A 57,671-nucleotide genomic window follows, 5' to 3' on the forward strand; every position below is an offset into this window, starting at 1 on the left:
CAAACTGGGCAATGTTGACGCCATCACGTTACTCGGTGATCTCTACTACAAAGGCTTTGCACATATTCCAGCGAATTTGACTGAGTCGCTTAGCTGGTTCGAACAAGGTGCCAAACTCAATGATGCCTACAGCCTCTATAGCGCAGCCTTTATGTATGAGCGCGGCCAAGGCACTGAAGTTAACATTGATAAAGCCATTAACCAGTATAAAAAAGCTGCCGAGCTTGGCAGTGGTGAAGCGGCGCTGCAATTGGCCTATCTCTATGATCAAGGTAAATATGTCACGCAGGATCAAAGCCTTGCCGTAACATGGTATGAAAAAGCGGCAGCACTTGATAACGCCACCGCACGCTACAACCTTGCGGTCGCCTATCAAAATGGTGAAGGTGTCACGCAGGACTCGAAAAAGGCACTGGAGCTGTTCAAGCAAGGTGAAGAAAATGGTCACGCGATGTCCATTTACAGCATCGGTAACTTCTATTTTGATGGTATTGTCGTCAAAAAAGACTACAAACAAGCCCTTGATTACTATTTCCAAGCCGCGCTACTCGGTTCACCGCAAGCACAAGCGGATATTGGCTATATGTATTACAAAGGCTTTGGTATCGAGCAGGACCCAATTATGGCCATGGCTTGGTTTATGGTCAGCGCCGAAAATGGCAATGAGGTTGCACAGGACAATATGCAAAAGTTGGCGCGCGATCTCTCAGAGCAAGACTTACAAAAAGCGCATCGTATTCAATCGCTCATCAATCAAGAATTAGAAACCAACTAAGTTCAATTCATCTTTCAATAGCACTCCTCGGAGTGCTATTTTTTTAGTCTACGCTTTGCGCAAAATCAAACGATGGGCGTCATGTAAAACACACCACCATAAAAGCAAATCATCACGCCAACCACACGATTTACTCTCAGGGAGCTGAGTATGAAACTAACGCTTATTTTACTTATTTTTGCTGTCTCAACCTTAAGCGGCTGCGCTTACTGGAAAAATCAAACACCGCCAAAACGCTTAGGGCTCAATGAAGACAATCAATTTGCGCCCATGCCTGAATCACCCAATGCCGTCTCTAGCCAAACTAGCATAGAGAGCCATTATGTTGCGCCCATTGCTTTTAGTAGTTCAGCGCAAACGGTACAAAAACAGATCGTGGCAGCCTTACGAAAGATGCCAAACAGTCAGCTAGTCACCGTTTTACCGCACTATATACATGTGACTTTTACCAGCACACTCTGGCGTTTTATCGATGATGTTGAGATCTATATCGATACGCAGCACCATCTGATTCACTATCGCTCTCAATCGCGTTTGGGCTACTCTGATTTTGGCGTGAACCGTGCGCGTTACCAATTATTTGTCGAACAATTGGCACAGCAACAATAGCGAACACGCAAATTGCAGACATAAAAAAAGTATGTGCAAGCACATACTTTTTAACTGCGGAACGTTTGTCTGATCTTTGGCTATTGCTACAAATTAGACTGTAAATCCGTTACAGAAAGATGATTTACAACAACCAGTCAGTCCACAAACAACGTCCCTTCAGCTGCAATCAGTCTCGTGGCTCTTCTTTCTTTTCTTTGCGAACCATAATCACAGCGGCGATCACGAACAAAAGCACTAGTAATGTTTCAAACATGCTATCCCCACTTATTTCGCACCTGAATAAATCTTGTCTCAGTTAAGTATGACGAAAATGTGGAAAAGCTGCCACGTCAATTCAAGAATCCAGCTCACAGTGATACAAATTGATACACAAATTACTGGAAAAACATGCTACTGCGGCTCATAACCCATCGGGTTATTTTCCTGCCAAGTCCATGTGTCACGCGCCATTTCATCTAAAGTGCGCGTCGCTTGCCAATGTAGCTCACGCTTAGCTTTTTCAGGTGTTGCCCAGCACTCAGCAATATCACCAGGACGGCGCGGCGCAAGTACGTATGGCACTGCGCGACCACTCGCTTTTTCAAATGCTTGAATCATCTCTAGCACGCTATAACCTTGCCCCGTGCCCAGATTATAAATATGACAGCCAGCCTTTGGACTGGCATAGGTTAGCGCTGCAAGGTGACCTTGCGCCAAATCAACCACATGAATATAGTCACGCACACCTGTACCATCTGGCGTGTTGTAATCACTACCAAAAACAGACAATTGCTCGCGACGCCCAATGGCGACCTGGGCAATGTATGGAACTAAGTTATTGGGGATCCCTTGCGGGTCTTCGCCAAGACGGCCTGAGGGGTGATTACCCACTGGATTAAAGTAACGAAGCAATGTGATACTCCAATCCGGTTGCGCTGCTTGAAAATCCATTAAGCAGCGTTCAACCATCCATTTGCTCCAACCATAAGGGTTGGTCGCTGAGGTTGGAAAACTCTCTTCAATGGGCACCGATGCCGGGTCGCCATAGACTGTCGCAGAGGAGCTGAAAATCAACTGTTTGACGCCCGCCGCTTGCATCGCTTCCACTAAATTTAAGGTACCAGCGACGTTACACTGATAGTAAGCCAAAGGTTTTTCCACTGACTCACCGACAGCTTTCAAACCCGCAAAATGCATCACAGCTTCAATTTCGGGATGCTCAGCGAAAATTTTCGCAAGCAGCACCTTATCGAGAATGGAGCCTTGGTAAAAGACAGGAAGTACACCCGTCAGTTCTTGAATACGTGACAGCACCAGCTTTGAACTATTGCTTAAATCATCCACCAAAATTGGCGTCACACCCTGCTCAATCAGCGCAACACATGTGTGACTTGCGATATACCCAGTACCGCCCGTAATGAGAACTTTTTTGCTCATTTAATATCCTTAACGATGAAACTATGGCGCTGCCATCAACGATGCAAACTGTTGTTTTAGGTATTGTATACACCAACTCTTTGCTTTGCCCATCCGATCGCGCTGCCAGCCAACAATGACATCAAGTTGACCCACAATGTCATCACTGATGGGCTGTAATAATTCGCGTTCTACCCAAGGCTGCGCCAAATGAACGGGCAAGGTGCCAATCCCCAACCCTGCGGTGATTGCCAATAATTTATCATTCATGGTGCTCACCGTCATACACTCTTGGTTATCTAAAATATTTCGTGTCATTTTCGGTGCTTTTAGTGCGCTATCTGCTACCGCAATCGCGCGAAATTTTTGCCGTATCGCATCATCTAGGGGGGTATCCATTTGATGTATGGCGTGTTCTGGGTGGGCATACCACTGCACAGCTACCTGACCAATCACCACATGATTTATTTGAGGGGGTAGCTGTGAAGGCATAATCGGCTTCACGACTAAATCGGCACGACCTTCACTTAATGCTTCCCAACTGCCAGCTAAAATCTCTTCTCGAAAACGAAGCTGTGTCTGCGTTTTGGCACTAAGCGCATTGACCATGGGATAGAGTAAAGCGCAGCCTAGTAAACCATCGACCGCAACCGTCAGTTCTAACTCCCAGCCGTGTGCGAGGGCATTAGCATCAGCCACCAGCTCATCCGCGGCTTGTAACAGTTGACGACCGCGTGATAACAACAGGGCGCCAGCTTGCGTGAATACCGCGCGATGACCTGAGCGATCAAACAAAATCAGCCCTAAATCCTGCTCTAGCTTTTGTACCTGATAGCTCAAAGAGGAGGTTGCGCGATTAAGCTCTTCAGCCGCAGCAGCAAAACTACCGCGCCTGTCGATCGCATCAAGCACCATCAGCGCTTCAAAGGAGAGTGGTGGCGTATTCATAGCAAACCCATTGCGTATTTTTCCAATAAATTACCATGCGCAGATAAAAGAATCGAACCACGAATTTCACCGCAAGTGATTCACTGCCTGCTTCTCATCAATGCCGCGATCCACATAGCACAATAGGTGAGCAATTCTTGGCCAGCCATCAAGGCATGCTAATCTAGCCCGCATCAGTAAAGGATGACCAAGGATTTGACAGCAATGCTCAAGGATATTGACCTCAACTTACTACGCAGTCTTGCGGCATTACTCGATGAAGCCCATGTTTCGCGCGCAGCGGAACGTTTAGGCGTCACCCAATCGGCGGTGAGTCATACCCTTGCGAAGCTGCGCCAACATTTTGATGACCCATTGCTTTATCGCGATAAACAGGAGCTACGTTTAACGCCCTTTGGTCAGTCACTTCAAGCGCAGCTCACTCCCTTATTGCCGCAAATTGAAGCGCTGTTTAATGCACAGCAATTTAACCCCAATCAAGACTCGCACCATTTCTGCGTACTGGTTTGTGAGCGATTGCTCTACAAGTCATTATGCCAGTGGGCAATTCAGTTGATGCAATCTCATCCGCAAATCACCGTAGATGTCGCGCAATGTTCGCACCATCCACGAGCTTGGCCAAAAGAGGCGCACCTTTTTGTGGGCGCACAAGCCATTGATAACTCAGACGCGGCAATGATGCTTCAAAGTGATCTACTACTGATTTGCAAGCACTTAAGTTTTCATACGCAAGCGCAGGATCGCTTTTATCTATGCGCAGCAGCAGGCTCAGTCAGCCCGTCACTAATTGAACTCAGCGATTCGCAATTTTTCCACAGCGAGTCACTGTGGCTCTATGCGTTGCAACAAGGCCATGGTCAAGCGTTCTGTAGCCAACACTACTATCAGCAATGCATTGAGCGCCATCCTCAACTTGCCGGCCAATTTATTGCTCAAGCAAGTGAGCATGTGCTTCAGCAGCAAGCTTTTTGGCCGATGACGCTTGAATTTAACCAAGCTAATCAATGGCTACGAGGACATTTAGAACAGTGGTGGCAAGTACAAATTCAGCAATCGCTCCAGCACCCTCAACAGGCAGATATGCCAGCGCAGCCCTATCCTGAACGTGTATAACGCCTCAGTGGCTCTCATTCGTTTTGATGTATTTAAAATTCAATCAATTCTTCTCTTTTGATTGATTGATGGCAGGTATGAGATAGCTGTAAATTAAGAGCAATCGACGTATATTTATCCAACTGTAAAGAAAGCAGTGCATCCATTGCCTGGCTTTTATTAAAACAAATGCGTTTTCAAACAATAAAACCCAGACTAGCGCTCAGTATTTTCCAGTAACTGCCGATATACTTGGCGAACGTACGTGTATTGAGGTGGAGCGATGAAAACCAAAGCGAACCAATCCCAAGGGATGCTGTTATTTCGATTATCAGCCAATCAAACTTTTGCGATTGGTACCTTAAAAGTTCGCGAAATTGTCCCCAGCCAGCCATTAACTGAAATCCCTTTTTCGCATCCGACGATTTTAGGTGCGGCCTCAATTCGAGGAACCACCATTTCGGTGATCGATATGGCAGCAGCTATTGGCTATCGTCCGATTACGCCTGAAGAATTCAAAGATTGTTATATCATCATCACCGATTGCCGACGCAAGGTGATTGGCTTTATGGTCAGAGGCATTGAGCGCATCTGCGAATGCAGTTGGCGCGACATTGTACCGCCACCCAATAATTTAGGTCGTAATGCCTTTTTAACGGGCGTTACCCGAATAGATGAGCAACTAGTTCAGTTTTTGGATGTTGAGCTGATTATGTCCGCCGTTGAACCCGATGCAAAAGTTCAGTATCCCGTTTTAACTGATATTCAACGTGAGATTCTCAAACCCCTTAAAATTTTGTTGGTGGATGATTCTGGTGTGGCGCGTCGTCAGCTCAGTGATGCGCTCGATTACATCAATATTCCCTACTTTATTGCCACCAACGGCAATGATGCCTTGCAGATGATGCGCAATGCTGCCAATGCAGGCAGTCCCATTGATATTCTAGTTAGCGATATCGAGATGCCGGGATTGGATGGTTATGAGCTCGCTTTTGAAGTGCATGATGATGTAAAACTCTCTGGCGCTTACATTATTTTGCATACATCACTTTCTAGCGATATTTGCCTTGAACGCGCCAAACAAGTGGGCGCCCATCAGGCGCTCACCAAGTTTGAAGCCAATGAATTGATTCAAGCCATGCTTAAGGGTGCAGAACATCACTCGGCAATCATGCAGCCCGCTTAATGTAAGGGATTCGTACAACCCTTGCGCCAATGACCTGTTGCAAATAAAAATGGGATCTGACAAGTTCAGATCCCACGATCCATACCTCTTCGCCTGAAGTTGTGCGATCAACCCATGGCGTTTTTAGAAATCAAAACGCAAGCCGGCTTGCAACTGATCATCTTTGCCATCGCGCTGATCAAACAGATAACCCGCATAGCCGCGTAAATGACCATTCAACTTGTACACACCTTCAAGTGCAAAAGCATTGGCTTGCTCTGTAGTGATCCCTGCGTTCTCACTCTCTTGGTAGTTATAGGTTCCTTGAATCGCGAATGAGCCTACCTGATAGGCAGCAGCAACTTCATAACCAATTAAATCAACCTCACCCAAGGCACCCATCACATAAAGACCAGCTAAATAGAGATCGCCCAGACTATAACTGATGGCGACATTGGCCTGATCCGCACTAACGTTCGCCTCTTTGCCGTCCACATAGCCCAGACCAAGATTTAGACCCATTTCTGTTGCGTATTGCACCGCCAAGCCGTAGTTATCACTGTCTTTTTGATCCTTAGCCGTATAGTTAGCAGCCAATGTGATCGCCCCCATATCCTGTTGATACAAAAAGACGTTATCAAGCTTATCTTTGTTGCCTTGAATCAGGTCACCACCTTCACCACCGAAGGTCGCCATGATGTCGGTATAATCAGTCAACATCACCTGTGCGCTGTCTTGCTTACCATAGGAAAAAGCGCCGATGCTCGTGTCTAAACCTGCGTAAATATATCGTGTTTTATGTTCACCATCGGTATTGATCTCTTCTTCATATTTACCGAATGCGATTAAATCTGACGATAGTTTAGATTTGCCTTGAATACTCAATCGCGCGCGTGTTTTATCTTCAAAGGCGCTCTGTGTTGTCGTCTCATTTTCATCTGAAATATTGAATCGAGCCTCTGCTCGTCCCCCCACTTTTAATTCATAGGTGTCGTCTTGATATACAGTGGCTGCTGTGGCGTTCCCTGCCATAAACGCCGCCATCATGCTGGCGGTCAAAACTGCTTTATTCATTTTACTCTCCTAAATCAATATCCATCATGATTGCGCATCATGTGGAAGGCAGAGTAACGAGATAAAATGACAGTTAAATGGATGATTTAAGTCGGTTTTCTAACAGGTCAATTGCACTTTAATGACAAGGTGAGTGCGCAGATAAGAAAAAGCCCAGCACAGAGTGCTGGGCGAAGGAGTTTACCAATATTAAGATTTACACCATTCATTAATTCGGCGGCCAAACCAATCATAATGAACTGATATGTGTAAGGGGGAATGCCAGCTATGCTGTCAATTTATTGTTTTCACTCTAGTTAAGAGTGTTGGTGTGAAAAAAAGTTCACAATAATAATGATAGTCGTAAAAAATCAGAGCGACTTAACATTTGCAGCAATTCTAACCATTTTTTTTGTGACATGGAATATGTTTTTTGTGCGATTTTTATGATGCGCATATGTAATCCATTTCAGATATATTCCGATAACCTAAAAACAACAAAGGAGCGCCTTGCGCTCCTTTTAGTTAACATTGCAGCCACAACTATGTCGCCAATGGCTCTATTTGATAATACAGAACCGACATAGGCGGTAATTGCAATGATACGGATTGCTCACAGCCGTGCCACGGGTAATCTTCTGTTTTGGCTTGCTGCTTCACAGGCGCATCACTGCCCCAATAACACCCCGCATCACTATTCAATTTCAAGTCATAACGCGTCGGTCCGTCGGCACCCAATCGATAATCATGAATAGGCTGCGCGGTCAGATTAATCACGATTAGCTGAGTCGGCAGATTAGGTGCTCGGCGCTCAAAAGCAATCACACTATTTTCATAGTCATCCACTTGGCGCCAATTAAAGCAATGGGGATCGCTATCAGCACAATACAATACAGGTGATTGACTATAGTGATGGTTTAAATCTTTCACCCAACGCTGAATCCCTTGATGACGACCATAAGCAAGTAAGTGCCATTGCAATTCTTGGCCATGATCCCATTCATCATTTTGACCAAACTCACTTCCCATAAACATCAACTTTTTACCGGGCTGTGCAAACATTAAGCCAAATAGGTTGCGTAAATTTGCCGTTTGCTGCCACTCATCACCCGGCATTTTATTCATCAAAGAGCCTTTGCCATGCACCACTTCATCATGCGATAGCGATAGCACATAGTTTTCACTAAACGCATACAAAAGTGGCAAGGTCAGGGTATGGTGATGCCAGCGTCGATACAGCGGATCCTCTTCAAAGTAGGTGAGCGTGTCATGCATCCATCCCATATTCCACTTAAAGCCAAAGCCTAGACCACCAAGATTGGTTGGTGCAGACACGCCGCGAAAACTAGTCGACTCCTCGGCAATCATCATGGCATGAGGGAAATGGTGATAAACCGCTTCATTGATCCATTTCAGCAGACTAATCGCTTCAAGGTTTTCATTGCCGCCATGTTCATTGGCAAGCCACTCCTCCCCTTTGCGTGAGTAGTCGCGATAGAGCATCGATGCCACCGCATCAACGCGCAATCCATCAATATGAAAATGCTCAAACCAATAAAGTGCGTTAGCCACTAAGAACTGGCGAACATGATCGCGACCATAGTCATAGATATAGCTATGCCAATCTGGATGCCAGCCCATGCGCGGATCGGCATAGTGATACAAAGGCGTGCCATCAAAATGTGCTAAACCGTGACCATCTTCAGGGAAGTGCGCTGGTACCCAATCCATGATGACGCCAATACCCGCAAGATGGCATTGATCAACAAAATATTTAAAATCATCAGCGCTGCCATAACGGCTGGTGGGGGCAAATAATCCCACCGGCTGATAGCCCCAGGATCCATCAAATGGATGCTCCGCCACTGGCATTAATTCGATATGGGTAAATCCCATATCTTTCACATAAGGGATCAGCGTGCTGGCAAGCTCACGATAGGTATAAAGCCGCCCATCAAAATGACGCTTCCATGATCCCAAATGCACTTCATAACAGCTCATCGCCGATTGATGCGCTGGCGTTGTTGCTCGCTGAGACCATGCTTGGTCGTGCCACTGATAGGCATATTGGTCATACACCACAGAGGCCAGTGAAGGGAAAGGCTGCGCCTGCGCGCCCCATGGATCAGCTTTATGCGGTAAGCAGCGTCCCTGACTATCTTTAATCTCAAATTTATAGCACTCACCAGCGCTAATGTTTGGAATAAAAATCCCCCATAGGCCTCGTTCTAAACGCTGCATGGGATGTCGCTGGCCATTCCAATGGTTGAAATCACCCACCACGCTCATGCTATTGGCATTGGGCGCATAAACCAAAAAACGTACCCCTTGAACTGGCTGACCAGCAAGAACCATGGTGATGCACTGCGCGCCCATCTCTCGGTAAATTAACTTTGGATCTTGCAGCGCAAGCTCATCAATCAACAAAGATTGAAACTGATAGGGATCCAGTACAAATTGATTGGCTTGTGGCCATATCACCTGCAGCTCGTAGCCCGCACTAATCAGATGTGGATCGCCCTGATGATAAAATCCGCCATCCCCGACCGCTTCCATCTCATAGGATTTACCATTTGCTAAGTGAATCCAAACAGCTTTCGCGCCTGGCTGCCAAGTCAGCACAGAGTGATAACTGTCATCGGGACCAAGACATTCAAATGGATGATCGCAGGAAGTTTGCGCCAATCGCGCTAATCCGTGCTGCTGGCAAGGGGTTAACGGCGCCAATGTTGACGCCGTAGTTGCTGTGATCATTAAGCAGCCCCCTTCAAGCGCTTAGCGCGATGGCTTTGGCGCTTTTTCGCAGCAAAATAGAGCTGAACATAGGTTGCTGCAGCTTGCTCCCAACGATGATCTTGCTGCATACCACGCAGCTGCATCTCTTTAAATCCAGTTTGATCTTGGCAATACACCAATAAGCTGCGCTGTAGCGTAATCAAAAGCGCAACTGGTGTTGGGTCTGCAAAGGTAAAACCTGTCGCCGCAAGTGGCTCAGCATGAAAATCGGTGACGGTATCAGCCAGTCCCCCGACTTGGCGCACAATGGGCACCGTGCCATAGGCCATGCTATAAATTTGATTTAAACCACAAGGCTCATAAATAGAAGGCATCACAAAGAAGTCAGACGCCGCCTCCACAAGATGCGCCAAAGCATTGTCATAGGCATCGATAAATACCAACTTTTCTGGATGCGCCGCGGCAAGCTCTGCAAGTGCTGATGACAACAGCGGATCACCTGTCCCCACGATCACCATTTGTACTTGATGGGTTAAAAATGTCGACAAAATCGGCAGCAGTAGCTGAATCCCTTTTTGCTCCGTTAATCGACATACCATGCCATAGAGAGGCGCATTATTCTCAGCCAAGCCCAATTGCTGCTGTAAGGCTTTTTTCGCCGCTTTTTTACCGCGCGCCAAACTGGTTTTGTTGGCTCGGTAACTTTGCGGTAAATGAGGGTCAATTTCAGGATTCCAGCTGCTGGTATCACAGCCATTGAGAATCCCTTGGAAATCATGTCGGCGCGCATAAAAAGTTTGCGCCATACCATGCGAACCTAATTCGGTCAGCAGCTCATTAGCATAATTGGGGCTTACCGCGTTGATCTTATCTGCAAAGCTAACCCCAACTTTCAAAAAGTTAATCCGTCCAAAGCCGCTTTCCAAACCCACATGGCGGGTTTGCTGAAGCTCAGGCAGTAAAGCGAGCTGCTCACAACCATACACACCTTGGTAAACCGCGTTATGAATGGTCAATACAGAGATCGCTTTACTCAACATAGGATCTTGAGCGTAACGTGTTTTGAGTAAAAATGGAATCAGGCCTGTATGCCAATCATTACAGTGCACTACATCAGCTTGGAAGTTGAGTTTTTTCGCACAATCTAAGGCTGCAGCGCAAAAGAAAGCAAAACGTTCACCATTATCCTGATAGCCTTGATGCTGCTCGCCATAATAGCCTTGGCGATCAAAGTAACGGCCGCACTCAATCGCATGCACCGCAAACTCGCCATCACGCAGACATGCCACTTGATAGTCCACATCCATGGCACCAGGTGCCGTCAGCTTTTCATTGGCAAGAACCATTTCACGTTCACCGCGATCACGCATTTGTGGATAATCTGGCATCACCACCATCACGTCGTGACCAAGCGCCTGCAGAGCTTCTGGCAATGCTCTTGCGACATCCGCAAGACCACCTGTTTTTGCAAATCCCTCAACTTCCGACGCAACGAAGAGAATCTTCAATCCTTTCATAACCTACCTTGGCTCCTTTCTCAATCACGACAATGCCACTCTCAGTGACATGGTATAGTTCCCTGTCTTTTTCTAGATCTTGACCAATCATGGTTCCTGGGGCGATCTCAACCCCTTTATCAATAATGGCGCGTCGAATCAGACATCCGGCGCCCACTTTGACATCACCAAGCAATATCGACTCGCTGATCAATGAACAAGCGCCCACATTGGTTCGAAAACCGAGTACAGAACGTTCAATATGCGAGCCTTGCACATAACTACCTGCAGATACCAAGCTGTTGATTACACGAACTTTACACTCATCAGTATCGATAAAAGTTGCAGGTGGCAATGGTGGATAATAGGTATGTAGCGGCCACTGGCGGTTATAAAGTGAGAACGGCGGATTATCAGAAATCAAATCCATATGCGCTTGCCAATAAGCATCAATGGTACCGACATCACGCCAATAGCCATTGCTATGTTCACCAGCAATTTGATTTTGTGAAAAGTCGTAAACAAAGACGGGCACTTTTTTATACAGCGCTGGGATCACATCTTTGCCGAAATCATGGCTCGAACTGGCATCGTGCGCATCTCGAATTAAAGCCTGTGTTAACGTATTGGTTTCAAAAATATAATTACCCATGGAAACCAGTGCATGCGCTGGATCATTCGGCAGAGATTTCGGATTTACCGGTTTTTCAGCAAAGCCGACCATGCGACCACGCAAATCCACTTCAATGACCCCAAATGCACTGGCTTCTTCAATCGGCACTTTAATCGCAGCAACGGTCAGTGCCGCTTGTTTACTCTTGTGAAAAGCCACCATTTGGCCCACGTCCATTTTGTAAATATGATCGCTGCCAAAAATGCAAACATGGTCAGGCTCTTCGAGCTCGATGAATTTTAGATTTTGATAAATCGCATCAGCAGTTCCATCATACCAACGCTTACCCGTACGCATTTGCGCAGGCACAGGGTCAATAAATCGATTGGTGATCCCAGATAGGGTCCATCCCTTTTTCATATGCTGATACAGGGATTGCGACTTAAATTGAGTGAGTACATAGATGCGCAGCAGATCTGCATTCACAAAATTATTCAATGCAAAATCGATCAAGCGATAGCTGCCACCAAAAGGCACAGCAGGCTTACTGCGATTTTCCGTCAACGGACGCAATCGCGAGCCTTCCCCACCCGCAAGTATCATGCCTAATACTCCGGCCATTCTAATTCTCCATTCGCAAGCAAAAATAAACAGAGCAAACATGCTCTTACGTCACGACAGAGACTCTTGCATGCAAGAGCACGACATCTTGTTGTGTCTATGGGTTCTCTGTCGCCCTTATAGAGCGTAGATTGGAGAAATTTAGGACTGACAATTTTGTATGAAAAATGAGACAGCTCCCAAAAAAATGAGAGCCATCCATTTTCATTTTGCAGTCAGGGTGACAGTTCGATATTTTGCTGCCTCAATTGGGTTAATTTTGCCAATAGCTGATTCACTTGTGATTTATCAAACAAGCTGGTTAAGCTTTGATTGAGCTTTCGCTGCCAGTTTGGATATTCATCAAAGGTGCCGGGGACGTTGACGGGCGTATCCATCATCAACAAATCTTCAAGCTGAATGCTCATCATCTGACTACGCCCACAAGCAAGGTGGTAGTGAATAGCGGCCATCAATGACCAAGTCATGGCCTGTTGATTGGCATCACGGTTAATGTCATCACTCAGATGTCCATGCCAGTTCAGACTTTCAAGCAAGCGCTGTTTGTTATGCGCGCGCCCATCAAACTGTTCGGCCATATCAGATTGCGGAAAAATACCTAAGGACTCAGCCAGGCGCAAATCATCACAATGCCAATACCCTTTAAGCGTTGGCATATCATGTGTGCATACGGCAGCAATGGCATCCGATTGATAATGACTCGGCGAGTAGTAGCCGCCATCTGGCGCAATTTCAAACAACAACACCTTATAGGAAAAAATGGCCATTTCTGAGAGTCGTTGACGCAGCGTTTGTGGCACCGTACCTAGATCTTCACCAATCACCATACATTGCTGTTGATGACTTTCAATGGCAATAATCGCCATCAGCTGCTCAAAGGGCATATCCACATATGCACCTTGGCTGGCTGCCTCGTTTTGTGGCACCAGCCAAAGTCGCATCAGGCCCAAAATATGATCGATACGCAGCGCGCCACATGCCTGCATATTTCGACGAATCAGCTTAATAAAAGGTTCATATTGCTGAGTTTGCAACGCATCAATTGAAAATGGTGGTAGCCCCCAATTCTGCCCTTGCGGTGCTAAGGCATCAGGCGGTGCGCCTACACTCACCTGCGACCAAAATAATTCAGGCTCAGACCAGCATTCCACACCATCACTGCTCGTTCCCACTGCCAAATCTCGATACAAGCCTATGGCCATACCCATCTGTTGGCTGTAACGTTGCAAAGACTGTAGCTGCTCATCAGCCAGCCACTGTAAATAGCAATAAAAGTTGATCCGCTCTTGATGGGTGATGCGAAATTGTTCGCAGGCCTGACTCTGTGGCTGTTGTAGCGTCTCGGGGAAATGGTGCCAACTGGGGCCATGGTGCTGCGCGCCATATTGCTCTTGTAACACCTGATAGCAAGCAAAGTCTAAAAGCGACGAACCACCTTGCGCCACAAAACGATGAAATGCTGATGCTCTTCGGCTATTGAGGGCTAAGTGAAGTGTTTGAAAGCTCTGAAAAAGCAGTTCAAAAACACGCATTTTAAGTGCCGTTACCGCAGGATAATCAACATAATCTAAGCCTCTAAGCGTCGATAACTGTTTTTGCACCTCATGACTGCCCACAAAATCTTGCGCATCGCTGCTGCTGCTAAAATCTTCAATGGTTGCAACATCAATGTACAAAGGGTTAAGCCAATACCGACTTGAAGGGCTGTATGGACTATTCATATTCGGATGAGTCAGAAACAGCGCATGCAGCGGATTCAACCCAACAAAGTCCCCACCTCGTTCGGCAATTTCGCCTAATAGCTGACGTACATCACCAAAATCACCAATGCCCCAATTTTGCTCGGTCCGCAAGCTGTAAAGTTGAATATTGACGCCCCATATACGCCGCCCTTCAGCCACCAGCGGTGGTAAATAGCAACGATTAGGCGCGACGAGCAATAACAGGCAAAGCGACTTTACGCTTGACTGTGCTGCCACAGTCAAGCTTTGTGATAAGGAGAGCTGGTAGTACCCCGCTTGTATGGGGGCATCAAATTCAAAATACAAACCGGTTTGATCATCGCACAATACAGATTCACCCTGTATTTCTGCATTCATTCCATGGATTTGCCATCGGATTTTTTCACCGGCCTGCCAAGGTAAATACTCACAATTCACCCGCCTGCTCTCGGTTTTAGCCATAGCGCAGGGCTGCGAGCTCACCTCGCCAATAGCACTGAGCACAGAACTCAGCGCGCGCTCATCAATATGCTGCGTCTTTCCTTGCGCATCCACATATTGGGTCGAAATACCGCAGCGACGCGCTTGGTCCATGATCTTGGCATCATCTACCGCGACTTGCTGTGTCATCGGCTTCTCCTTAGCCTTGCGCGGCTTGCTGCGTATGCACGGACTCTATGGACTGCAACCGCCAAATCTGATTCACATAGTCTTGAATGCTGCGATCAGAGCTAAATTTACCCATTCGCGCCGTATTCAGCATCGCCATTTCAGCCCATTTCGCAGTGTCCAAATAGCTTTCTTCAAGTGATTTTTGCGCCGCAACATAAGCATCAAAATCGGCCAATACTTTATATGGATCGGCATGCTCAAGGTTATGGCGAATGGCTGCCATATCCGCAATCACCTCATGGCCAAATTGCTCATCCATCATAAAATCAAGGGTCTGAGTCAGCAGTGGTGAGCAATGCACAAAATGCATGGGCTGATACCCTTGTTGATCAAGGCCATCAATCTCTTCCACGGTTAAACCAAAAATAAATAGATTCTCATCACCCACTTCTTCGGCAATTTCAACATTCGCGCCATCTAAGGTTCCCATGGTGATTGCCCCATTCAATGCAAGCTTCATATTACCGGTACCAGAGGCTTCCTTACCGGCCATGGAGATTTGTTCGGAGACATCCGCCGCAGGCACAATCAATTCCGCAACACTCACGCGATAATCTGGAATGAATACAATTTTCAGCTTGTCACCCACGCGTTCATCTTGGTTAATCACCTGCGCCACACAATTGATAGCATGAATAATTTGCTTGGCAAAAACGTAACCTGGCGCGGCTTTTGCTGCAAAAATAAAGACCCGCGGATGCATCTCGAAATCTGGTTCATGCAAAATGCGATAGTACAGCGACAAAATATGCAGCAGATTTAGATGCTGGCGTTTGTATTCATGCAAGCGCTTAATTTGCACATCAAAAATTGCATCCACATTGAGCGCAATACCAAGATTTTTCTCAACCCATGCAGCAAGGCGCTGCTTGTTCTGCCGCTTGATTGCCATGTACTCTTGCTGCGCTTGTGGCTGCGTCGCCAGCGGCTCAATATCGCGTAAATCATCGAGTTGCAAAGGCCATTGCTCACCAACATGTCGGTCTAACCAACTGGCTAAGGCTGGATTACATTGTTTGAGCCAACGACGCGGGGTAATACCATTGGTGACGTTACATAAACGATTGGGATAGAGCGCGTCAAATTCAGGGAATAGATTTTGTTTCACCAGCTCTGAGTGCATGGCTGCAACGCCATTGACTTTGTAGCTACCAGCGACACATAAATTGGCCATGCGCACTTGGCGATAAGGCTGCTCTTGAATGATCGACAGCGTGCTACGTTTTTCAATATCGTCCGGCCAATGCTTATCAACTTCGAGTAACAAGCGATAGTTGATCTCGAAAATAATCTCCATATGGCGAGGCAAAACCTCTTTAATTAAGGCCTCAGACCAACGCTCAAGTGCCTCTGGCAGCAAAGTGTGGTTGGTATACGCAAAGGTCTGCTGGCAAATTTGCCATGCTTGCTTCCACTCATAGTGGTATTCATCAAGCAGCAATCGCATTAACTCCGGAATGGCAATCGCAGGGTGCGTATCATTCAACTGAATGGTTTGTAGCTGGGGTAGCGTCTCAAGGCGATGCCCTGCACCAAGATGGCGACGTAATATATCGCGCAAAGAACATGCACAGTGGAAATATTGCTGCATTAAGCGAAGACGCTTACCTTGCTGGTGATTGTCATTGGGATATAGGAGCTGTGTAATGTTGCTCGCATCAATTTGGCTCTGATGCGCGCCGGTATAATCGCTGGCATCAAAACGCTCAAATTCAAAAGGCTCAATGGCTTGCGCCTCCCACAAGCGAAGTGGCATCACGCATTGGTTACGATAGCCAAGCACGGGAATATCCCATGCCACGCCTTTCACATTCATGCTGGTGTGCCAGCGACGTCGCATCTTACCTTGTTCATCGCGATACACTTCCACATGGCCAAAAAATCCCACCTCTTGGTTCAGCTCAGGTCGCTTCACTTGCCATGGGTAACCACGCTCACCCTGCCAGCAATCGGCGGTTTCTCGCTGCTGATTACTTTCAAAGTATTGTTTAAATAAACCATATTCATAATGCAGGCCATAGCCTACGGCTGGGTATCCTTGCGAGACCAAGCCATCAAGATAACAAGCGGCCAAACGGCCAAGACCACCATTGCCCAGTGCCGGATCTCGTTCTTGCTCCAGTACATCGGCTAATTCAACCTGCCACTGTGCCAATGTTTGCTGCGCCAGTTGATAGAGATCCATATTGATCAAATTGTTAGCCGTGAGCCGACCAATCAAAAACTCCATGGAGAGATAATTGACATGTCGCAGTGCATGTTGCTCACAAAACTGCTCGGTGGAAATGAGGTCATGGTTGGTTTGCTCACTCAGCGCACTCGCCAACGCTTGATACCAAGCTTGGGTGTCTGCACTTTGCTCAGTGTGCGCCATGCGATGCAAGTGATTGAGAATGGATTGGGATAGAGACTCGACAGATAAATCAATCATGATCAGGGCCTTATTTTGTGAACGCTCGATTCAAGCCTATACAAAACAAGGCGCTATCCGCCTCATCCTTTTATTTTTTTTCTAGGGATGAGAGAAAGGCGTAGATTCGCTTTCGTTCATCTCATCAGTCCCAACAAAAAAGAGCAGCCAAGCTGCTCTTTATCGTCGATATAGTTGATGGGATCAAAACAACTATAGGGGCAATTCATCTGCCACGAGCATCGGTGATGCGACAGCTTCACTACAATCGCCACCAACCCAAACCTGCTCAATTTGCTGATCGGTTTGCTCTACCGTCACCTGTAAAATAGACGGCGATTTGAGCTGCCGGCCTTGCTCAAATACAAATCGTCCTCTCAATCCACCATATTGACTAAGATATGCGCCCAATGCGCCGCAAGCGCTTCCAGTGGCGGACTCTTCATCAATCCCCACCGCCGGTGCAAAGTTACGGCACATCGCTGTAATTTGCGACTCATTAGGCGTCAAAGTGAATAGGTGAAATGCGATCATGCCATTGGCTTTGCAAAAAGCTTTAATAGCAGGTAAATCAGGCTGAATTTTTTTCAGTTGTGCCGGGGTGTGAATGGGGACCATAAGATCGGATAGACCCGTTGAAACCACTGCTAGTGGAAGGCCTGTGGCTAAAATTTGCTCCGCTTGTAAACCAAGCAGCGGCGCAATTTCATTAGCATCAAATTGCTGACCAAATTGCGGCGCAGCTTGCGCCATCACCACACCTTGCTCGGTAATTTTCACAGCCAAGTTGCCCGCTTTGGTCTCTTGCGTCCATTGGCCAAGCTCAAGGCGTCCCAATTGGAATAGCAAACTAAACGCAGCAATCGTGGCATGGCCACACAAATCCACTTCATGAGTTGGCGTAAAGAAACGGACTTTGACATCCGCGTGACTAGAACGCATGACAAATGCAGTTTCCGATAAACCTACTTCTGCCGCGATTTGTTGCATCTGTGGCTCAGTTAAACCATCAGCATCTAGTACTACACCGGCAGGATTACCGCCTCGCCCTTCCGCTTGAAAGGCATGCAGGCGATAGACTCGAATCGCTTTCAATCAACACCTCAAAATGTCATTCCTTAGACTGTATTGACAGTGCGGCAAAGCGATGGCTTAGGCAAGAGGTAGGGTGAAAATTGGCTCAATTTTCACGATGAAATCTCATTTCGATAGCAAATACTTAGATTTTGCCTTGGAATCGACGGCGGTATGCCGCTGGGGTATCCCCCACCATTCGGCGAAATGCGTGACTTAAACTGGTTGGCGAGGCAAAGCCAAAAAACGCTGCGATTTGCGCCAATGGCTGGTTGGTCTGACTCAATGCCTGCTTGACCGCCGCAATACGCTTTTGCATTACATACTGCTGCGGCGTCATCCCCATTTGCTGGCGAAAGAGGTGATGAAACTGACTTAAACTAAGCAAGCAGGCGCCGGCAAGTTGCGCGACGGTGATCGGCTGGCCGAGGTGAATCTCAATATATTGATCCAACAACGCCACATTCAATTTCCCCTGATCGGGCGCGTCCACATTGGTATGAAGATGCTGACTCAGTAACCCCACCAAGGCGTACGCGCAACTTTGTTGTAATAATGCATCCTCAGGCACCTGCGCCACTTCAAAGGTCATGGCCTGCACCAGTTGCTGCATATTGTCTGAAAGCTGAAAGTAATCTTGACCATCGAACAACTGATTTAATCGCTGCTGCATGGGGCCGCCCGATGTGACCATGGGATCTAAATTAACCACTAAAATGCGATTATCACCCAAACCACAGAATGCGTGTTCACGCTCCGATGCCAATAACACCCCTTGCCCTGGGCGCATGCAGTCGCCTTTTCCGGACAATTCAAATTCAGTCATGCCATCGAGCGCGACAACAATTTGATGGTGGCGGTGATGATGCACATTACTGGTTTCTGGCAGTGCAATCACCTGGGAGATATCAGTTAGCACAGTGATTTCTTTGGTCTTTAAGGTGCGGCTATCTTAACTCAACAAACCACAAAGGTTCTAGCAAGATTCGCAAGCCACAGATAACGGAAAGATGATCAAGCTCACTTTTTTTACGCCGTTTGTCATTTCAATTTGCCTTGATCGCACTATATTCCCTTAAAAAATAAACCAACCCATCAAGATTTAATTTTATATCATTGATTTGTTTGGTTAATTTTAAACGCCATTTCAGCCAGATTTGGCATCAAGGTGATGATCCCATGATCATGCTTTCGTGATAGTCACCGCTTAGCTTGATCATCGTTCTGTACCCATCAATGGCGAATAGACCGCGTAAAAAAGCCCATAACAGCTCAACACCAAAGCAATAACACCTCTTATTTTTCATTGAGTTATCATACTTGTACAAGATGTGATGCAATTTACCCAACTAGAAAATATGGATATTACTTTATTCTCGCGGTACGCAGCGTTATCTTCTTTGCCAGAAAGTAGGGGCTCACGTTAAAATTTTGGTCTGCTCAATTTTCAGATCATTTTCCCCATTTATGTTGTTCGCCAAAGGTCACAATCGCTGACAGCTTTGCCTCGTCAGATTTGACCTCATTGCGATATGTCACCGTTGCCTAAATCTGTTTTGGGCCAACCAAGGAAAAAAAAATGCAAGGTATTCTGTCGATTCAATCTCATGTGGTTTACGGACATGCAGGAAATAGCTCTGCGGTATTTCCCATGCAACGTATGGGCTTTGAGGTTTGGCCGATTCACACAGTCCAATTTTCAAACCATACCCAATACCCACAGGGATGGACTGGCCATGCATTTTCTGCCGATGACATTGACACCTTAGTGCAAGGCATTGACAACATTGGCCAACTGCAATCGTGCCAAGCACTGGTCACAGGCTATCAGGGTAGCGCTGAGCAATGCCAAGCCATCGAGCGCACCGTACAACGTTTAAAAGCAGCCAACCCCGCGGCGCTTTATGTGTGCGATCCAGTCATGGGCGCACCAGATAAAGGCTGCATTGTTGCACCTGGCATTGCCGAAGCGCTGATCAATACCTTGATGCCGATGGCTGATGTGATTGTGCCGAATCAATTTGAGCTTTCACAATTTGCTGAAATGCCTATTAAAACATTGGAAGATGCTGTCACCGCCTGCCAAAAGGCCATGGCTAAAGGTCCCAAAATGGTTTTGGTGAAACATCTTTACTGTCTTTCAGATAGTGAATTTTCAATGATGCTTGCAACGCCTGAAGGTTGCTACCTTGCGCAGCGACCACAATTTGACTTTGAGCGCCAGCCTGTCGGTGTTGGCGATCTAATTTCTGCACTCTTTACCGCAGGACTTGCCAAAGGGTTCTCAGCTACACAAGCCTTTGCCCACTGCCATAACGCCGTTTATGGCGTGCTAAAAGAAACCCATGACTGCAATGAATGGGAATTGCAAACCATTGCAGCGCAGCAAGAGCTCGTTCATCCAAGTGCGAGTTACGCCGTTGAAAAAATCAGTTAAGCCGCTTTCCCACGCTAAACGGAATTTTCCATATTGTGAGTATGCTTAAGCGAGAACTGTGCCAAGCACTGAGCATGTCGTTCTTACTGAAGCCATCCAAAAGCAAACTAAGCGCTCCAAGGAGCGCTTTTTTATGCACATTTTTTAAACATAAAATCTGCGCTATCTAACATTTTGCCTATGTTCAAACAGCGTAAATTGCAAATGTTGATATTCCTCACATTAGACAAGTGATATGGATATTATTTGTACAATTAATATCCAACTTTATAGCAGTATTGATATTGCACACTGTTGCTTAATTAATATTTCACCTTATAGCTAATTTGTATTTGTTGTTCGCCACGTAAAAACTGATGGTTTATTCAGCAAACACATCTTTTTTTTTGCTGACAATGGTCAAATTATCAAAATCAAATAGGCAATCTCTTTGCCTTACATGATATTCTTTGTAACTTGGTGAAATTAGGTTTCAACCTGTTTTGATTTATAAAAGCAAGGGACATATGACTCGTATAGGACTTCCAGCGCTGCTTTGGGCTGCGCTATCTTGTTTGCTAGTCAGCGGCTATGCCAGTGCAGAAGAGGCTCAAGTAGCATCACCTGCCGTTGCAACCGCGCAAAGTGCCGATCCTGTTGCCGAATTAAGCAACAAGATTGATGCAAAGCAAGAAGAGATCAAACAAGCTAATGCCGAGGATAATTCGGCACGTGAAAAACTTGCGCAATTAATGAGCGAAAAAGATCAAATTTCTGCCACCGCAGTCACCCTTGAAAAAGATCGTGATACAGCGCAGCAGCAATTAGACGCACAATTTCAGCGCATGCTTGAAGACCCAGAAGTGGATTTAAACTCTGCCAAAACTGCCTATCAAAAGGCGTGGGAAGCAGTCAAAAATAACCATATGAAAGGTCTTGAAACACAGCAGTCAATTACTGAACAACAAATGAAAGTTGAGGCATATAACCGCAACAAACAATTGCTCGGTAGTGAACTTGAGAACTTAGAAGAGTCGCTCAAAGCTGCGCGTGTGCTTCGTCTGCAAGACGAATTAAATTACACCAACACCATTGAGGTGATTCATACCATTACTTGTAATGAGAATATGACCTTGGGTGAGTGTAAGAACCAAGGTAAAACGCTCACCATGCAAAAAGCGGTCAACAACTTCCGCGAACAATTGCTCAATAGCGTGACCGAATCTCAAGTTGCTAAAGCCAACGCTGAAAATGTTGCACTGAACATCCATATGCTCAGCAGCGATATCGTTGATAGCCGCTTTAGTGGTGAAAGCCGTTTCAGCACACGTCTGAAAGCGGAAATGAAGAGTCATCCAAATCAAACTGCTGCTTGTCGTTTGCTCAATCTTGCCGACCGTTACTGTATCGACAAAAAAGCAGTACAAACCGTGCATGTTGCACAGCCAAATTCAGAGCGCTGGTTAAGCGTGACCATTCGTTCAAATCGTTTTGACGATAAAGTCACCATCAACGGTTTGAGCTATGGCAGCACCCCAATTGAAGTGATGCTGCCTGCTGGCGAACACCAAATCACCGTTGAAAAACCTGGCTTTAAACCATTTAGCCGCCAAATTGATTTAACCAAGGACACCACCTTCTGGGCTGAACTTCATGAGCAGCGCAATGTGGCAAAACCTGGCAAACAATTTAGCGATGCCCTAAAAGGGAACAGCCGCGGTCCACGCATGGTGGTGATTGGCTCTGGTAACTACAACATTGGTCCAAAAGCGGAACAAAAAGTGAAAGTGCCAGGCAGCTACTCAATCAGCTCAACCCCAGTGACCGTTAACCAGTTCAAACAGTTTGTGGATAATACGGGCTACATTACCCAAGCGGAAAAAGGGCAAGGCTGTAACGCAATCAACAATGGTGAGTCTGTAACACAGAGCAGCCAAAACTGGAAAAATCCTGGCTTTGCAGTGAAAAACAGCATGCCTGTGGTTTGTATTACCCAAAACGATGCGAAAGCTTACGCACAGTGGCTAACCAAACAAAGTGGCTATCAATACCAATTGCCAAGCGATATTCAGTGGGAAGTGGCAGCGCGCGCTGGCACCAGCACAGATTACTGGTGGGGTAATGATATTGGTGTGGGTAAAGCAAACTCAGGTTGGAGTGGTTCTATTTGGTCAAACAAGAGCCCATCGCCTGTAGCAAGCTTCCCAGCGAACCCATTTGGTCTTTATGACACCGTCGGTAACGTTTGGGAATGGACCAAAAACAGCCATCCTGTTGCCCGCGGCGGCGCATGGAGCTTCTCACCAAACCAAGCTCGTGTGGCTGAGAAACTCGAATTGGCACCGAATGAAAGTGCAAACTACGTCGGCTTCCGCGTCGTTCGTAGCATCTAATCGAAACATCCCTTGCCAAAGCGCCGCTCATGCGGCGCTTTTCTTTTATGGCAATTACTCTACACTGTGGTCTTTCTGATTTATCAGACAAAACAAGGACCCGTTCGTGCCGAACTTTTTCTCTCAGCTCAATGAAGCGCTGATCATCACCGGACCAATCTGCATTATGTTGATCGCCGGTATTATTCTCAAAAGACAACGCATTCTCGATGACGCATTCGTTGAAACCGCTTCTCGCCTTTTATTTCAATTCACACTCCCTGTATTACTTGGCCTGAGTATTCTCGGAACCGATCTCCACCAACTGAACAATGGACCACTGCTAGCCTTTGCCATCATCGCCAATACCCTGTTTTTTCTTTTTTGGCATCTGCTCTCCCCTTTATTGATTCAAAATCCCAGTGATCGCGGCGTATTTGTTCAGGGGACCTTTCGCGGTAATACAGGGATTATTGGCCTTGCCTATGTGGCTAATCTTTACGGTCAAACCGGACTCGCGCTTGGCGCACTCTATGTCGCGGTGTGCACCGTACTATTTAATATTTTGGCGACCATCACCCTCAGCCATGGTCAAAATCAGTCCAAGGGCATCTTTGCTTTTATCAAAAATATTGTGAAAAATCCGCTGATCATCGGTATTGGCGTGGGCTTGGTGATCGCATGGTTTGAATGGCAACTGCCAAAAGTACTGATTGATACAGGGGAGTATTTTGCCCGAATGACCCTACCGCTTGCGGTGCTATGTACAGGCGCATCCATTGAATTAAAGACCTTATTTCGCGGTAATTGGCAGGCTTGGGTTTCCGCTATCGTTCGTGTTGGTGTGTGTCCACTGATCTTAACTTTAAGCGCTTACGCCTTTGGCTTTCGAAAAATGGAACTCACGATTGTGTTCTTTATGTCAGGCGCACCTGCCGCAGCTGCAAGCTATGTGATGGCAAGAGCCATGGGCGGCAATGCGAAATTAGCCGCTGAGATTATTGCAATCTCGACCGTGTTGTCAGTGCTCACCACCAGCCTTGGGATGATGCTGCTCGCTATCTATGCTTAAAAACAATAAATATCGCTCGCCCTTTCAGCAGCAACAATCATAGTCACAGCCACTCATTTTCCATAAAAAAGATGACATCAATGTCATCTTTTTCCTTTTCGATTATCGCTTTGCAAATAGGCATCACATCTATCTCGGTCGATAAGCGCCGCGAAAACTACCACTTCGACTCGGAAAAGCACGCCCTTTTGGTGTTGCTGGCGTTGAATTGGGTGAATTTTCCGTTTCACCATTTTGACTATTACAGCATGCAAAATGAATATTCATGTTTTTGCTCCATGTCATATTTAATCTCTGCTTAACAACATAGGTGAAAAAACAACCACCACGCCTGATCGAGATCAAAAAACAGCCATTTGCAAACTATAATTCATCAAGATGACGACGTAATCGTGCATGACCATGCAAAAGTCATTTGCATAATTAGTTGGTTTTACCTATTGAAAGAATTGCCACAAACCTTATTGATAATCATTATCGTTTAGAGTATTTTGATAATCAGAGATTCGAATGAGGCTTTCCTATGCAACAAGCAATCAAACTACTTAAAACGCAGCGCTGGCAGCTCAAAAATAAGCGGCTCATTTTACCTATCACACTTTTTGCACTGCTGCTAACACCGCAAACCTATGCGGTCACCAAAGCCGTGCTGGCTGATGCCTTTTGGCAAGTAGCAGCCTATGTCGCGGCAACGCTGATGGCTTATCACTACATCAGTCAAAAGCTCAGCCAAAAAAGCCGCTTTAGCCAAGCTGTCTATCAAAATCCAACAGCGCAAGTCGTCTTTGCCAGTATCATGGGCGCACTACCGGGCTGTGGCGGCGCCATTATCATCGTCACCCAATTTGTTAGACGCCAAATGGGCTTTGGTTCAGTGGTTGCAGTACTCACGGCAACCATGGGTGATGCTGCATTTTTGCTGCTTGCCGCCAAACCCATGGATGGCCTCTTTATGATCGCTTTAGGTGCGGGCATCGGTATTGCATCAGGGATGATCGTCAATCGTGTTCACAAACCTGAGTTTATGATGCCCGTACAAAAGGCGGACGATCAGTCAGTCACAAGCTGCTGCAGAGGCGAAGAATGCTCTGAGCAAGGAGTACGTGCACAAGGTCAATTTTGGCGCTGGGCGATTCTGCCCGCCATTGTGATTGCGATCATGGGATCTTTCCAAATGGATACCGATGCCTTCTTCCATCTTCCAGCTGGGAGCACCGAAGTATTGGGCATGGCTTTAGCTGTACTTGCCATGGTGCTTTGGGCCGTCAGTCGCGATGTGGTGGATTATCAGTCGGCTGTCTCAGAAGATCCTAAGCAACAAACTGCACGCCTTTTCCAAAAAGTCGCGCAGGACACCAACTTTGTCGCCAGCTGGGTGATTGTAGCCTTCTTGATTTTTGAGTTAACCATCTATTTTACTGGCTGGGATCTCGCAGCGCTTTTCTCAAATTATCTGGTATTGATGCCACTCATGGGCGCTGTAATTGGCCTGCTGCCTGGCTGTGGTCCACAAATCCTTGTCACGGGTCTCTACTTACAAGGCGCAGTCCCATTTTCTGCGCAAATTGCCAATGGTATTAGTAACGACGGCGACGCACTTTTCCCTGCCATTGCACTGGCACCCAAAGCTGCGCTGGTTGCCACAGTTTACTCAATCATTCCCGCACTCATTGCCGGCTATGGTTATTTCTTGCTCTTTGAGTAAGCACGCCGCCTCAAATCAGGATGATTGCTCACAATTTGCTTTGGAATAAGATGTAACCACCGTCTGTTTTCTACGGAAAAATCACAGAAGACAGGCCGGTGGTTTTGCCTTTGATCGCTTTTCGTTAAGATAGTATGCGCTCTTTTTCAGTAGGTTACTTATTTCATCAAAACCACTGAACGGATCCAAATTCGCATGCAATGCTGCGATTGAACGCGTATATTTTGACAGTGATTTGTCACAGCACGGATAGCGTTGACGACAATGAATCAAGGCAATCCAAATCGCCTGATGGCGTCTGTTAAGGAGAAAAAATGAAACATTGGCTTCCGCTGCTTTTTGCAACTTTGGCCTTTCAAGTGCAGGCCTCACCTCAAGAGGAATCATTTGCACAGACAGTGGTCAAGATTAATAACTGCTTTGCAAAAAATAGTGCAGAGGTATGTGTGACAACGGCCATCAGCCCGCAATTCACACCAACAGCGAAAACCACTGCCAACAGTAGCGTGGTTCAACAAGTGATCTCCGACCCAGCCATGCTTGCTGAATTCAAAGCATGCTTTAGCAAAAAAGCACAAACTGTCATGAGTAATGATGAGATGCGTGTTTTGCTAGGTAACCGCTATGCCTGTAAGGTGCAGCGCTTCGATACCGGATGGCAAGTCACTCATTTCTATGATTTTTATGAGCAAAAATAATCGAATCTTTTGCTAAAAAAGCCGCATCCTGCGGCTTTTTTTATAGCCTTTTCTCGGCATTCAATCGCGCGCCGGCGCTTATTCTCGATATTTATTTAAAAAATTCCCGTCTTTTTTTCAGCGCCTGCGTCTTATCAACAAACTGCCAACGTAAATGGTGAGAACAAACCCATGCTCACCGAATTTACCTCAAACATTACGCAATAAGAATGAACACGCCATACCTTCGATTACAGATCATGTTTCACGCTCAGCTTATCTTAGCGACGCCGACTATGGCGCATTTGGGCAATCGGCGGCGCTCGAAACCTTGATTCATATAACCATGATTCATAAAGCCATGTTTATAAGAGCACGACTCATCAAGCCGTGAAGTCAAACTAGCAGCGCCATGCGCAGCCTTTGAGCACATCACAGCCATCGAAACGAGAGCCATTCCCTATGAGATTTATCTTAACAATGCGCGGCTATATGCGATTTTGTATGCACCGCTATGTCATCGCATTTATTGCGCTGCAAGTTGTCGCGCTACTCAATTTGCTACCGCCATGGTTCATTGGTCGCATTATTGATGCCATGACAACACACACGCTCACCGCTCCTTTTCTTACCGTACATCTGCTTGGCATGATTGCTGCAGCTTTGGCGATGTATGGGCTGCGCTACCTATGGAACAGCCAACTTTATGGCGCAGCGATTGAGATCGCCCGGCGAATTCGAAGCGATCTTTTTGCCCATCTCACGCGCCTCTCGCCCAGCTTTTATCAAAAATACAGCACCGGCGATTTAATGGCGCATGCGACCAATGATCTCAACGCTGTCGAACAAGCGGTGGGCAGTGGCATCATGACCCTAGTCGATTCACTAATCGCTGGCTTCACCGTCATTTTCGGGATGATTTTTCTTGTCAGCGGCAAGCTTACTGCCGTTGCTTTATTACCTTTTCCACTCCTAATTTGGGTGACCCGCCGCTATAGCGCAGCAATGCACACAAGATTTAGCCGAGCCCAGCACGCCTTTTCAAACTTAACTGAATCGGTCCGTGAAACGGTTGCTGGCATTCGAGCGGTGCGCGCCCATGGCATTGCTCAACGTCAGCACAATCACTTTCATTCAGAGCTCAACGAAACCCTCGATGCCAATACTGATGTTGCCAAAATCGACGCACTCTTTAGCCCAACCATTCAACTGATTTACGGTGCATCCTTTGTTCTTAGCCTGCTCTATGGCGCGTTCCTTATTGAATCAGGTTCACTCACCGTCGGCTTATTTACTAGCTTTACGCTCTACCTTGCGCAGTTACTCGGCCCCTTCTTGCAATTTGGATGGCAATTCAATGTCTTTCAGCGCGGCAATACCGCTTGGCTGCGGCTTAAGAAAATCTTTGCAACACAACCGGAGGTGCAACCAGGTCATCAGACACTTCGGACCAACGCCAAGTTAAACCTTGAGGTGAAAATTGATGCATTCACCTATCCCAATGCTACGCATCCAGCGCTGCAATCGGTGCAATTTCATCTACCACAAGGTGGTTTTCTTGGCCTCACTGGCCCCACAGGCAGCGGTAAAAGTACGCTTATGGCACTTTTGCTGCGCCAATATCATCTCAGCGAAGGGACATCGGATATCAAACTGGCGGGCCAGTCCATGGCACAACTGACCTTTGAAACATTACACGGAAAAATGGCTTGGGTACCGCAACAACCTCAGCTTTTTTCTGGTTCCATCGCTGACAATATCGCGCTTGGCAAACCCAATGCATCAATTCGCGAGATCACATTTGCCGCTGAGATTGCCGGTATTAAAGATGAGATCTATGCAATGAAAGCAGGTTTTCTCAGTGAAGTGATTGATGACGGCGCCAATTTTTCTGGCGGCCAAAAGCAGCGTATCGCCTTAGCGCGAGCGCTGCTTACCGACGCCGATATTTTGCTGCTCGACGATCCATTGAGTGCGCTTGATATGAAAACTGAAGCATTGGTGCGTCGTAATCTTCGTCAGTATGTTCACCATAAATCCATCATCTTGGTGACCCAACGACTGATGAACCTGCGCGATGCTGATGACATTCTGGTACTCAACCAAGGCCAAGTGATGGAACGCGGAAAACACAGTGAACTGATCGCCATGCAAGGCTGGTATGCCACCGTCTTTCAGAGGCAAACCATGGATATAAAACAACACACTGCGGCGTTGCATGATCACAAGGCAGCGTACACAGCGCCGCTGAGCCAAAAGGCATGATATGACAGATAAAACATCTAACACCGCCAAACAGTCAGCTGCTTTTGTTCGCTTATTGCGCTATACCCGCGCCCATCAAATGCATCTTGCCATGGCATTTGCTTTGTTAGCGATTGCGATCAGCGCTGAAATGGCCATTCCATGGCTTGCAAAAATCATCATCGATGATTTCATTGTGCCGCAGCATTTTGACTGGGTGCATCTGCTGTGGCTTTGCGGCGCCATGTTCGGGCTCTATGTCGTGCAATTTGGCTTCCAGTATCTACAGGGGTTTGCTTTTCGACGCAGTGCACTCTTCGTGGTCAAGGATGTACGTCACGCCCTGTTTGCCCATCTTCTCAAATTACCCATGGCTATGTTTGATCAAAATAGAACCGGCCGGTTGGTTTCTTATGTCACCCATGACACAGAAGCCCTGCGCGATCTTTTTGTGTCCACGCTGCCAACCATGATTCAAGGTAGCTTGCGGATCACGGCTATTTTTATTGCCATCGCCATACTCGACTGGCACTTGATGATGCTTACCTTACTGCTCATCCCTGTGCTGTTACTGGTGATGCAGGGCTATCGCAAACTATCCGCCCCTGTGCTCAATGGCGTGCGCATTCAATTAAGTCATATTCATCATCGCATCAGCGAATCGCTGCAAGGCATGGCATTAATTCAAGCCTTTGGACAAACGCAGCAATTCAACGAGAAATTTCGACAAAATAATGATGCTTGGTTTGCTTTTCGAACGCGCGCCATTGCCATTGATAGCTTGATGCTGTTGCCACTGACACGTTTGATTGGCGCATTGACCACCTTTGCCATCGTCGCCTGGTTTGGCGCAGCCTCGCTCAAAGCCGCGATTGAAATTGGCACGCTGTATGCTTTTTTAAACTATATCGAACGCTTCTTTGACCCCTTTCGCCAGCTCTCCATGGAGCTGCGAAAAATGCAGGTTGCCTTGGTCTCTTCAGCGCAGATTTTTGAGCTGCTCGATACCCCAGCAGAGCCCATCCATGCGCTTGTCCATGCCCAAGAACATGAACCAGAGCAACAACACAAGCAAACACCAGCCAACCATCGATTACATCAGCAAAACCTGCCTGCATTTTCCGATGCGCCTTTCGATACGCCTAAAGCAGCCATTGCGTTTCGCAACGTTCATCTGCGCTATCCAGATGGCACCTTGGCACTTGATGATGTGAGTTTTACGGTAAATCAAGGTGAGTTCACGGCAATTGTCGGTCAAAGTGGCAGCGGGAAAAGCTCAATCATCAATCTCTTGATGCGCTTTTATCCGCACCAGCAAGGCGATGTGTTACTTGAAGGGGAATCCATTGAGACACTTTCAAATAGGCAGCTCAGCCAAATGATGGGGCTTGTCTCGCAGTTGCCGCACCTATTTTCAGGAACGATCCAAGACAATATCGCGCTCTCAGATACCTGCACAGATGAGCGCGCGCAGCGGGCTGCGCAATCTATTGATGCGAGTCGTTTTATTGAGCGCTTATCGCAAGGTTACCAGCATCCGATCCATCATGGGGGCGGCGCACTCTCTATGGGAGAAAAGCAGCTTATTGCACTCGCGCGGGTTCTTGCCCATGATCCAAAGGTATATTTGTTGGATGAAGCAACTGCCCATCTTGACAGTGAAACCGAAGAGGTCGTAAAACGAGCCTTAGCCAGCATTCCACAGGGCCGAACTGTCATTGCGGTGGCTCATCGCCTCTCAACGATTCGCCACGCCCAGCAAATTTTAGTCATGGACAAGGGGAAAATTGTTCAGCGCGGAACCCATAATCAACTGGTCGCTGAGGCCGGCGCGTACCAAACGCTCTACTTAGCACAGCAAGAACAAGCACAACATCAATCTGAAAATGCACATCTGGGTTTGTTAGCCTCATGATGCATCACGATACTTTAGGTAATCCAATGACATATCACAGTTCTCCTTTGATTGATCCGCAAATCACTGATGAAGCGCTAGAGTGGGCAATCATGCATGGCGTGGCCATTAAAAATCCAGATGGCAGCGCGCGCCATTGCCCATTTAGCATTGCGCCCATGTCACTGAAACGCAGTGTCTATCAGCATTTACTCAAGGTCACGCCACTTTTGACCAAATTGATTGATGCCGTCTCTGAAGATCATGCTTTTCTTCGCACGGCATTAGGACAGATGGGACAAGCGGATCCTTTCTTTGGTCGCTTATTGCAGATGCACGCGCGCATTCATCAAGATGAGCAACACATTGCACGACGTCAGCCACTGCTGATCATGCGTACCGACTATATGGATGATCGCCAGCAAGGGGCAAAGGTGATTGAGTTTAATGGCATCGCCGCTGGTATGGGTCCATTTGGCCAGCGCGCCACTGAGCTTCATGCCTTTATGCAGCGCCAGTGGCCAAGCACTTATCAGCAATGGTTAGAATCCTCAAACGCGGCACCCGCAGAAAATCAGGCACTAACTGAATTAGCACAAGCCATCGCAACCACAGCGAAAACAATCCATGATTCCTACCAAGATAAACCTCGCTGCCAGAATCAAAAACACCAGCAAAACCAAAACCAAAACCAAGCAAAACCGACATTTTTGATGGTCGTTCAAAAAAATGAAGATAATGTCTACGATCAACACCTACTGGAAGTCGCTTTGCAAGCACAGGGAATTCGCACCGTTCGCCGCACATTTCAGCAACTTGCAAGCCAGCTTTATACAGGCGATGGGCATCGATTAATGCTTAAAAATGTGGGGCACATTGATGTGGTGTACCTGCGCGCTGGTTATCAGTTTTCCGACTATTGCGCGCCAGAACTGATGGAGCCAGAGTGCTGCGCAACCTTAAGTCAGATTCGCATTTTTATTGAGCAGCACCATGTGGCAGTCAATGCCACCGTCAGCCAACAACTGGCCACCAGCAAAACCATGCAAATGCTACTTAGCCAAATGACGCCAGAAGCGCTCACACACTGGGGATTAACGCTTGAGGAGGCAAGGCTGGTACAAAGCGTCCTTGCGCAAATGCTGCCTATCACAACAGCGCAAATTCACTGGTTTAATAGCCAAGCGAATGCACAGGATTGGGTGCTCAAAAACCAAGGAGAAGGCGGTGGTCATTGCATCTTTGGCGAGCAAATTTCTACCAAACTAGCGGCACTAAAACCGCAAGATTATGATGCATGGGCATTGATGCAGCGTTTATATCCCCATGAGCGAGAGCGTCCGACGATTGCTGTTCGCCAAGGCGAGCAAAGCCTGATTCAGGATTTGGTCAGTGAAATCGGCTTATTCTCTGTGTTTTTCAATGGTCAGCCAATGACGGAGCACAATGGATATGCCGGCTATCTGGTTCGGAGCAAACCTGCCAAAGAAAATGAAGGCGGCATTCATAGTGGCCAAGGGATCTTAGATTCCATCACACTTATTGATGCCTGATCTAAATTATCCATGGGGGCAGCATCAAACACTGACTGCTGCCGCCTTGATCTTTGAGACATCGCGATGACCATTGAAACGATTTGGGCGCAGTATCAGTCCAGTATTCAGGCTTTTTTACACAGCAAAATATCGAACCCTGCGGATGTTGAGGACTTACTACAAGAGATCCTCTTCAAAAGCTACCTTCACCTTGATGAGATTCGTGACAGCACAAAAGTAAAATCCTGGCTATTTCAAATCGCCAATCACGCCATTATTGATTTTTACCGTCGTCAGGCAAAAGGCAAAAATCTCAATACCGAGAGTCTCTGGCCTGAGCAAGAAATCGACCAAACAAGACAAGCACTGACCCGTTGCCTACAACCTTTTATTAAGGGGTTACCTGCAGAGCAAGCAGCGATGCTCACCGCCATTGAGCTTGAGGGCACCTCACAAAAAGCCTACGCCGAACAGCTCAACATCCCCTATTCCACACTGAAAACTCGGCTGCAAAAAGCAAGACAATCACTCAACACGCTCTTTCATCAATGCTGTCAATTTGAGCGCGATCAGCAAGGCACAGTGATGGATTACACGCCGCACCCAAAAGCAAGCTGCCCCGCGCATAAAAAAAGCTCTCAGTGATCTGAGAGCTTTTTCAATCAGCATCATTGCGCTGAAAATACAGGCTTTATGCCATGATTTATGGATCTGTTTTTAAACGGGCTTCGACACGTGCAAATTGCGCACTCATTGCTTCACTTGGTTTTTTATCAAGCAAACTCACACCGACAATGGCCAGCACCGCAAAGATAAATCCAGGAACAATCTCATAGAGATCAAAAATACCGCCGGTCAAAAGCTTCCACACAACCACAGTCACACCACCGACCACAATACCAGCCACTGCGCCGTTACGGGTCATGCGAGACCAGTAGAGGCTAAGCAAAATTGCCGGGCCAAATGCCGCGCCAAAACCTGCCCATGCGTAGGACACAAACTCCATCACAGATTGCTCAAGGCACATTCCCAGAGCCAAGGCGCCCAACGCGATACCGATAACCGATAAACGCCCAACCAACATCAGCTCTTTGTTGCCGGCTTGCTTACGGAACAGTTGTTTGTAGAAATCTTCAGCCAATGCAGATGAAGCCACCAATAATTGCGAATCGGCAGTACTCATTACCGCCGCTAAAATAGCAGCCAGCAAAACACCGGCCATCACAGGGTGGAACAGCGCATTCACCAACACCATAAAAATGGTTTCATGTTTGCCATCGGCAATCGCCAATTCTGCATGGTTACCGATATAAACCAGTCCAACCAAACCCACCAGCATGGCACCACACAGAGAAATACCCGTCCAGCCGACAGCAATGCGGCGCGCCGTTGTTAAGTCTTTATTTGAGCGCGAGGCTTTAAATCGCGCCAAAATATGCGGCTGACCAAAATAACCCAAACCCCAAGCAAGTGACGAGAAGATCGCCATCGCGCCCATCTCTTTGCCATTATCATTGAGGAAATTCGTCAGATCTGGGTTGATCGCATTCAGCTGCTCAGGCAGATGCATCAAATTGCCACCATCTAAGGCCACAACAGGTACGATCAAAAGCGCAGCCGCCATCATGAGACCTTGAACTAAATCGGTCCAAGCCACCGCAAGAAAGCCACCAAACAAAGTATATGAAACCACACAGAGCGCACCGACCACCATGGCGTAGCGGCCATCAATGCCAAACACGGTTTCAAATAACTTACCACCAGCCACTAAGCCACTGGCGGTATAAAATAGGAAGAAAAAGAGGATCACTACAGCCGAAACAACCTGAAGAATGCCAGATTTATCAAAAAAACGGCGAGACAAGTATTCAGGCAAGGTCAGCGCATCATACGCTTCAATACTGTAAGTGCGCAAACGCTTGGCTTGGAGTAACCAGTTGAGCCAAGTCCCGCTCAGCAAACCGAGCGCAATCCAAAAAGCACTGACACCCGAGATATAAGCCGCCCCAGGTAAACCCAGCAAGAGCCAACCACTCATATCCGAAGCACCAGCACTTAAAGCCGCCGGCCAAGGACCGAGCGTACGGCCGCCTAAGAAATAATCATTGGAGTTTTTCGTTCGCGTATATGCATAAATGCCGATGGCAAGCATTGCGAGTAGATAAACAAGGAAGGTGCCCAACGTGGCATAACTTACTTGAACTACTGATTCAGTCATGTCGATTCCTTTTTCCCATCATCCTGATGACTACACTAACCAGTTTTTCCCTGAACCATTCAAGAAAAAGAGCAGTGGATTGGCGCTGGATATTACCTGAATGACATAAGTCAGGCGACAAAAATCAGCAATTTTCTTGCTCGAAACTCTGTTTTTATTGCCTAAAACTCCTTTTGTTTACATTTTTCTAATATTTCCGTCTGTAAAATAGTCGTCGCCGCTTTCTTCAGGCAAAATACCAACATCTGTTACATTGCTTGGCTATGTCTACCGCGCCTTATGTCCTATCTATTTCGCCAACGTTTTTTGATCATGCTCCTTACCGCCATTACGCTTGGGATCCTGTTACCGTCTCTGGGTGAAGATCATGGCTGGCTTCATTTAAACCATTTTGTGCCTTGGGGCATTGCGCTCATTTTCTTTTTGCACGGTTTTCATCTTGCGCCGCAAACACTTTGGCAAGGTTTTCGCTTATGGCGTTATCATCTTTGGATTCAAACCATCACATTTGCACTGTTTCCGATACTTGGCATACTGCTTTCGCTGCTCACCCGCTTCGTCTTCAATGATGCATTACAGCTTGGCTGGCTCTATCTTGCAGTGTTGCCCGGCACCATTTCCTCCGCCGTTGCCATGACCAGCTTAGCCAAGGGCAATGTCAGCCTTGCTATCTTTAATGCATCCTTCTCCAGTCTATTGGGGATTGTGTTCACCCCGCTTTGGATGGCGCTGTTTTTTCAGCAGCAACAGGGCACACTGGATCTCAACGCCACCTTAATCAGTATTGGTCAGCAAGTGGCCTTGCCCATGCTCCTTGGGCAATTGCTGCGCCCCTTGCTACACCGCCAACTGTCACGTTTTTCATCGTGGACCAATGAGGTCGACAAAGTGGTGATTGCTTTTATCGTGCTCAACGCCTTTAGTAACGCTAGCAGTCATCAGTTATGGCAACAGCTCTCATGGCTACAAATGCTGCTCCTTGCTGGCTTTGCAACGCTTCTATTAGGACTGATGTTGGGCTTCATTTGGCAAACAGGTCGATGGTTTGGGATTCCACGTGATAACTTAATTGCGACCCTTTTTTGTGGCTCAAAGAAAAGCCTGGCCGCCGGTATTCCCATGGCCAAAGTGATCTTTGTACATCAACCGCAGCTGGGCTTGATTTTGTTGCCCATCATGCTCTATCACCAAATTCAGCTCTTTTGCTGCGCTTGGTTGGCCCAATATCTCGGCCGTCATACTGACGTCACAGGCACTGACGCCAATATGCCATCTGAGCAAAAATAGGCGGCGCTTAAACAAAGCCCGCAGACAACCGTCATATCATATTTCGTGTCCTATAATGTAGACACTGCCTTGCACTCCAAGGTGGGTGTTTCAAAGGACTCGAAATATGCGATCAACTTTTCTGCGGATCACCTTCATTGTGGTACCACTTCTGGTGATCACAATCTTTGGCTTTACGGCACTCTACTTACAAGATATCAATCAGCTTGAACATAAAATCGCCCAGCGAGAAAAAGGGCTGCATCAATCGGCATTACACATCACCCGTTTAAAGTTCTCGCCGATATTGTGGGATTTAAAATATTTAACCCAACAAATTGGTCATATGGATCTCGGCTCGCTCGATTCGCAAGCCCACGAAGATTTAGAACAAATGCTGATCCGCCTTGGCAATGCAAACCAGCTGTATGACCAAATGCGGTTACTCAATGATCAAGGCCAAGAGATCGTCCGTATCAATTTCGAAGGGCCACAAGCGCACGTGGTGCCCAAACATCTATTGCAAGATAAAGGGGATCGCTATTATGTTCAGCAAGCACTCAGTGCGCCCATTGGCGCCTTTTTTACCTCGCAATTTGATCTCAATATGGAGCAAGGGGCTGTCGAACTACCGCTCAATCCAACCCTTCGATTTGTCTCTCATGTTTTAGATCAAAGCAGCGGTCATAGCTGGCTCATTGTGCTTAATTATCGCGGTGAAGATTATCTGAACGAACTGCGCCAACTGCCGGATTGGGGGCTGAGTGAAACCTGGCTAGTCAACAATGAAGGGCAATGGCTTTTAGGGCCTAGTAGCAATCAGGAGTGGCTATTTAGCCTAGCACCCAAAGAACAAGATTTTCGCGATCACTATGCCAATATTTGGCAACAAATTCAGCAAGGCCATGACGGACAAATCATTCAAGATGGCCACCTCTATACTTTTTCACGCTTTTATTCTGGGCAACATTTCAATCACACCCAACAGATTCGCCTGCCATTCCAAGGGACAGATTTACCTTGGACGGTCATATCTCGGGTTAACTTAGATGCGGCGATTACCCAAACCTATTTTAACGATGGCCGTTTACCTTGGTTAATTGCCGTTGGCTTAGTGATTTTATTGCTGATTGCGGGTTGCGCTATTTTTGCTTGGAATTTTGCACAAAAACTCAATGTTGAGCGCCAGCTGCGCCAACGTATTCATCTCGACGCCAATCGTCTTGAATCTCTGATGATGCATGCCCCTGAAGGGATCATTACCATTGACTTACAAGATCAAATTCAAGCTATGAATGAAGCGGCCGCGACTATTTTTCAGGTACGTAGCGGCCAACTGATTGGTCGCAAACTTAATAATCTCTTTTTTCAAGGTCAAACTTGTCCCGCAATCATTGCTTTAATCGAACGCTGTCGCCAACAAAGCTACCACGTCAACGTAGAGCCAGTGCAATGCCAACTCACACTCCCCAATCAGCAGCAGCTATGGATTGAATTAGTTGCCAGCCTTACCCAAAGCCATAAGCTCAACCAGCAAGAAGTGGTCATTCATCTACGAGATGTCACCGAGAGACATAAGCAAGCGCAACGCATGGACAATCTTGCCCGCGCGCTGGAACAAAGCGCAGATTCAGTCATGATCACCAATCAGCTGGGTTGCATTGAATATGTCAATCAAGCCTTTGAAAAAACCACAGGCTTTTGCGCGCAAGAGGTACTTGGATCGCAATCACTGCTGCTATTTCCAAACGCACTTGAAAATGAAGTTGGGCTTCGACGCATGCAGTCTCAACTGAAAGCGGGTCAGAGCGTACAAAAGGTCTTTTCCAATCGGCATAAAAATGGCAAAGCATATTACGAGGAGCGTACAGTTTCCCCCATTCGAAATACACAAGGTGAAATTACCCACTATATCTCCACCAGCAAAGATATTACCCAGCGCATTCATGATGAGGAAAAACTGCATAAACTGGCCCATTATGACCAGCTCACAGAGCTACCCAACCGCCACCTTTTCCATGAACGGTTAGAGCAAGCATTAAAGCAGGCCAAACGCAGTGACAGTCAAATTGCTATTTTGTTTTTAGACTTGGATCTATTTAAACAAATCAACGACTCTTTAGGACATGAAGTAGGTGATTGCGTACTAAGTGAATTTTCAAAGCGGCTACGTAACACCGCTCGCAATCATGACACTTTAGCGCGCCTTGGCGGCGATGAATTTGCCTTTTTAGTCGCAGAACAAGCCAGCGTGGATACCATGACCAAATTGGCGCACCGTATTTTGAATCAGTTTAATGATCCGATAACCGTACATGAGCATGAACTATTTATCTCCGCTAGCATTGGCATCGCTCTCTACCCCAATGATGGTGAAACCAGTTCCATACTACTAAAGAATGCAGACATCGCCATGTACCGCTCAAAAGAAGCGGGCCGTAAACGTTATGCCTTTTATACCCAAGATATGAATGCGCATAGTGAGTATTTACTGCAGCTAGAGACCAAGCTTCGCCAATCCATTGGTGGGCCACAATTTATGCTCTACTACCAGCCCAAGGTGAATACCTCGGGGGATTTAGTTGGCGCAGAAGCACTGCTTCGCTGGCACGATGAAAGCGGCCAGTTCTATTCCCCCGCCGAGGTGATCCCCTGCATGGAGCAAACCGGATTAATCATTGAGCAAGGCGAAATATTAATTCGCCAAGCCTGTCGCCAACTCGCGCGTTGGCAAAATCAAGGACTCGCCATTCAAATTGCCATAAACATTTCTGCCAAGCAGTTACTGCACTCCAATTTACATGAAACCGTCAGCGCAGCCATTGCAGATACGGGCTGCGACCCGCAGTTGCTAGAGCTTGAAATCACCGAGAGCGTGATCATGTCAGATGTGGAGCTTGCCCTGACTCGCATGAAAAAATTACGCGCCATTGGCGTCCATTTAGCCATTGATGATTTTGGCACAGGCTACTCTTCTCTTGCCTATTTACGTCGCTTCCCTATCAATGTACTGAAAATCGATCAAGAATTCGTCAAAGGCCTGCCCGAGCAAAAAGACAATGTGGTGATCACCCAAGTGATTATTGATTTGGCCCATCATCTCAATCTGGCAGTGGTCGCTGAAGGCGTAGAGACGCAAGCACAAGCAGATTTCTTACAGCAAGCCAATGTTGAGCAGATGCAAGGTTATTTGTTTGGTAAGCCCATGTCTGTGGCGGAGTTTGAACAAACCTATGCTGCTCATGGTCAAAATATATCCATGCCACAAGCGTCGCCTCAATCCTCAACCAGCAAAAAGCAAGGAGATGTGAATTCGCTCAAGACGTTGGCCCCTTAAGTAATTTGATTCAATCATTTTATTTACGCTGTGAAAAAATACACAAATTGCGATTTTGCTGCTGTAAACCCACATCTGCTTGTGGTTTAATCTTAAGAGCAAATCGATATGGAAGGTAATTATGAATACTGTTCTGGAAATTGTTGGTCTTGCTCGTCGCAAGAACAAATTGAAACGTGAATTGCTTGATAACGAAAAGAAAGTACGCGACAACCGTAAACGTTCGGACCTACTTGAGAACCTACTGGACTATATCAAGCCAGAAATGACCCAAGCGGAAATCATGGCTATCATCAAAAACATGAAAGCAGATTACGATGACCGTGTTGATGATCACATCATCATTGGTGCTGAAATCTCTAAACAGCGCCGTGAAATCAGCCGCAAAATTCGCGAGCTGACTGCTGAAGATAAATCAGCAACTCGCAAATAAGCGATTTGGTTCCAATAAAAAAACGCCCAGTAGGGCGTTTTTTTATATCGATAACAACCGCCAATGGCCAACCCACAATGACAAATCGAGCACTATAGAAGGCGAGCATCCTCACCCCATCAGTCGCGCTGCAATTGTCGCTCAAACATCAACACATCATGAAATTGCTCAAACTTGTAGCCGCAACCTGTCAAGCGCCCTACAAAGATAAAATCATGACGCCGATGTAGCTTCTCTGAAGCCTGATTAGGCGCAGTCACCACACTATAAAGCACGCTATAGTGATTTTTTTGGCAATGTTCAATCAGGGTTTGCATCAATGCACTCCCCCACCCACATTGCTGCACATCTGGGGCCAAATAAATTGAAATCTCACTCGCACAATCAAAGGCAGCGCGATCGCGAAATGGGCCGTGATAGGCAAACCCCTGCACCACACCATCTAGCTCAAGAACCCATGTACCCAACCTGGCGTTCGCAAGTCGTCCTTTGAGCCAATCAATACGTTGCGACAAGGACCAAGGTGCGCAGTCAAAGGTGACCGCTGTTTGTTCCACATAATGATTATAAATCTGGTTAAACGCCGCACAATCGGCAAGCGTCATGGGACGAATCATGTTCACACCTAAAACAAAGCGGATGGGCCACTACTATACTCAACAAAGAACTTTTTAACGAACAGAGAACCATGCGTTATTCATTGTTTTTCTTTATCGTTTTGACTTTCGGTTGCAGTTACCAAAGCCCGCAAACACGCGTTCATTGGTTCGCGCAGTCGACGCTACTTTCAGGGGTCAGTCGATGTCAAAGTCCGCAAACTGCGCCGCCAGAAACCACTTTGGACGCGCATGCCCCTTTGGTGCTTCTGGTTCATGGATGTAACGGTTCTGCTGGACGCTTTTCTGCTTTAGCGCAAGTGTTTGAGTTCCACCAGCAACAAACGCTGTGCTTTAGCTATGATGATCGCGATAGTCTCTATGACTCCGCGCAGCAACTGGCACAGGTGATTGAGCAATTAAGCCAACATCATCCCCAAATCACCATTATTGGCCATAGTATGGGTGGGCTTATCAGCCGCCAAGCGCTGACACAAATTGATTCAAGTGATAGCAAAACAGCGCTCACACTGGTCACCATCTCTACGCCCTTTTCTGGCATTCATGCGGCAGCGCACTGCGCCTCCACGCCATTGATGGTTGCATCTCTCGGACTCACCATTCCCATTTGCTATATGGCCAGTGGCGATAAGTGGTACGAGATCACTGCAAAATCTGATTTTATTCTGCAGCCACAACCCCTTTGGCAAGCCATTCGTCATATTCAAATCATCACTGACGAGCGTGACAGCTGCCGTGAATACAGCAGCCAAGGTCAATGCATCACCAGTGATGATATCTTTAGTTTACAAGAGCAATACTTCCCACCCATGCTGTCAGCATTAAATGGCGAGCTGTACCAAATTAAGGCGGGACATGTTGAGATTGTGGGGTATCAAGGACAAACGCCAGATAAATTGATTCATCTCTTTGAGCAAATTGGGCTCATGCCGCCTAATCAAAAAACGCAAAATTATACCCAGCGCCTGGCCATACTCTACGATATTGTAGCCACTGATCAGTAATCTGCATGCCGCAAGCAAGTATGCGAATTTAAAAATGCGTCTTGCAAAAATAAAGCGAGCATTATGCTCGCTTTGTTTTAGAAATACTTTGCCAAATTAAGGCGCTAAACGCTCAATCTGCCAAGCGTTATCACCATCGCGCTGGTACAAGAAACGATCATGCAAGCGATGATCGCCGCCTTGCCAAAATTCGATACTATTTATCTTCACCCGATAACCGCCCCAAAAAGTTGGGATAGGCACTTCACCTTTGGCAAATTTTTGCTTGAGCTCCATAAATTTAGACTCAAGTGCCTGACGCGTAGACAAACGCTGACTTTGCTTACTGGCCCAAGCAGCTATTTGGCTCTCCTTTGGTCGGGAGCTGAAATATTTCATCACTTCCAGCGTCGATAGCTTTTCAACTTGCCCAGTGACATGCACCTGTCGCTCCATCATATGCCATGGGAAATGGAGACTAATTTTCGGATTATGCCCCAATTGTTCAGCTTTACGGCTGCCGAGGTTGGTATAAAAAATCATCCCATCAGCATCAACATGTTTAAGCAAAACAATGCGTTGGAAAGGTTGACCGGAGGCATCAACCGTCGCGATGGTCATCGCAGTGGGGTCTGGCAATTTCGCTTCAATCGCTTGTTTTAGCCAAGTTTCAAATAAATCGAGGGGATCAGAAGGTAAATCAGCACGGCGTAATCCGCCCATACAGTAACGACGGCGAATATCAGAAAGATCCATAAGGCACTCCTTTTCTATTTCCTCGATTCTGCGCTGTTCAAAGAAAAATCACAAGGGAACCCAATAAAATCAAAGCATTCTTGCTACTTTGTTTCCCAGCTCACAGCTTCGCATTGAAATATCAGGACATTCTCCGCTGTTGCTCACTTTCTTGATACCCTAATAGGGCTTATCAAAGGAATAGATTTGTGAATCGTTCAGCTATATTTTCCGCGCTCGCACTGTGGTTTGTGATGTGTTTTTTTGTCTCCGTGGTGACCTTTCAGCAGGGACGGGAGAATATTACGCAAACGCTAGACGAAAATATTGTGGAGCTGGGCGAAAAACTCACCAGTGAGCTCAATCGTTTTCAAAACGTACCAGTACTACTCAGTGATGATCCTCGCGTCATCCATGCCCTCTCGGATCCCGTTCAAGCGAAAGATTTAAACCACCATCTAGAACGCTGGGCAGGCCAATTAGGCGCTGATGCCATTTATTTGCTTGATCGCGACGGCAGTGCCATTGCCAGCAGTAATTGGCAACAACCTGACAGCTTTATTGGACATAATTTTCGCTATCGACCCTACTATCAACTGGCGCTGGGTGGGCAGTTAGGTCGCTATTTTGCCTTGGGTGCCGTGTCGCAAAAACGCGGCTATTACTTTTCCTATGGCGTCGTAAGCCAACGCAAAATTCAAGGCGTGGTGGTGGTCAAAGTTGATTTAGCCAATGCAATAAGCAGCTGGCCACACTTTATCGATAACCATTTTGTGGTCGCAGATGAGATGGGCGTTGCATTTTATAGCTCCTATAGCCATTTCCCCGACTTTGCACTCGCCCCGTTAACGCCTTACCAAATTCAACGATTACAGGATACCAATCGTTACGGCAAACATATCTCGAACACTTTGGTGCAAGATACCTATCGCGGCATTTTCCACCAAGCGTCTGGCAGTTTGGTAAATTTCTCGGAAGATTCCCTCGCCACCGTAATGGTGCGTCATCCCATGACAGATTATGGCTGGCAACTCTATGGCTTTAACTCACTCTATGCAGCCTATGAACGTGTTGGCCAAGCCATTTTGGTTGCCAATGGCGTCTACTTTTTGTTGCTCCTTGCTTTTATGTCTTGGCGACAAACGACAGTGACCAAGCGAAAACTTTCCGATCTCAACGATCAGCTGGAAACCCTGGTAATCTCTCGCACCCATGATTTAGTTGAATCGAATCAGCAACTTCGTGACACCTTAATTCAATATGAACGCTCGCAAGCTGAGCTCAAACAAACGCAAAGTGAGCTAATGCAAGCTGCGAAATTGGCCATGCTAGGTGAGCTCTCGGCCAGTATTAATCATGAAATTAATCAGCCCTTAGCAGCGATGCGCAGCTATGCAGAAAATACTGAAAAACTCATTGCCCGAGAGCGCTACGATTTAGCCCAAAGCAATCTCAGTGAAATCATCAAGCTCAACACCATGGTGGCTGAGATCATTGCACGCTTTAAGGTCTTTGCGAAACGCACTGATATGCCCACAACGGTCACATCGGTATCAGAGGCAATCCGCGCTGCCATTGCGATTATTCGTAATCAGCTAATCAAGCAAGGGGTCACTGTTAAAGTCGCGGATATTGATGAAAGCTGGATGGTAAACGCCGATGCCGTGCAACTTGAGCAAGTACTCATTAACCTGCTGCACAACGCCATTCAAGCGCTGCAGCAGGCCGCAAGTCCAACCATAACGATCACCACAGAGCGAGTTGGGCACACGATTGAAATCTATGTTGCAGACAATGGCTCAGGTCTCAGCAAAGAAGCGCAACAGCGCATTTTTGAGCCCTTTTTTAGCACGAAGAAAACAGGTCTTGGCTTAGGGCTGACCATCTCTCGCCGCATGATTGAGTCATTTCACGGCACTCTTCAATTCCAAGCCGAATATACACAAGGCGCCTGCTTTGTCATTTGTTTGCCTTGTACTAATCAGGAGGATTCTCAGTGAATCGTGTCATTTTTATTGATGATGAACCCAGCATTCGTCATGCATTAAGCCAAACCCTAGAACTGGCTGATTATAACGTGCAATGTTTTGCCAATGCCAGCCTCGCACTTGAGGTGATTGATGAGACCTTTGGTGGCGTGATCATTAGTGATATCAATATGCCCGGCATGGATGGCATTCGCTTTTTAAAAGAAGCCCTCAAACGCGATCAAGAGCTTCAGGTGATATTGCTCACAGGCCATGGTGATATCTCCACTGCGGTCGATGCCATGCGCATTGGTGCCTACGATTTTCTAGAAAAACCATTTTCAACCGAGCATCTACTTGAGGTGGTCAGGCGAGCAGCGGACAAAAGACAACTGCATTTAGAAAACCGCTCGCTTCGCCAAGAGCTTGCAGCGCAAAGTGGCCCGGGGCCTCGCCTGCTAGGCAATACACCGCAAATTATTCAGCTGCGACGGATCCTGACCCATATTAAAGATACCCCTGCCGATGTACTGGTTTACGGCGAAACAGGTAGCGGTAAAGAGCTGGTCGCCCGCTTCTTACATGATCACAGTGTGCGCCATGAAAAACCCTTTGTGGCCATTAACTGCGGCGCCATTCCTGAAAGCATGATGGAAAGTGAACTCTTTGGCCATGAGTCTGGCGCCTTTACTGGTGCCAATAAAAAGCGCATAGGTAAAATTGCCTATGCCAATGGCGGCACACTCTTTCTCGATGAAATTGAGTCCATGCCCATGGCACTGCAAATTAAATTATTGCGCGTATTAGAAGAGCGTAAAGTTGAACCCTTGGGTTCAAATCAGGCCATTGATTTGAATATCCGTATCATTGCTGCGACAAAAACAGATTTAAAAGCACTTGGCGATACCGGTGAATTTCGCCCAGATCTTTACTATCGCCTAAATGTGGTCAAAGTGGATATTCCAGCTCTTCGCGAGCGCAAAGACGATATTTTACTGCTCTTCAAAAGCTTTACACGCGCAGCATCGCTTCGTTATGGATTTGATGTCCCAGAACTTTCCTTATCCCTTCAGCAACAATTACTGGCCCATGATTGGCCGGGTAATGTGCGTGAGCTGCGCAATTTTGCCGAGCGCTACACCTTAATGGGTGAAGAGGCGGCAATTCATGAAATCGAGCCCTTAGCACAACAGGAAATGGGCTTAAGCTTTACCGAACGAGTGGAGCAATTGGAATTTACTTTGTTATGCGACGCGCTCAAGCGTCATCATGGCCGGCTCAAAGAGGTACAGATGGAGCTCGCCCTGCCGCGTAAAAGCCTCTATGACAAAATGAAAAAATATGGTCTGGATAAACAGGATTTTAAACACACACAGGCCATCTTGAGCGAAAATGTTTAGCAATTTATACATTTCAGACTGTTAGCCGCTATTTTTGCAGTCAGTCGCAAAATCCTGTCTATGCTTAGCTTAGGTATTCATTACAGGCGGCGGCATTCATGGGCCAACAGCAAAAGCTGGCAGACCAAGCACAGCTTGATTTTGTCGACGATAAAACAGCAGCACTCCTTCTCAACACGCCCCGTAGCGCGCGCATCATGTTATGGATGGTGGTGCTGTTTTTTATTTGTGCCATCATTTGGGCGGCCTACGCTGAAATAGATAAAGTGACCGTCGGCCAAGGCAAAGTCATTCCCTCCTCCCAACTGCAAATTGTGCAAAACCTTGAAGGCGGAATCGTCAAATCTGTCTTAATCAAAGAAGGCGATTTTGTCGAAAAAGATCAGCAATTACTGTTGATTGATGACACCCGTTTCCAATCAGATTTTCGTGAGCGCAAACAACAGCTAGTCAGTTTGCAAGGCGACATTATTCGACTGCAAGCGGAACTGAACGCGGTTCATATCGATCAGAAAAAAGCCAAAAGTAATTGGCGAAAAACAGTGCTCATTAAAGAAATCCCTCTTGAATTTAGTGCTGAGTTTGGCGAAGAAAATAGCAAACAGGTCCGCCAACAACGCGCCGAATATCGCGACAATATGAATAATCTGCGCAATCAGCTATCAGTGCTTGATCAGCAAATTCGGCAAAAAGAGCAAGAGCTTATCGAAGTTAAAGCCACCTTGCGCAATCTCAAGCAGAGCTATCACTTAGCTGCGCAAGAGCTCAAAATCACTCGACCACTGGCAGAAGAAGGGGTGGTACCACGCGTTGAGTTGCTCAAATTACAACGCCAAGTCAATGACACCCGCCGTGATATGACAGCAACCCAGCTTCAAATTCCACAAATCGAATCTAGCCTGCGTGAAACTATTTTTAAGCGTATTGAAGTGGCGCTCTCTTTTCGTGCCGATCAACAGCTGGCCCTCAATGAAGTAGAAGATGAGCTCTCCGCCATGAGCGAGTCACAAGTGGGTTTAGAAGATAAGGTGCAACGCACCATCGTGCTCAGTCCGGTCACCGGCACCATTAAAAAAATTCACATCAACACCGTGGGCGGGGTTATTCAACCGGGGATGGATTTAGTTGAGATCGTACCCAGTGAAGACAACCTTTTGGTTGAAGCCAAAATCGCGCCCAAAGATATCGCCTTTTTACGCCCCGGCCTAACCACTATTGTGAAATTTACAGCCTACGATTTTACCGTTTATGGCGGCCTGCAAGGTGATTTAGAAACCATCAGCGCTGACACCATTAAAGATGAAGAAGGGAACGAATTTTATCTAATTAAAGTTCGCACCAATCAAAATTTCCTTGGCGAAAATGGTCAAAAAAATCCAATCATTCCAGGCATGACGGCCTCAGTGGATATCATGACCGGTAAGCAAAGCGTTTTAGATTATTTACTAAAACCCATTCTTCGCGCCAAGCAAAACGCACTGAGAGAATAATAGGGGAAACCTATGAAAAACTTATTCATCCCCGCCGTTATGGTGGTTATCTCATGGGCGGCACAAGCGCAAGCGCAATCGCTTGAGCAAGCTGTCGCAGCCTCCCTCACCTCCCATCCCGATCTAAAAGAAGCTTTTAGTGAATTTAAGAGTCGCGAAGCTGAAATTGATGTGGTGCAAGGGGATTATTTGCCATCGGTCGACCTCGAAGCTGGTATCGGCTACGAATATGTCGATAACGATGCCACATCACAGCCCGGAAGAAGCAAAGATTTTGACCGCCGCGATGCGCGGGTCACGCTGAGGCAATTGATTTGGGATGGTTCTCGCACTATCTATAATCTAGACCGCACAGAAGCTGAAGCCGAAGCGCAGCGCTATCAGTTACTCGTCAGCGCCGAGGATACAGCTCTGCGTGTCGTTGAAGTCTACCTTAATTTCCTCGAGGCCTATGACGTACTCAAGCTCTCTGAAGACAATGTGCGCATTCACAAAGAGATTTATAAAAATATCGAAAAGCGGGCCAACTCAGGCATTGGATCTACTGCAGACCTTGCGCAAGCAGAAGCTCGTATCGCCAATGCACTCAGTAACCTCTTAGCCGCGCAAAATAATCTGCAAGATGCACAAGCTGAATTTATTCGCGTAGTAAATCAGTACCCATCAGGTTTAGTCAATCCGTCAGTGGATCAAGATTGGATACCGCTCAGTCTTGATGAGGCCACGCAAAGAGCACGAGAAAACCACCCCGTACTACAAGTTGCAGAAAACGATGTGATGGCCGCTTATGCGCAGCACAACATGTCAAAAAGTGCCTTCTACCCCACCTTTACCGTTGAAGTCAGCCAACTTTGGGAAGATGACGCCAATGGCGTTGAAGGTGAAAACGATGAATTTAGCGCCATGCTGCGTATGCGTTACAACCTACTCAATGGTGGCTCAGATCGCGCTGAATCAAGACGCACCGCTCATCAAGTCAATGCCGCCAAAGCCATTCGTGAAAACTCAGTTCGCCAACTTGATGAAGGCACCCGACTCGCATGGCAAGCCATGGAGTTAGTGATGCAGCAAAAAACTTTCTTGCAAGAGCATGTGGATGCATCCACCGATGCGGTCGATGCCTACAAAAAACAGTTCCGTATCGGCAAACGTACCCTGCTCGATCTACTCAATACCGAAAATGAGCTGTTTGAAGCGCGCAAACAATATATCACCGCAGAATATCAAGAGGTCTACGCACAATACCGTGTCATCCATGCCACGGGCTTGTTACTCGATGCGCTTCGTGTAGACATGCCAAGCCAATGGCTTGAGCCAATTGAAGATTAAGGAGGCAACAATGAAATATTTAATTTTAATGCTGAGCTGCCTCACGTTGCTGGGCTGCGTCAATGACGTTGAAGTTTATCCCTTGGCCGAACAAAGGGCCGATCTGCGAGATTTTGATACGGACGGCGTCATTAATGCGCGCGATGCCTGCGCCAAAACCCCTGATGGCGCCGTGATCACCAATGATGGTTGTCCAAACCACATTCAAACATCGCAAGAACAGGATCTGCACGTGTTGTTTGCCAATGACTCCTACGTCATTGCTCCGCAATATGGCCCAGAGTTGGATAAAATGGCCGATTTTCTTGAGCAAAACCCTGAGGTCACCATTGAGATTCAAGGCCACGCCAGTCAGGTCGGTCCAGCAGCACGCAACCAGGCACTGTCAGATAACCGCTCTCTCGCAGTCAAAAACGCACTGGTGTTTCGCGGTATTGATGAAGACCGTATCACCATCATCGGTTTTGGTGATCGCGTTCCCGAATTTAAAGATACAACCGAGCAAGCACATAGTTTGAACCGCCGCGCCGTCGCACATGTGGTGGGTTATCAGGGTGATGTGGAGTACAAATGGACCATTTTCACCCAACGAGATGAAAAGGAAGCAAAAGCCAAATAAACATGACAAAAACCATTATTGCTGCAATCTGTTGTCTGCTCTTTACTGCAGGTGTATACGCACTGAACAGCAAAGAGCAACAGATTTCAGCATTGATGAAATCGCACTATGGCCAGCGCGCCATGCTCAGATACCAAACATGGCGCAAGCTTATTCATGACAATCGACAGCGAGTCGAAAAGATAGAACTCACAGTCATCAATCAGTTTTTTAATCAGCTCTATTTTGTCGACGATATTCAGCTTTGGGGTAAAACGGATTATTGGGCTACGCCGCTTGAGTTTTTAGGGGCTAATGCAGGAGATTGCGAAGATTTTACCATCGCAAAATATTTTTCCTTGCGGGAAATGGGGATCAGCGATCGCAAGCTAAGGCTGATTTATGTGAAGTCGCTGACCCTTAATCAATTTCATATGGTGCTCGCCTATTATCCAACAAAACGTAGCGAACCATTATTGCTCGACAATATTGATGGTGAAATTAAACCCGCATCTCAACGGCCTGATCTCATCCCCATCTATAGCTTTAACGCTGAACAGTTGTGGGTCATCAAACAACATGGACATAGCACCCTCGCAGGCAAAGCAAACCGACTAAAATTATGGAATGACCTTCGCCACCGCTACAGCAAAAGACGCTTAGCAACACCTGTGGTCAATTATGATGAGTAAATCACTATGACACTTTATCGGCAATTATTAATATGGATGTTTATTGTCTTTACGCTGTTACTTTTAACATCCTTTACCATTGAATTTCGCGCTACCCGCGATTTTTTACAGCAGCAGCAAGCTGTCAATTTATCCAATACCATCCATGCAACGGGGCTAGCTTTATCACCCTATCTTCAAGAAGAGGATACTCTTGCATCTGAATCCATTATCAATGCGCTATTTGACAGTGGATTTTATTCTCAAGTAACCCTCACTCACTTGCGTAATGACGCCATTTTTGAACGGCAATACCCCATCAATATTGAAGGAGTGCCACAGTGGTTTATTAATTTAGATCTCTTTCATCCGCTGACGCTCAAACAAACTATTACCAGCGGCTGGTTACAACTAGCGGATTTAGAGATAACGGATCACCCTGGTGTCGCCTATCGTGAGCTATGGCAAGCCAGTCGGCAGTTATTAATGGGATTTAGCATCGCATTTGCCGTGACACTGCTGATCCTCACCCTTGTACTACGCCATATTTTAACCCCATTAAATGGCATCGTTGAAAAAACCAAGGCCATTGCCAAAAACCAGTTTGGAGCCCCCTTACCATTGCCGAGCACCCAAGATCTTAAAGAGGTCGTGGTGGCGATGAACAAAATGGAGTCCAAGCTAGAGTTGCACTTTGAACAGCAAGTGGAAGAGTCCCAGCGGCTTCGAGAGCGTGCCTATATTGATTCCGCATCTGGCCTTGGCAACCGTAGCTATTTCTCAGCTCAGGTCGATGCGTGGCAAAGTGAAAGTGGTCGGGGTGGTCTGGGCATTTTGCACGTCTATCCCCTCGTTACCCAATACGACATTGATTTTCAACTCGGCGATCAAGTCTGTTTTGATTTTGCCAATCAGCTCAGCACGCATACGGCGCATCTTGGCGTCACGCTGGCACGTATTTCTCAATTCGAGTTTGCCCTGCTCTACCCCAACGCCAGCCGTGAAGATTTAGAACAATGCGCAGAAATTTTAATGTGCTGCGCCAATAGCTTAATTGCCGACCCATTAGCCATGTCAGTACAAGCTGCCGCCTTGGGGATGGTTTGGATTGAACATGCCAGCGATAGTACACAGCTACTAGCGCAAGCTGACAATGCGCTTTCGCAAGCGAAATTACAAACCGACCATCCTGTGGTCATTGTTGGTGAGCAAAACACCGAAACCCTTGGCAAACAGCAGTGGCGAAGTTTGATCCTTGAAGCCATCGCTAATGACAATATTCACTTTCAGTATCAGCAAGTGAGCAATGAAGCTGGTGTGGCAATTCAAAAAGAGCTATTTAGTGCCATTCATAAAGGCAAACAGCGCTACCCAGCCAGTCACTTTTTAGGCGTGCTTGAGCACTTCAAAATGGGTGATAGTTTTGATCGTTTCGTCATTGAAAAAGTATTGCGCCAGCTATCAAGCCAGCCCAGTGATGTGCCCATTGCCATTAATTTAACCCCCAGCAGTATGACCAATGCAGCCTTTATCCGGTGGTTATCCAGCATTTTTCAGCGCCATGCAAAAGCGGCACAATCACTGATGCTTGAGCTGCCAGAAAATACCGTGATTCAATATCCCGAGCATACGGCGCTACTCTGCGATGTTTTAACCCAACATAAAGTAGCATTTGGTATCGACCAATACGGCCGTAACTTCAGAGCATTGGATTACCTACAACAAATCCATCCCAGCTACGTCAAAATTGATTATGCCTACACCCATCATCTTGATGATGATATACAGCGCGACGTATTAGCAGCCATCTGCCGGACTGCGCAAAATCTATCGATTCAGACCATCGCAACACGCGTTGAGACACAAGCGCAGCTTGAACAGCTGCAAAAGCTATATATCTCTGGATTCCAAGGTTTTGTACTCGATAAAACAGAGGAGATGAATCATGACAGCTGATTCGCTACTCAACTCACTGGTCTATATCAGCCGCTACTATGGCCTTGCCAACTCGCCCGATGCTTTGGTTCATGGTTTACCACTCATTGATGGCAAACTGACCCTGCAATTACTTCCACGCGCAGCGGAGCGCGCTGGGCTCATCGCGAAACACAGTCAAACACTACTGGCTGATATTTCAAACCTAACCCTGCCTGCTTTGCTGTTACTCAATGAAGGCGAATCATGCGTGTTAATGCGCATCAACCAAGAGCAGCTAGAAGCTGAAGTGGTTTTTGCCGACGAGTCGCAAGTACAAACCATCACGCTTGCACACCTTGAAACACGCTACAGCGGTCAAATGTTCCTCATCAAAAAGCAATTTCGCTATGACGAACGCTCGCCAGAAGTGCTGAAAACACGTCACGGCCATTGGTTTTGGAGCACGCTGTGGGAATCTCGAAATATCTATCGCGATGTGTTGATTGCATCCATTTTGATTAATGTGTTTGCCGTTGCCACGCCGCTTTTTACGCGACTGGTTTACGACAAAATCGTACCGAATCTGGCCTTTGACTCCCTGTGGGTGCTGGCATATGGCATTGCCATCATCTTTATCTTTGATTTAGTGCTAAAACTGATGCGCAGCTACTTTATCGATTTAGCCGGTAAAAAATCTGACTTGCTGATTTCATCGAAAATATTTGCCAAAGTGATGGGCATTAAGATGGAGGCAAGACCGCCATCAGTGGGCGCCTTTGCCAAACATATGCAGGAGTTTGAATCTATTCGTGAATTTTTCACCTCTGCAACTGTTGCCGCGCTCATTGACTTGCCCTTCGCTATTTTATTTTTGGTGATCATTTGGCTCATTGCTGGTCCCTTAGTGCTGGTACCTACTATCGCTGTTATTTTACTGATGATTCATAGCGCCATTATTCAGCGCCCCCTTCGCCGCAGCATTGAAGAGGGCTCACGCTTGGCATCGCAAAAACATGCCAATTTAGTGGAAAGTCTTTCAGGGCTGGAGACGGTGAAACTTTTTGGCGCGCAAACTCAATTTCAGCATCGCTGGGAAGAAGCGGTAGCACACATGGCCGATTGGGGCATGAAATCTCGCCGAATCACCGATTCAGTACAAAACAGCGCCGGTTTTTTGCAGCAATTTGTCTCCGTCGCGATGATTGTGTTTGGCGTCTACCTCATTGCCGCGGGCGATCTCACCATGGGTGGACTGATTGCCGCAACCATGCTCAGTGGCCGCGCCGTTGGACCTTTGGTGCAACTGTCGCTGATTTCGACCCGTTATAACCAAGCAAAATCCGCGATGACTGTCATTGAGCAATTGATGGCAATGCCCGATGAACAAGAGGAAGGGAAACGTTATATCCACCGCCCGCTTATCACCGGAAAAGTGGAACTTGACCATGTTACTTTTCAATATCCCAGTGCCGACAAAGCCGCTGTATCCAATATCAATTTAAAAATTGAACCGGGTGAAAAAGTGGCAATCATCGGTCGAATTGGTTCTGGCAAAACCACCCTTGAGCGCTTAATTATGGGACTGTTCCAAGCTCAATCGGGCTCTGTACGCATCGATGATACCGACATATCCCAGCTGCACCATATCGATATTCGCCGCAACATTGGTTGTGTACCACAGGATGTGACGCTCTTCTTTGGCTCAATCCGTGAAAATATCTGTCTAGGACGCCCACTGACGGACGACCATGACCTACTTGATGCAGCAAGGCGCGCAGGTGTATTGCAATTTACTCAGCAAGATGCCGCAGGCCTTGAACGCCAAGTGGGTGAAATGGGCAATCAGCTCTCAGGTGGCCAGCGACAAGCCATTGCCATTGCCCGAGCCTTTTTAGGTCGGCCACCTGTGCTGCTTTTAGATGAGCCCACCAGTAGCATGGACAATCGTTCAGAGCTTCTCATAAAGCAGCAACTTGCCGCACTCACGCAAGAGGAAACACTCATTCTGATCACGCACAAAACCAGCATGCTCGATGTGGTGGATCGCATCATTGTGATGGAGCAAGGCCACCTCATTGCGGATGGCCCTAAAGAGCAAGTGCTCAAACAACTGCGTGATGGCAAGGTCAGTGCACCTGTTACACAACTACAAGCGAGTTAGTATTCGGTCACTTCTATAAAGCGCTCTTTGAGCGCTTTTTTAGTGTTGATTTCCCAGCACCGCCTGCAATCTATTGTTCACAATAAATTTCCGTGCATTTTCATCGCGTTGTTTATCGCTACTTTTTACGCGTAGATTCGTCCTATTTTCATTGAAGCGCACCACTCACGCCGACAAGGACAAGCGACACTGTGCAGCATTCTAAATCTAGTCGAAACGGTGTCATGCTCACTGTTTCGCCTTTCATTTAATATAAAAAAAGAGCCGCATCAGGCGGCTCTTTATTACCAATTTACATTGTAAAGTTAAGGGTCAAGTTTTACGGAAGCCATAATCGCGGAAAGAATCTGCGCTTCGGTTTCACCACCACTGAGCGAGAAATCACTCAAATCTGTGTTCTCCAAAACAATGTCTTGTCGCTCTGGTGCATTTGGCGCTGTGGATACTGACAAAGTCACATTACCACCACTATCATCAACCTGAATGTAATCTAGCAGTGTATTGATATCCGTGGCATCGTTCGGGTCTAATCCTGCAGGCAGTAGATCTGACAGATCCAACATATCCTCACCGACGGTAAAGTCAGTAATTATATCCATGGCTGGAGACGCAGGTGTCCCCACATCGCCTATCTCCCATAGGAAGACATCATCGCCAGCGCCGCCAGTTAAGATATCATTACCAGCACCACCGATTAAGATATCGTCACCATCACCACCGGTGAGAATATCATCACCTAGGCCGCCAAATAACGTTTGACCATCATCGTCCCCCGTCACCACATTGGCCGCGCCTGAGTCACTATCATTAATGGTGCTATCGCTACTATCAGCCACCACTACTTCAATGGCTACAGGCGTCGTTTGCTGTGTCACAATACCTGGGTCTTCAGCAACCGCCGTAAAGCTTAGATTTGCAGTGGCACCATCTGGCAAATTATCAATATGTAAATCGGCCAAATCCGCAGGTTGCAGCGTCCAAACGCCACCACTTTCACTACCCACAGGTGTACCATTGCCATCCGTAAATTGCGCGCCAGCACCGACGCCGGTGACTTCAATAGTTACAATGCTGAGATCAAAGGGCGCAGCAATGGCGACATCCAATCCAAGCAATGGCACTAAAGCCGCCGCTGCCGCGCGACTTGCCGCAGTTTGAATCTGCGTGAGATTCAAGGTGAGATTTGGCGTTCCTAGCACTTTAATTGGTGTGGTGCTGACATCTTGTTTCGCGCCATCTGTCCCAGTATTGCCTAAATCATCTGTGCTCATGGTCAATGTGTCATCGCCAAAGAAGCCCATATCACCGATATAGGTCACATCATCAGCGAGCAATGCATTGATATTGGCTAACGTGTCGGTAATAGTTACCGAAGCTGTACCATTATTACTCACGCTTGCCAAACCGCCATTTACAGTCAAAGAACCATTATCGACGCTAAGTACCACACTCAAATTCCCTGTGCCCGCATCGACATCCGCAATGCTGAGGCCACTAATATCAATCGCAGTTTCTTGTGCAACCTCTTGCTCTGCTGTCGGCGCTGTATTTTCTGGCGCATCATTGAGTGCAATCACGGTAATCGGCATGGTGTCGGAATCGGTTAGCACATTACCTGTCCCGGTATTGCCGTTATCCGAAGTGTTCATGGTCAGGGTATCATTGCCGTTAAAGTTCAGATCGCCCAGATAATCTACACCCGCGCCCAGTGCGGCATTGATTTCGGTAAGAGTACCATTCAAAGTCACACTTGCCGTGCCATTATTGGTCGCGGTTACACCACCACTGGTATCCACAGTGAGTACGCCATGGTCAACACTTAAGTCCACCGTGACATTGCCCGTTTCAGCGTCAATGTCCGTTACCGACAATCCAGTAATCGCAAAGGTTTCATCTTCATTGCCTGAAGCGCTGGCAGGCATATTGTTCACTGGCGCATCATTGACTGGATCAAGGCTTAACGCGATGCTGGTGGTTTTGTGCAAGCTCACATCGGCTTCAGCCCCGTTGTCCACACTCATCATGGTGATATCAATGGTGTAATCCCCATAGGCATCATTGGGCACAAGCTGTAACTTCTCAAGCACGGCCCCAGTATCACCATCAGGTCGGTCAACAAACACCGTCCACTCTCCCGGAGATGTTTCCGTGATGGTGCTCATCGCGCCAGGGGCAATGCCATCAGCGAAGATAATATCCGCCTCATCTGGCACGCCTGTGAGTAAAATTTTGAGCTGCTCTGGTGGGTTTTCTGTCAGCGTAATCCCAGCAGGTGGCGATGTTGGGTAACTATCGGCATTATCTTGGGTGGCAATATTGAGCACCAAATCAATGGCATCGCCATTTTCAATACCACTCACACTTGGTGTGGTTGGGTCCACATCAATTTCATCACCAATCGGGTTCACCGTTAAGGTGAATGGTGCTGAGTGTTCTCGAATCCCCCCTAAGGAGTCCTCTTGGGTAATCGCAATGACTTCCAAATCCACCGTGCCACTGAAATTCGTTGCCGGCAGCATTATCAAACCCGATAAGAATTCAGTGCTACCAAAGTTTGGCGAGTCCACATCCACCGTCCATGAACCATCACCATTATTGGTGGCCCCACTTGGGAATGTGAAATCATCGGGCACACCCATGATTTTCACCGAGAGTAAGGTTTCAGAGTCATCAATATCATTGAGCTGTATACCGATATGACTTAAATCCACACCAGTATCTTCATCTACGATCACATCATTGACATCCACAAAGGTGACATCATCTTCAACGGCAATCACTTCAAAGCTTGCAGAGCTAATAATGGTGGCCATATCTGTGCCGGTTGTTGCCGTATCGGTGATCATCATCTCAATGCCGATGTTCACATTGCCGCTGTAATCTTCTGCGGGTAGGAACACAACATCTGAAAGCTCAGTCGGACCTAAGGTAATGGTCGCTGTTATGCCATCATCGGTACCACCTTCAAAGGTCCCCATGCCCACAGGTACGGTTAGAATGACTTGATCCACCATTTCAAAGCCGTTGACTTGATCGCTATCAGCCAATGTGACATTGACATCAAAGTAGATACGACCATCTTCAAGCGGCTCTGTAAATGGCGTATCGGGTCCCATAGTCGGCTGTTTGTTGGCATCTAAGCCTTCGGTGCGAGTGACGACTAATTCAAATTCAACATCAGTATCATCACCGGCAATGGCATTGGCTGGCACATCGACGACAGGGGTCACTTCGAGCTGAATATTAGTACTCCCCACCTCATAGTCACCGGAGACTTCATCGGTATTCACAAGGGTCACTGGGAAGTTAATCACCCCAGCAAAATCATCTGGCAGAACCATATTGACAGCAGATAAGTTGACCGTTGCCTCCCCTGGATTCATAGGATCCGGAGTCACTGAAACATCTTCAAAAACATATAGTCCATTAACAAAGTCGATACCCGTACCTGTGATGCGAGACCCCGCAGGTAAATCTGCCGCTGCAATCACAATCGAGAAATGATCGTTGGCCGTTTCATCTGTCAATGTTGAATCGCTAGGTAAGGTCAACCGAATGCTGTTATCTAACTGCGCACCAAGGTCAACGACTCTGTCCTCTTCACCGGTGACCACCACTGTATTTGGCACATCAATTTCAGAGGCTAGCTCTGTATCTGTATCCGTATTCAAGAAATCAAGCGGTACAACCAATTGACGAACGGCGGGCACACTCGGGTCATTTTCACCAGTATCACTGCGGTCCACAATTTGCGCTGAAACCGTAATATTGATGATTTCATCTGCATTTTCAGGTGCATGAATCGTAAAATCATCCAAGGAGCCCGATTGAATGGTCCAACTTCCATTACCTTCATTAATCCCGTTTTCTACCACATAACCATCAGGCAAACCGGAGAGAACATAGGCAACCACCACTTCATTACTGGTTGGATCTTTGTCATCCACACCAAGATAATCGGACAACTTAATACTGCCGACATCGGTTGGCGGTGTTCCCGTTAGAACAATGGTGGTATCGGACTCCACAACCGCGCGAATATCGACATTGAGGGTGCCAAAAATATCTGTATCTTCAGCTTCAGTAATGGCATGGGGTGGGGTGTAGTCAGGATCGCTATCCAACTGCGTCACCGTCACTTGGCTACGAATGGTGACATCGACATCGGAGTCTTCTTCGACAAAGACGCGCAGTGAGCCGCCAGCATTTAAATCATCCATCTGCGTTGGCGTTAATGTTACTTCACTGAAT

The 57,671-nt window shown here is 47.0% G+C and carries 39 protein-coding genes (2 of these 39 running past the window's edge); 25 read left to right on the forward strand and 14 right to left on the reverse strand.

All coding sequences use genetic code 11. The features are described 5' to 3' along the window. Together L9P36_RS16015 and L9P36_RS16020 are read left to right on the forward strand one after the other, a co-directional pair. A protein-coding gene (locus L9P36_RS16015; RefSeq protein ID WP_237468626.1) for a tetratricopeptide repeat protein crosses the window boundary here: on the forward strand, window positions 1-775 show its 3' portion. 242 nt of this gene lie to the left of the window's left edge; only the last 775 of its 1,017 coding nucleotides appear in the window; its start codon lies off the left edge, out of view; its stop codon occupies window positions 773-775. Between the two features lie 150 nt (window positions 776-925). Beyond that, complete coding sequence (locus L9P36_RS16020) at window positions 926-1,384, forward strand: DUF1499 domain-containing protein (protein WP_237468627.1); 459 nt, start codon at window positions 926-928, stop codon at window positions 1,382-1,384. 393 nt (window positions 1,385-1,777) lie between these two features. On the opposite strand, the gene galE is transcribed toward L9P36_RS16020, so the two are convergent. Both galE and L9P36_RS16030 read right to left on the reverse strand, forming a co-directional pair. Next, window positions 1,778-2,803, reverse strand: a complete 1,026-nt coding sequence (gene galE, locus L9P36_RS16025; protein ID WP_237468628.1) for a UDP-glucose 4-epimerase GalE — start codon at window positions 2,801-2,803, stop codon at window positions 1,778-1,780. Between the two features lie 21 nt (window positions 2,804-2,824). Beyond that, the gene (locus tag L9P36_RS16030) at window positions 2,825-3,730 is read right to left on the reverse strand and encodes a LysR family transcriptional regulator (protein WP_237468629.1); all 906 of its coding nucleotides are present in this window, start codon (window positions 3,728-3,730) and stop codon (window positions 2,825-2,827) included. Between the two features lie 204 nt (window positions 3,731-3,934). On the opposite strand from L9P36_RS16030, the gene L9P36_RS16035 reads away from it, so the two are divergent. Both L9P36_RS16035 and L9P36_RS16040 read left to right on the forward strand, forming a co-directional pair. After that, the gene (locus L9P36_RS16035; protein ID WP_237468630.1) at window positions 3,935-4,843 is read left to right on the forward strand and encodes a LysR family transcriptional regulator; all 909 of its coding nucleotides are present in this window, start codon (window positions 3,935-3,937) and stop codon (window positions 4,841-4,843) included. A gap of 262 nt (window positions 4,844-5,105) precedes the next feature. Beyond that, entirely contained in the window at window positions 5,106-6,008 is a 903-nt protein-coding gene (locus tag L9P36_RS16040; protein ID WP_237468631.1) for a chemotaxis protein, read from the forward strand. Between the two features lie 123 nt (window positions 6,009-6,131). Here L9P36_RS16040 and L9P36_RS16045 read toward each other — a convergent pair whose 3' ends face one another. The 8 genes from L9P36_RS16045 to L9P36_RS16080 form a co-directional block, all read right to left on the reverse strand. After that, on the reverse strand, window positions 6,132-7,061 hold the full coding sequence (locus tag L9P36_RS16045; protein WP_237468632.1) for a porin: 930 nt from the start codon (window positions 7,059-7,061) through the stop codon (window positions 6,132-6,134). Between the two features lie 522 nt (window positions 7,062-7,583). Further along, window positions 7,584-9,794, reverse strand: a complete 2,211-nt coding sequence (gene glgB, locus L9P36_RS16050) for a 1,4-alpha-glucan branching protein GlgB (RefSeq protein ID WP_435532789.1) — start codon at window positions 9,792-9,794, stop codon at window positions 7,584-7,586. Continuing rightward, window positions 9,794-11,293, reverse strand: a complete 1,500-nt coding sequence (gene glgA, locus L9P36_RS16055) for a glycogen synthase GlgA (protein WP_237468633.1) — start codon at window positions 11,291-11,293, stop codon at window positions 9,794-9,796. The genes glgB and glgA overlap by 1 nt, the downstream gene beginning before the upstream one ends. Beyond that, the gene (gene glgC / locus L9P36_RS16060; protein WP_237468634.1) at window positions 11,253-12,506 is read right to left on the reverse strand and encodes a glucose-1-phosphate adenylyltransferase; all 1,254 of its coding nucleotides are present in this window, start codon (window positions 12,504-12,506) and stop codon (window positions 11,253-11,255) included. Before glgC ends, glgA begins: the two co-directional genes overlap by 41 nt. 215 nt (window positions 12,507-12,721) lie before the next feature. After that, window positions 12,722-14,857 carry a 4-alpha-glucanotransferase gene (gene malQ / locus L9P36_RS16065; protein WP_237468635.1) on the reverse strand — a complete coding sequence of 712 codons (2,136 nt, stop codon included), beginning with the start codon at window positions 14,855-14,857 and terminating at the stop codon, window positions 12,722-12,724. Between the two features lie 10 nt (window positions 14,858-14,867). Next, the gene (locus L9P36_RS16070) at window positions 14,868-17,330 is read right to left on the reverse strand and encodes a glycogen/starch/alpha-glucan phosphorylase (protein ID WP_237468636.1); all 2,463 of its coding nucleotides are present in this window, start codon (window positions 17,328-17,330) and stop codon (window positions 14,868-14,870) included. Window positions 17,331-17,522: 192 nt separating this feature from the next. Further along, complete coding sequence (locus L9P36_RS16075; RefSeq protein WP_237468637.1) at window positions 17,523-18,404, reverse strand: PhzF family phenazine biosynthesis protein; 882 nt, start codon at window positions 18,402-18,404, stop codon at window positions 17,523-17,525. A 124-nt stretch (window positions 18,405-18,528) separates the two neighbouring features. Further along, entirely contained in the window at window positions 18,529-19,302 is a 774-nt protein-coding gene (locus L9P36_RS16080) for a helix-turn-helix domain-containing protein (protein ID WP_237468638.1), read from the reverse strand. 660 nt (window positions 19,303-19,962) lie between these two features. Between L9P36_RS16080 and pdxY the strand changes: the two genes are divergently transcribed. The 9 genes from pdxY (at window position 19,963) to sigZ (ending at window position 32,943) form a co-directional block, all read left to right on the forward strand. After that, window positions 19,963-20,820: a pyridoxal kinase PdxY gene (pdxY, locus tag L9P36_RS16085; RefSeq protein WP_237468639.1), complete on the forward strand. Its 858-nt coding sequence runs from the start codon at window positions 19,963-19,965 to the stop codon at window positions 20,818-20,820. A gap of 506 nt (window positions 20,821-21,326) precedes the next feature. Then, window positions 21,327-23,192 (forward strand): SUMF1/EgtB/PvdO family nonheme iron enzyme, encoded by a 1,866-nt coding sequence (locus L9P36_RS16090; protein WP_237468640.1) that lies wholly within the window; start codon window positions 21,327-21,329, stop codon window positions 23,190-23,192. Between the two features lie 106 nt (window positions 23,193-23,298). Next, entirely contained in the window at window positions 23,299-24,243 is a 945-nt protein-coding gene (locus L9P36_RS16095) for an AEC family transporter (protein ID WP_237468641.1), read from the forward strand. A 523-nt stretch (window positions 24,244-24,766) separates the two neighbouring features. Continuing rightward, window positions 24,767-25,948, forward strand: a complete 1,182-nt coding sequence (locus L9P36_RS16100) for a putative manganese transporter (RefSeq protein ID WP_237468642.1) — start codon at window positions 24,767-24,769, stop codon at window positions 25,946-25,948. A 314-nt stretch (window positions 25,949-26,262) separates the two neighbouring features. Continuing rightward, window positions 26,263-26,646, forward strand: coding sequence for a hypothetical protein (locus L9P36_RS16105; RefSeq protein WP_237468643.1), 384 nt, complete (start codon window positions 26,263-26,265; stop codon window positions 26,644-26,646). A 441-nt stretch (window positions 26,647-27,087) separates the two neighbouring features. Further along, on the forward strand, window positions 27,088-28,890 hold the full coding sequence (locus L9P36_RS16110; protein WP_237468644.1) for an ABC transporter ATP-binding protein: 1,803 nt from the start codon (window positions 27,088-27,090) through the stop codon (window positions 28,888-28,890). Window position 28,891: 1 nt separating this feature from the next. Then, window positions 28,892-30,784, forward strand: coding sequence for an ABC transporter ATP-binding protein (locus tag L9P36_RS16115; protein ID WP_237468645.1), 1,893 nt, complete (start codon window positions 28,892-28,894; stop codon window positions 30,782-30,784). A gap of 26 nt (window positions 30,785-30,810) precedes the next feature. Continuing rightward, window positions 30,811-32,316, forward strand: coding sequence for a glutathione synthase (locus L9P36_RS16120; RefSeq protein WP_237468646.1), 1,506 nt, complete (start codon window positions 30,811-30,813; stop codon window positions 32,314-32,316). 66 nt (window positions 32,317-32,382) lie between these two features. Further along, entirely contained in the window at window positions 32,383-32,943 is a 561-nt protein-coding gene (gene sigZ, locus L9P36_RS16125; protein WP_237468647.1) for an RNA polymerase sigma factor SigZ, read from the forward strand. Window positions 32,944-33,001: 58 nt separating this feature from the next. Here sigZ and putP read toward each other — a convergent pair whose 3' ends face one another. After that, window positions 33,002-34,516 carry a sodium/proline symporter PutP gene (gene putP / locus L9P36_RS16130; protein WP_237468648.1) on the reverse strand — a complete coding sequence of 505 codons (1,515 nt, stop codon included), beginning with the start codon at window positions 34,514-34,516 and terminating at the stop codon, window positions 33,002-33,004. A gap of 279 nt (window positions 34,517-34,795) precedes the next feature. Here putP and L9P36_RS16135 point away from each other — a divergent pair, with 279 nt between their 5' ends. The 3 genes from L9P36_RS16135 to L9P36_RS16145 all read left to right on the forward strand — a co-directional run bounded on the left by L9P36_RS16135 (window position 34,796) and on the right by L9P36_RS16145 (window position 39,552). After that, window positions 34,796-35,803 (forward strand): bile acid:sodium symporter family protein, encoded by a 1,008-nt coding sequence (locus L9P36_RS16135; protein ID WP_237468649.1) that lies wholly within the window; start codon window positions 34,796-34,798, stop codon window positions 35,801-35,803. Window positions 35,804-35,909: 106 nt separating this feature from the next. Beyond that, a complete protein-coding gene (locus L9P36_RS16140) occupies window positions 35,910-39,119 on the forward strand; it encodes a putative bifunctional diguanylate cyclase/phosphodiesterase (RefSeq protein ID WP_237468650.1) in 3,210 nt (1,069 codons plus the stop codon). A gap of 121 nt (window positions 39,120-39,240) precedes the next feature. Then, on the forward strand, window positions 39,241-39,552 hold the full coding sequence (locus L9P36_RS16145) for a DUF496 family protein (RefSeq protein ID WP_237468651.1): 312 nt from the start codon (window positions 39,241-39,243) through the stop codon (window positions 39,550-39,552). A 119-nt stretch (window positions 39,553-39,671) separates the two neighbouring features. On the opposite strand, the gene L9P36_RS16150 is transcribed toward L9P36_RS16145, so the two are convergent. After that, entirely contained in the window at window positions 39,672-40,169 is a 498-nt protein-coding gene (locus tag L9P36_RS16150; protein WP_237468652.1) for a GNAT family N-acetyltransferase, read from the reverse strand. A gap of 71 nt (window positions 40,170-40,240) precedes the next feature. Between L9P36_RS16150 and L9P36_RS16155 the strand changes: the two genes are divergently transcribed. Next, window positions 40,241-41,173, forward strand: a complete 933-nt coding sequence (locus tag L9P36_RS16155; protein ID WP_237468653.1) for an esterase/lipase family protein — start codon at window positions 40,241-40,243, stop codon at window positions 41,171-41,173. A gap of 96 nt (window positions 41,174-41,269) precedes the next feature. Here the strand turns inward: L9P36_RS16155 and pdxH are convergent, their stop codons facing one another. After that, window positions 41,270-41,908, reverse strand: a complete 639-nt coding sequence (gene pdxH / locus L9P36_RS16160) for a pyridoxamine 5'-phosphate oxidase (RefSeq protein ID WP_237468654.1) — start codon at window positions 41,906-41,908, stop codon at window positions 41,270-41,272. Window positions 41,909-42,096: 188 nt separating this feature from the next. Between pdxH and L9P36_RS16165 the strand changes: the two genes are divergently transcribed. The 8 genes from L9P36_RS16165 to L9P36_RS16200 all read left to right on the forward strand — a co-directional run bounded on the left by L9P36_RS16165 (window position 42,097) and on the right by L9P36_RS16200 (window position 53,420). Continuing rightward, the gene (locus L9P36_RS16165; RefSeq protein ID WP_237468655.1) at window positions 42,097-43,887 is read left to right on the forward strand and encodes a sensor histidine kinase; all 1,791 of its coding nucleotides are present in this window, start codon (window positions 42,097-42,099) and stop codon (window positions 43,885-43,887) included. Further along, a complete protein-coding gene (locus L9P36_RS16170) occupies window positions 43,884-45,254 on the forward strand; it encodes a sigma-54-dependent transcriptional regulator (protein WP_237468656.1) in 1,371 nt (456 codons plus the stop codon). Before L9P36_RS16165 ends, L9P36_RS16170 begins: the two co-directional genes overlap by 4 nt. Before the next feature lie 98 nt (window positions 45,255-45,352). Further along, window positions 45,353-46,744 (forward strand): HlyD family type I secretion periplasmic adaptor subunit, encoded by a 1,392-nt coding sequence (locus tag L9P36_RS16175; protein ID WP_237468657.1) that lies wholly within the window; start codon window positions 45,353-45,355, stop codon window positions 46,742-46,744. A 12-nt stretch (window positions 46,745-46,756) separates the two neighbouring features. Then, on the forward strand, window positions 46,757-48,073 hold the full coding sequence (locus L9P36_RS16180; protein ID WP_237468658.1) for a TolC family outer membrane protein: 1,317 nt from the start codon (window positions 46,757-46,759) through the stop codon (window positions 48,071-48,073). A gap of 10 nt (window positions 48,074-48,083) precedes the next feature. Next, window positions 48,084-48,692, forward strand: a complete 609-nt coding sequence (locus L9P36_RS16185; RefSeq protein WP_237468659.1) for an OmpA family protein — start codon at window positions 48,084-48,086, stop codon at window positions 48,690-48,692. 2 nt (window positions 48,693-48,694) lie between these two features. Continuing rightward, window positions 48,695-49,363 carry a transglutaminase-like cysteine peptidase gene (locus L9P36_RS16190; protein WP_237468660.1) on the forward strand — a complete coding sequence of 223 codons (669 nt, stop codon included), beginning with the start codon at window positions 48,695-48,697 and terminating at the stop codon, window positions 49,361-49,363. Window positions 49,364-49,369: 6 nt separating this feature from the next. Continuing rightward, the gene (locus tag L9P36_RS16195; protein WP_237468661.1) at window positions 49,370-51,298 is read left to right on the forward strand and encodes a bifunctional diguanylate cyclase/phosphodiesterase; all 1,929 of its coding nucleotides are present in this window, start codon (window positions 49,370-49,372) and stop codon (window positions 51,296-51,298) included. Then, window positions 51,288-53,420 (forward strand): type I secretion system permease/ATPase, encoded by a 2,133-nt coding sequence (locus L9P36_RS16200; protein ID WP_237468662.1) that lies wholly within the window; start codon window positions 51,288-51,290, stop codon window positions 53,418-53,420. The genes L9P36_RS16195 and L9P36_RS16200 overlap by 11 nt, the downstream gene beginning before the upstream one ends. 305 nt (window positions 53,421-53,725) lie before the next feature. On the opposite strand, the gene L9P36_RS16205 is transcribed toward L9P36_RS16200, so the two are convergent. Then, window positions 53,726-57,671 carry the 3' portion of a retention module-containing protein gene (locus L9P36_RS16205; protein ID WP_237468663.1) on the reverse strand. The gene runs 13,085 nt beyond the window's last position, so only the last 3,946 of its 17,031 coding nucleotides appear in the window; its start codon lies beyond the right edge, outside the window; the stop codon is at window positions 53,726-53,728.

Origin of the sequence: Vibrio stylophorae, assembly GCF_921293875.1 — a bacterium.
Classification (GTDB): Bacteria; Pseudomonadota; Gammaproteobacteria; order Enterobacterales; family Vibrionaceae; genus Vibrio_A; species Vibrio_A stylophorae.

Coding starts and splice junctions, on each gene's coding strand:
- L9P36_RS16045 (WP_237468632.1), bottom strand. CDS start 7,061: ATGAATAAAGCAGTTTTGACCGCCAGCATGATGGCGGCGTTTATGGCA.
- L9P36_RS16200 (WP_237468662.1), top strand. CDS start 51,288: ATGACAGCTGATTCGCTACTCAACTCACTGGTCTATATCAGCCGCTAC.
- L9P36_RS16110 (WP_237468644.1), top strand. CDS start 27,088: ATGAGATTTATCTTAACAATGCGCGGCTATATGCGATTTTGTATGCAC.
- putP (WP_237468648.1), bottom strand. CDS start 34,516: ATGACTGAATCAGTAGTTCAAGTAAGTTATGCCACGTTGGGCACCTTC.
- L9P36_RS16175 (WP_237468657.1), top strand. CDS start 45,353: ATGGGCCAACAGCAAAAGCTGGCAGACCAAGCACAGCTTGATTTTGTC.
- L9P36_RS16105 (WP_237468643.1), top strand. CDS start 26,263: ATGAAACATTGGCTTCCGCTGCTTTTTGCAACTTTGGCCTTTCAAGTG.
- glgB (WP_435532789.1), bottom strand. CDS start 9,794: ATGATCACAGCAACTACGGCGTCAACATTGGCGCCGTTAACCCCTTGC.
- L9P36_RS16090 (WP_237468640.1), top strand. CDS start 21,327: ATGACTCGTATAGGACTTCCAGCGCTGCTTTGGGCTGCGCTATCTTGT.
- galE (WP_237468628.1), bottom strand. CDS start 2,803: ATGAGCAAAAAAGTTCTCATTACGGGCGGTACTGGGTATATCGCAAGT.
- L9P36_RS16040 (WP_237468631.1), top strand. CDS start 5,106: ATGAAAACCAAAGCGAACCAATCCCAAGGGATGCTGTTATTTCGATTA.
- pdxH (WP_237468654.1), bottom strand. CDS start 41,908: ATGGATCTTTCTGATATTCGCCGTCGTTACTGTATGGGCGGATTACGC.
- L9P36_RS16190 (WP_237468660.1), top strand. CDS start 48,695: ATGACAAAAACCATTATTGCTGCAATCTGTTGTCTGCTCTTTACTGCA.
- sigZ (WP_237468647.1), top strand. CDS start 32,383: ATGACCATTGAAACGATTTGGGCGCAGTATCAGTCCAGTATTCAGGCT.
- L9P36_RS16140 (WP_237468650.1), top strand. CDS start 35,910: ATGCGATCAACTTTTCTGCGGATCACCTTCATTGTGGTACCACTTCTG.
- L9P36_RS16030 (WP_237468629.1), bottom strand. CDS start 3,730: ATGAATACGCCACCACTCTCCTTTGAAGCGCTGATGGTGCTTGATGCG.
- L9P36_RS16070 (WP_237468636.1), bottom strand. CDS start 17,330: ATGATTGATTTATCTGTCGAGTCTCTATCCCAATCCATTCTCAATCAC.
- L9P36_RS16115 (WP_237468645.1), top strand. CDS start 28,892: ATGACAGATAAAACATCTAACACCGCCAAACAGTCAGCTGCTTTTGTT.
- L9P36_RS16135 (WP_237468649.1), top strand. CDS start 34,796: ATGTCCTATCTATTTCGCCAACGTTTTTTGATCATGCTCCTTACCGCC.
- L9P36_RS16185 (WP_237468659.1), top strand. CDS start 48,084: ATGAAATATTTAATTTTAATGCTGAGCTGCCTCACGTTGCTGGGCTGC.
- glgC (WP_237468634.1), bottom strand. CDS start 12,506: ATGGCCGGAGTATTAGGCATGATACTTGCGGGTGGGGAAGGCTCGCGA.
- L9P36_RS16180 (WP_237468658.1), top strand. CDS start 46,757: ATGAAAAACTTATTCATCCCCGCCGTTATGGTGGTTATCTCATGGGCG.
- L9P36_RS16035 (WP_237468630.1), top strand. CDS start 3,935: ATGCTCAAGGATATTGACCTCAACTTACTACGCAGTCTTGCGGCATTA.
- L9P36_RS16100 (WP_237468642.1), top strand. CDS start 24,767: ATGCAACAAGCAATCAAACTACTTAAAACGCAGCGCTGGCAGCTCAAA.
- L9P36_RS16195 (WP_237468661.1), top strand. CDS start 49,370: ATGACACTTTATCGGCAATTATTAATATGGATGTTTATTGTCTTTACG.
- glgA (WP_237468633.1), bottom strand. CDS start 11,293: ATGAAAGGATTGAAGATTCTCTTCGTTGCGTCGGAAGTTGAGGGATTT.
- L9P36_RS16020 (WP_237468627.1), top strand. CDS start 926: ATGAAACTAACGCTTATTTTACTTATTTTTGCTGTCTCAACCTTAAGC.
- L9P36_RS16155 (WP_237468653.1), top strand. CDS start 40,241: ATGCGTTATTCATTGTTTTTCTTTATCGTTTTGACTTTCGGTTGCAGT.
- L9P36_RS16145 (WP_237468651.1), top strand. CDS start 39,241: ATGAATACTGTTCTGGAAATTGTTGGTCTTGCTCGTCGCAAGAACAAA.
- pdxY (WP_237468639.1), top strand. CDS start 19,963: ATGCAAGGTATTCTGTCGATTCAATCTCATGTGGTTTACGGACATGCA.
- L9P36_RS16120 (WP_237468646.1), top strand. CDS start 30,811: ATGACATATCACAGTTCTCCTTTGATTGATCCGCAAATCACTGATGAA.
- L9P36_RS16150 (WP_237468652.1), bottom strand. CDS start 40,169: ATGATTCGTCCCATGACGCTTGCCGATTGTGCGGCGTTTAACCAGATT.
- malQ (WP_237468635.1), bottom strand. CDS start 14,857: ATGACACAGCAAGTCGCGGTAGATGATGCCAAGATCATGGACCAAGCG.